Genomic DNA, 55,192 nt, shown 5'->3' with positions numbered 1-55,192 from the left:
CTGGAATACGGTGCCCGTCCGTTAAGAAGAGCTATCCAAAAACATGTCGAGGACCGTTTATCTGAAGAACTCCTCAGAGGAAATATTCATAAAGGACAGCATATTGTTCTCGATGTAGAAGATGGCGAATTTGTCGTAAAAACGACTGCTAAAACGAATTAATATAGAGACGGAAATGAGGCATACAGCATGTAAGTGTATGCCTCACTTTCGTATCAAGAAATAGAACAAGGGAGAGGTCTTACACTATATATGGCTAAAACAAAATCGAAATTCATCTGCCAATCCTGCGGCTACGAGTCTCCAAAATGGATGGGGAAATGTCCGGGATGCGGTGCTTGGAATACAATGGTGGAAGAAATGATTAAAAAAGCACCGGCCAATCGGAGAGCGGCTTTTTCTCATTCTGTTCAAACCGTACAGAAACCTTCACCTATTACATCAATCGAAACATCAGAAGAACCCCGGGTTAAAACCCAGCTTGGTGAATTTAACAGAGTGCTCGGCGGGGGCGTCGTTAAAGGTTCACTCGTTCTAATCGGCGGCGATCCCGGTATCGGAAAGTCAACGTTATTACTGCAGGTTTCCGCTCAATTATCAGATTCATCGAACAGTGTGCTGTATATTTCGGGAGAAGAATCGGTCAAACAAACGAAACTGAGAGCAGACCGTCTCGGCATAAATAATCCGTCGCTGCATGTTTTATCTGAAACCGATATGGAGTATATTTCGTCTGCTATACAAGAGATGAACCCAGCGTTTGTCGTTGTTGACTCTATTCAAACGGTTTACCAAAGCGATATCACATCAGCTCCCGGCAGTGTGTCACAGGTCAGGGAATGTACGGCTGAGCTGATGAAAATTGCAAAAACAAAAGGCATACCGATTTTTATCGTAGGGCACGTGACGAAAGAAGGGTCCATCGCAGGGCCTAGACTGCTGGAGCATATGGTTGACACTGTTTTATATTTTGAAGGAGAACGTCACCATACTTTCCGTATATTGCGGGCTGTAAAAAACCGTTTTGGATCTACAAACGAAATGGGCATTTTCGAAATGCGTGAAGAGGGGCTCACTGAGGTTTTGAATCCTTCTGAAATTTTCTTAGAAGAACGCTCGGCGGGATCCGCAGGCTCGAGCATAACTGCTTCTATGGAAGGCACAAGACCGATTCTCGTTGAAATCCAGGCACTCATCTCGCCAACAAGCTTTGGCAATCCGCGGCGTATGGCAACGGGAATAGACCATAACAGGGTTTCGCTGTTAATGGCTGTGTTAGAAAAAAGAGTTGGGCTGCTGCTGCAAAATCAGGATGCTTATTTGAAAGTGGCCGGCGGCGTTAAGCTTGACGAACCGGCAATTGATCTTGCTATTGCGATCAGTATCGCGTCAAGCTTTAGAGACACACCTCCAAATCCTGCAGATTGTTTTATAGGAGAAGTGGGATTAACCGGAGAAGTCCGGCGGGTTTCAAGAATTGAACAGCGTGTGAAAGAAGCGGCTAAGCTTGGTTTTAAACGCATGATCATACCCGCGGCAAATCTGGATGGATGGACAAAACCAAAAGGGATTGAGGTTATCGGAGTAGCAAATGTTGCAGAGGCGCTTCGTACTTCATTAGGAGGATAATAGATGGAAAAAGAGAAAAAAGGGGCGAAACACGAGTTAGACCTGTCATCTATATTGCAGTTTGTTGCTCCGGGTACTCCGCTCAGAGCTGGAATCGAAAATGTACTGAGAGCAAATACAGGCGGTCTGATTGTTGTTGGATATAATGATAAAGTAAAAGAAGTTGTGGATGGCGGTTTCCACATTAACACTGCTTTTTCTCCGGCACATTTATATGAGCTGGCTAAAATGGATGGGGCGATCATTTTAAGCGATTCTGGTCAAAAGATCCTATACGCCAATACACAGCTGATGCCTGAAGCCACAATTTCTTCATCAGAAACAGGAATGCGGCACCGCACCGCCGAAAGAGTAGCTAAGCAGACCGGCTGCCTTGTGATCGCCATTTCTGAAAGAAGGAATGTTATAACGTTATATCAGGAAAGCATGAAGTATACACTAAAAGATATAGGATTTATTTTAACAAAAGCGAATCAAGCCATTCAAACTCTTGAAAAATATAAAACGATTCTGGACAAAACCATTAATGCATTGAATGCTTTAGAGTTTGAGGAACTTGTTACATTCAGCGACGTTCTGTCTGTGATGCACCGTTATGAAATGGTATTGAGAATCAAAAATGAAATTAACATGTATATCAGGGAACTGGGAACAGAAGGTCATTTGATTAAGTTGCAAGTCATTGAACTGATTACGGATATGGAAGAAGAGGCCGCTTTATTTATTAAGGATTATGTGAAAGAAAAGATTAAAGATCCATTTGTTCTCTTGAAAGAGCTGCAGGATATGTCCAGTTATGATTTGCTGGATGATTCCATTGTTTATAAGCTTCTCGGTTATCCGGCTTCTACAAATCTTGATGATTATGTATTGCCTAGAGGATACAGGCTGTTAAATAAGATACCGCGTCTTCCGATGCCGATTGTTGAAAATGTTGTAGAAGCATTTGGAGTCCTCCCAAGGATTATTGAGGCGAGTGCAGAAGAATTAGATGAAGTAGAGGGAATCGGTGAAGTACGAGCCCAAAAAATCAAAAAAGGTTTAAAACGCCTGCAAGAGAAGCACTATTTAGACAGACAGCTGTGATTTCGGTTAAAACCTTATGAATACGGGTATATAAATGTTGGTTTTTGTTTATTCTGATATTCGTAGGATGCATAAAACCTTGTGAAATAAAATGTTTAAAAAGGAGGTGGGGGGTATGTTAAAACGAATAGTTCAGGCGTTCTTCATTATCTTTGGCGGCGTTGTTGGTATATTTTTAATACCTGAATTGTTTGTACTGTTAAGTATACAGGACATACCTTTAATAACAAACGCATATACGTCTGCGGCAATAGGTGCAATTATCTTTTTTCTCATCAGTATATGGGGTACAGATTACGTTGTGAACTGGGTGAAGTGGATAGAGGATTCATTGTTAAAAGCGCCGGTTCCAGATTTGTTATTTGGAAGTCTTGGCCTGGTTTTTGGACTTATAATCGCTTATCTTATCGTAAATGTTATTCCTTTAGACAATATACCTTACCGCATATTCAGCACAATCATCCCTGTATTTTTAGCGTTCTTCCTCGGTTATCTCGGCTTCCAGGTGGGCTTTAAGAAAAAGGATGAACTGATCAGCCTGTTTTCTATTTCTGCCAGAATGCAAAAGAAAAAAGGAACAGCCGATGAAGAACATGAGGTTCAGGACAAGAAGCTGAAAATTTTGGACACAAGTGTTATTATTGATGGGAGAATAGCAGATATTTGTCAGACTGGTTTTTTAGAGGGGATAATCGTGATACCGCAGTTTGTTCTTGAGGAATTGCAGCACATTGCTGACTCTTCAGATGTTTTAAAACGAAACAGAGGACGCCGCGGTCTTGATATCCTGAACCGCATTCAAAAAGAATTAGACATTGAAGTTGAAATTTATGAAGGCGACTTTGAAGATATTCAGGAGGTTGACAGCAAGCTCGTCAAACTCGCTAAGCTGACATCCGGGGTCGTCGTGACGAATGATTTTAATTTAAATAAAGTATGCGAGCTTCAAAAGGTAGCAGTATTAAACATTAATGACCTTGCCAATGCGGTCAAGCCTGTTGTGCTTCCTGGCGAGGAAATGAATGTTCAGGTCATTAAGGACGGGAAAGAGCATAATCAGGGAGTTGCCTACTTGGATGACGGTACGATGATTGTCGTTGAAGAAGGACGCAATTATATCGGCAAACATATTGATGTACTCGTTACAAGTGTGCTGCAGACAGCAGCGGGACGAATGATTTTTGCTAAGCCCAAGCTGTTGGAGAAGGCGCTGTAAAGGGAGAAAAAACAATGAGTTATGATGTGGTCATTCCTGCAGCCGGACAGGGAAAACGGATGAAGGCAGGGAGAAATAAACTGTTCATTGAGCTGAAAGGAGACCCGGTGATCATTCACACGTTAAGAGTGTTTGACAGCCACCGGCCGTGCGAAAAAATCATTTTGGTGATAAACGAGCGCGAGCGGGAGCACTTTCAGAAATTGCTGACCGATTATCCGTTTCAAACCGCTATTGAGCTTGTGGCAGGCGGAGATGAGCGCCAGCACAGTGTTTATAAGGGGCTGAAAGCCGTAAAACAAGAAAAGATTGTCCTTGTACATGACGGCGCCCGCCCTTTTATAAAACATGAACAAATTGACGAACTGATCGCAGAAGCGGCACAGACAGGAGCGGCCATCCTTGCTGTCCCGGTAAAAGATACGATTAAACGCGTTCAAGATTTACAAGTCAGTGAGACGATTGAACGTTCAAGCTTGTGGGCTGTCCAAACGCCACAAGCTTTTCGTCTTTCTTTATTGATGAAAGCTCACGCTGAGGCCGAGCACAAGGGATTTTTAGGGACGGATGACGCCAGCCTCGTTGAACAGATGGAAGGCGGTTCGGTCCGTGTTGTAGAAGGCAGCTATACAAATATTAAGCTGACGACGCCAGACGATTTGACGTCAGCTGAAGCTATCATGGAATCAGAAAGTGGGAATAAACATGTTTAGAATTGGACAAGGATTTGATGTGCATCAATTGGTGGAGGGCCGTCCTCTGATCATTGGCGGAATTAAAATCCCGTATGAAAAAGGGCTGCTCGGCCATTCTGATGCAGACGTATTGCTTCATACTGTCGCTGACGCATGCCTGGGAGCTGTGGGAGAAGGCGACATCGGCAAGCATTTTCCTGACACTGATCCTGAGTTCAAGGACGCAGACTCTTTTAAATTACTTCAGCATGTCTGGGGGATCGTGAAACAGAAGGGGTATGTCCTTGGAAACATTGACTGCACCATCATTGCGCAAAAGCCGAAGATGCTGCCGTACATAGAAGATATGAGAAAAAGAATCGCTGAAGGGCTCGAGGCAGACGTTTCTCAAGTGAATGTAAAAGCAACAACGACAGAAAAGCTTGGATTTACAGGCCGAGCGGAAGGAATAGCGGCTCAGGCGACAGTACTGATACAAAAAGGCTAACTTGTTTTGATGCCGGGTCTATTTGGTGGTAGAATAGATTCATACATTTTTGCCTGAGGCCATACATGACATGAAAGGAAGTATTTGAAAATGGGAAACGAAGTACGCGTCCGTTATGCACCGAGTCCAACCGGACATTTGCATATTGGAAATGCCAGAACGGCGCTTTTTAATTATTTATTTGCCCGCAATCAAGGCGGTAAGTTTATTATTCGTGTTGAGGACACTGATAAAAAGCGCAACATTGAGGGTGGAGAACAAAGCCAGCTGAATTATCTGAAATGGCTTGGTATTGACTGGGATGAGAGTGTGGATGTCGGCGGTGAGTACGGCCCATACCGTCAGTCAGAGCGTAACGATATCTATAAAGTGTACTATGAAGAGCTTCTTGAAAAAGGGCTTGCTTATAAATGTTACTGTACGGAAGAAGAGCTTGAAAAAGAGCGTGAAGAGCAGATTGCCCGCGGAGAAATGCCGCGTTATTCCGGAAAACACAGAAATCTGACTCAAGAAGAACAGGATAAATTTATTGCTGAAGGCAGAAAGCCAAGTATTCGTTTCCGAGTGCCGGAAGGAAAAGTGATTGCCTTCAACGATATCGTAAAAGGCGAAATTTCTTTCGAATCAGATGGCATTGGCGACTTTGTTATTGTGAAAAAGGACGGAACGCCGACTTACAACTTCGCGGTAGCTATTGATGACTACTTAATGAAAATGACACACGTTTTGCGCGGTGAGGATCATATTTCTAACACACCGAAACAAATTATGATTTATCAAGCATTCGGATGGGATATTCCTCAGTTTGGACACATGACGCTGATCGTAAATGAAAGCCGCAAAAAGCTCAGCAAACGCGATGAGTCCATTATTCAATTCATTGAACAGTATAAAGAGCTTGGCTACTTGCCGGAAGCGCTGTTCAACTTTATCGGCCTGCTTGGATGGTCACCGGTTGGAGAAGAAGAGTTATTCACAAAAGAACAGTTTATTGAAATTTTTGATGTAAACCGTTTATCTAAATCACCAGCTTTGTTTGATATGCATAAGCTAAAATGGGTTAACAACCAATATGTGAAGAAGCTGGATCTTGATCAGGTTGTTGAACTGACTCTGCCGCATTTGCAAAAAGCCGGCAAAGTTGGCACTGAGCTTACTGCTGAAGAACAAGAATGGGTTCGTAAACTGATTTCCCTGTATCATGAGCAATTAAGCTACGGTGCGGAAATTGTTGAGCTGACTGATTTGTTCTTTACGGATGAGATCGAGTATAATCAAGAAGCAAAAGCTGTTCTGGAAGAGGAACAGGTCCCTGAAGTGCTCAGCACATTCGCTGCGAAGCTTGAAGAGCTTGAGGAGTTCACTCCGGATAACATCAAAGCATCGATCAAAGCAGTGCAGAAAGAAACTGGCCATAAAGGGAAAAAATTGTTTATGCCGATCCGTGTTGCTGTAACAGGGCAAACCCACGGTCCGGAACTGCCGCAATCAATTGAATTGATCGGTAAAGAGACTGCAATTCAGCGTTTAAAAAACATCTAAATAGATGATTGTTGACAGGGAAGAGTATAAAGCTTTAGGCCATTACAGAAAGGATCTTCATTGGCTGAGAGAGATCCATGAGCCGGGTTTTAGAAGTGCGCCCTTAAGACCTTTGAAGAACGTTTTTTCAAAATCAGTATTCAAAGGCGGCCGCCGCCGTTACAGGCTGAAGTTGGGAGAGCAGAAGTCTGCTTTTCAAACAGAGTGGAACCGCGCGGTTAAAGCGTCTCTGTCATGTTTTCATGCAGAGGCGCTTTTTTTATTGGGTAAAAAGGAAATCAGATAGAGAAATGGGGGGAAGCATGTGTTTTTTAGAATGCTAAAAGAAGACATTGATACAGTGTTCGATCAAGATCCAGCAGCAAGAAGCTATTTTGAAGTGATTTTAACTTATTCCGGTTTACATGCTATATGGGCGCATCGGATTGCACATGCTTTATATAAACGAAAATTTTATTTCCTTGCACGCCTTATATCTCAGGTAAGCCGATTTTTCACAGGGATAGAAATCCACCCCGGCGCTACAATCGGGAGAAGATTTTTCATAGACCACGGTATGGGGGTTGTCATTGGGGAGACATGTGAAATCGGCAATAACGTAACCGTTTTTCAGGGGGTTACCCTTGGGGGAACGGGGAAAGAAAAGGGAAAAAGGCACCCAACGATTAAAGATGACGCATTGATAGCCACAGGTGCTAAAGTGCTCGGTTCAATTACTGTCGGTGAAGGCTCGAAAATTGGCGCTGGTTCAGTCGTGTTGCACGATGTTCCTGATTTTTCAACAGTTGTCGGCATCCCTGGACGGGTCGTTGTACGAAATGGCAAAAAAGTAAGACGCGATTTAAACCATCAGGATTTGCCCGATCCGGTTGCTGATCGCTTTAAGTCTTTGGAACAGCAGATTTTAGAGCTGAAGGCAGAACTTGAAGACAGAAAAGAAAGGATCAATCAAAAATGACAATCACTCTTTATAATACATTGACTAGACAGAAGGAAACATTCGTTCCTCTTGAAGAGGGGAAAGTGAAAATGTACGTGTGCGGACCGACGGTTTACAATTACATTCACATCGGGAACGCGCGTCCGGCTATCGTTTATGATACGGTTCGAAACTATCTGGAGTATAAAGGCTATGATGTACAGTACGTCTCTAACTTCACAGACGTAGACGATAAATTAATTAAAGCGGCAAATGAACTCGGTGAGGATGTACCTGCCATTTCAGAGCGTTTTATTAAAGCATACTTTGAAGATGTAGGTGCGCTCGGCTGCCGAAAAGCAGACCTTCATCCGCGAGTGATGGAAAACATGGATGCGATTATCGACTTCGTAGATCAGCTCGTGAAAAAGGGCTATGCTTATGAATCAGAAGGTGACGTTTATTTCAAAACAAGAGCATTTGAAGGGTACGGAAAGCTTTCTCAGCAATCAATTGATGAACTGAGATCAGGTGCACGCATCCGGGTCGGCGAGAAAAAAGAAGATGCTCTTGATTTCGCGCTGTGGAAAGCAGCAAAAGAAGGAGAAATCTCTTGGGATAGCCCTTGGGGAAAAGGTCGTCCGGGCTGGCACATTGAATGCTCAGCGATGGTGAAAAAGTATCTGGGTGACCAGATTGATATCCATGCGGGCGGACAGGATTTAACGTTCCCACACCATGAAAACGAAATTGCGCAATCTGAGGCGCTGACAGGCAAAACGTTTGCGAAGTACTGGCTTCATAATGGCTATATCAATATTGATAATGAAAAAATGTCAAAATCACTGGGCAACTTTGTGCTTGTGCATGACATCATTAAAAAGCATGATCCGCAGCTTTTGAGATTCTTTATGCTTTCTGTTCATTATCGTCATCCGATTAACTATTCAGAAGAGCTTCTGGAAAATACAAAAAGTGCGTTTAACCGTTTAAAAACGGCGTATAGCAACCTTCAGCACCGTCTGAACAGCAGTACGAATTTAACGGAAGATGACGATCAATTGCTGGAGAAGGTCGAAGAGCACCGCAAAGCATTCGAAGAAGCGATGGACGATGATTTTAATACGGCGAATGCTATTTCTGTCCTGTTCGACTTAGCGAAGCATGCCAATTACTATCTTCAGAAAGATCATACGGCTGATCATGTGATTAAGGCGTTTATTGAGATGTTTGACCGCATTGTGTCTGTCCTCGGGTTTTCATTGGGTGAGCAGGAACTACTCGATCAAGAGATTGAAGACTTAATCGAAAAAAGAAATGAAGCGCGCCGGAATCGCGATTTTGCATTGTCAGATCAGATCCGCGACCAGCTGAAAAGCATGAATATCATTCTTGAAGATACAGCTCAAGGCACTCGCTGGAAACGGGGAGAATAACGGATGCTTGATTTTGAGACGATAAAAGATTCAAAGCAGCTTAACGGTCTTGCGCTTGCTTATATAGGTGATGCCATTTTTGAAGTGTATGTCAGGCATCACCTGCTTAAGCAGGGTTTTACCAAACCAAATGATCTTCATAAGAAATCAAGCCGGATCGTTTCGGCAAAGTCACAGGCTGAGATCCTATTCTTTCTGCAGGATCAATTATTTTTTACGGAAGAAGAGGAAGCGGTGCTGAAAAGAGGCAGAAATGCCAAGTCGGGAACAACACCTAAAAATACAGATGTTCAGACGTACCGCTACAGTACAGCATTTGAAGCGCTGCTGGGCTACCTTTTTCTAGAGAAAAAAGAGGAAAGACTTAGTCAGCTCGTTGCCGAAGCTATACAATTCGGGACGTCAGGGAGGAAAACAAATGAGTCAGCAACATGATTACGTCATAGGGAAAAATGCAGTGATCGAGACGTTAAAATCAGATCGTAAGCTGTATAAGCTGTGGATGGCGGAAAACACCGTAAAGGGACAAGCACAGCAGGTGATTGAGCTTGCGAAAAAGCAGGGTATCGCGATTCAGTATGTCCCGAGAAAAAAACTCGATCAAATGGTGACAGGGCAGCATCAAGGCGTAGTGGCACAGGTTGCAGCGTATGAGTATGCGGAACTGGACGATTTATATAAAGCGGCCGAAGAAAGAAATGAACAGCCTTTCTTCCTCATTCTGGACGAGCTTGAAGACCCTCATAATCTCGGTTCCATTATGAGAACAGCTGATGCGGTCGGCGCCCATGGCATCGTGATTCCAAAACGGAGAGCTGTCGGGCTGACAACAACAGTGGCAAAAGCTTCAACAGGGGCAATTGAGCACATTCCTGTAGTAAGAGTCACCAATTTGGCGCGAACGTTAGAAGAAATGAAAGAGCGGGGTATCTGGGTTGTCGGAACTGATGCATCCGCGCATGAGGATTACCGCAATATGGACGGCAACATGCCTTTGGCTTTAGTCATCGGAAGCGAAGGAAAAGGGATGGGCCGCCTTGTTAAAGAAAAGTGTGATTTTCTCATTAAACTCCCGATGGCCGGGAAGGTAACTTCACTGAATGCATCTGTTGCGGCTGGTCTTTTGATGTATGAAGTCTACCGGAAACGAAACCCTCTGGGAGAATAAAGACCCATGGATATCCTGTTAGTAGACGGATACAACATGATTGGAGCCTGGCCGCAGCTGAAGGATTTAAAAGCGAACAGTTTTGAAGAGGCGCGAGACGTACTGATTCAGAAAATGGCGGAATATCAATCGTATACAGGAAACAGGGTTATTGTTGTTTTTGACGCGCATCTCGTAAAAGGGCTTGAGAAAAAACACACCAACCACAGAGTTGAAGTGATTTTTACAAAAGAAAATGAGACGGCTGATGAGCGGATAGAAAAGCTTGCTCAGGCTTTGAATAATGTCGCGACTCAAATTCACGTTGCGACATCTGACTACACTGAGCAGTGGGCGATTTTCGGACAGGGGGCATTGCGGAAATCGGCCCGGGAGCTTTTGAGAGAGGTAGAAGCGATTGAAAGGCGAATAGAAAGACGAGTAAGAAAAATCACTTCCGAAAAGCCGGCGGGTAAAATTGCTTTATCGGAAGAGGTTTTGAAAACGTTTGAAAAGTGGAGGCGGGGAGACTTAGATTAAGTTGACGCTTTTTTGCCCAATACTGTATAATATTTCTATCTACGTGCGCCGGGGGGATCGGAGTGAATCTACAGAACAACAAGGGAAAATTCAACAAAGAGCAGTTTTGCCAGTTGGAGGACGAGCAGGTCATTGAAAAGGTTCATGTTGGGGACAGTGATGCGTTAGATTACTTGATTACGAAGTACCGAAACTTTGTTCGGGCAAAAGCAAGATCCTATTTTTTAATAGGAGCGGACAGAGAGGATATTGTTCAGGAAGGTATGATAGGCCTCTATAAGTCTATTCGTGACTTCAAAGAGGACAAGCTTACCTCATTCAAAGCTTTCGCAGAATTATGTATTACCCGCCAAATTATTACCGCAATAAAGACAGCTACTCGCCAGAAACACATTCCTTTGAATTCCTACGTCTCATTAGATAAGCCGATTTTTGATGAAGAATCAGATCGAACGCTGCTTGATGTCATTTCAGGAGCGAAAACCTTAAATCCCGAAGAAATGATCATCAATCAGGAAGAATTTGATGATATTGAAATGAAAATGGGAGAACTATTAAGTGATTTAGAGAGAAAAGTACTCGTCTTATATCTCGACGGAAGAAGTTACCAAGAGATTTCCGATGAACTGAACCGACATGTGAAATCGATTGACAATGCCCTTCAGCGTGTGAAACGCAAGCTGGAGAAGTACTTGGAAATTCGCGAAATCAGTTTGTAATAGGGATTTATGTTATATTGACAGTATTTTTCTGACTGTGATATGTTACTAAAGATAAAGATAATGTCTATTTAGAAAAAGGTGTAATGACATGAGAAAAAAGATTACGCTAGCATGCAAGACATGCGGAAACCGTAATTATACGACAATGAAGAGCTCTGCATCAGCGGCTGAGCGATTAGAAGTAAAGAAATACTGCAGTACTTGCAATTCACATACAGCTCATCTTGAAACAAAATAGTTTTTGCGCTTTTAAATTGTGGAGGTCTTTTACATGCGTATTATGAGATTCTTTAAAGATGTTGGGAAAGAAATGAAAAAGGTAAGCTGGCCTAAAGGAAAAGAGTTAACGCGTTATACCATTACGGTGATTTCAACAGTTATCTTTTTTGTTATCTTTTTTGCCCTCCTTGACACAGGAATTTCTCAATTAATTCGTTTAATAGTTGAATAATGATCAGCAATACGTGCTATAATAGATCATAATATCACTTGCCAAAACCCGTTCAGCGGGTTTTTTATTGTGGCTTAAAATGAAAGTTATCATAGGCTTGCCGCCTATTTTTTGCTTGAAGCGTTATTGGTAATTCACAAAAACCAAATGCGGGGAGGGAAGGACTGGACAGTCCTGAAGAGAATGGAAAAGAATTGGTATGTTGTTCACACGTACTCTGGTTATGAGAATAAAGTAAAAGCCAACTTGGAAAAACGTGTTGAATCAATGGGGATGCAGGATAAAATTTTCCGTGTAGTTGTACCTGAAGAAGAAGAAACGGATATCAAGAACGGCAAGAAAAAAGTCGTGAAAAAGAAAGTATTCCCTGGTTATGTGCTTGTAGAAATTGTAATGACAGACGACTCTTGGTATGTTGTCCGCAACACGCCGGGCGTTACTGGATTCGTAGGATCTGCCGGCTCTGGTTCAAAACCGACGCCGCTTCTTCCAGGCGAAGCAGAAACCATTCTGAAGAGAATGGGCATGGACGAACGCAAAACTGACATTGACTTTGAACTGAAAGAGACAGTGAAAGTGATAGACGGACCTTTTGCCAACTTTACTGGATCAATTGAAGAGATTGATTATGATAAAAGCAAGGTCAAAGTTTTCGTTAATATGTTCGGCCGTGAAACACCGGTTGAGCTGGAATTTACCCAAATCGATAAATTGTAATGTGAAAAAACTTGAAATTGCTATATATAAATGATAATATAGCAAAGGTACGTCTTGGACTTATCCAAGGCAACTAGCTTGATATTTCGTCATTCATATAAAGAATGAAACCTTGAGTGGGAGGGTTTACCCTATTACCACATCACGGACTTAAGGAGGTGTGTCTCGTGGCTAAAAAAGTAGTAAAAGTTGTAAAATTGCAAATTCCTGCTGGAAAAGCTAACCCAGCACCACCAGTTGGACCTGCACTTGGTCAAGCCGGTGTTAACATCATGGGATTCTGTAAGGAGTTTAACGCTCGTACAGCTGACCAAGCTGGTTTAATCATTCCTGTTGAAATTTCGGTTTACGAAGACCGTTCATTTACATTTATTACAAAAACTCCACCTGCTGCAGTATTGCTTAAAAAAGCGGCTGGAATTGAGTCTGGTTCTGGTGAACCAAACCGTAATAAAGTGGCAACCGTTAAGCGCGATAAAGTACGCGAAATCGCTGAAACGAAAATGCCTGACTTAAACGCAGCAGACGTTGAAGCGGCAATGCGCATGGTTGAAGGTACTGCCCGCAGTATGGGTATTGTAATCGAGGATTAATTTGTTTCTTGTCGGGTTGCGAGTTTTAACAAGTTCGCAACCCTTATTCGTGGGAGGTTATTCCGCTATAACCACATAAGGAGGAAATTTTAAAATGGCTAAAAAAGGTAAAAAGTACGTTGAAGCTGCTAAGCTTGTAGATCGTTCAAAAGCTTACGACGTTTCTGAAGCAGTAGCTCTCGTTAAAAAAACAAACACAGCTAAATTCGACGCTACAGTTGAAGTGGCTTTCCGTCTTGGGGTTGACCCTCGTAAAAACGACCAGCAAATCCGTGGAGCAGTTGTACTTCCAAACGGAACTGGTAAAACTCAGCGTGTTCTCGTTTTCGCAAAAGGCGAAAAAGCGAAAGAAGCTGAAGCTGCTGGTGCAGATTACGTTGGCGATACTGACTACATCAACAAAATTCAACAAGGCTGGTTCGATTTCGATGTAATCGTAGCTACACCTGACATGATGGGTGAAGTTGGTAAAATCGGTCGTGTACTTGGACCAAAAGGTTTAATGCCAAACCCTAAAACTGGTACAGTTACTTTCGAAGTTGAAAAAGCAATCGGCGAAATCAAAGCTGGTAAAGTTGAATACCGCGTTGATAAAGCTGGAAACATTCATGTTCCTATCGGTAAAGTTTCTTTCGAGGATGAAAAACTTGTTGAGAACTTCACAACAATGTACGATACAATCCTGAAAGCTAAACCTGCTGCAGCAAAAGGCGTTTACGTGAAAAACGTTGCTGTAACATCTACTATGGGACCTGGTGTCAAAGTAGACTCTTCAACTTTTAACGTAAAATAATATTGACATGACATCAACATTCTGATATGATTCAAAATGTTGTAAAATAGAATATCATTTATACCGTAGACAGTAGGGGCCTAACCGCTTAATTATCCTACCGAGGTGTATATTATCACAGCTATTACGTTACGTATGCTTGTATATACAGCCTCCATGTCTCATGGAGGCTTTTTATATGGAATCCGTCGTCTCAGTCGTGATCACCTAACGGTATAAGTGTTACACAAGAATCTACAGGAGGTGTAACCATGAGCAGCGCAATTGAAACAAAAAAAGTTGTTGTTGAAGAAATTGCTTCTAAACTGAAAGAAAGTAAATCAACGATCATCGTTGACTATCGCGGACTTAACGTTTCTGAAGTAACAGAACTTCGTAAACAGCTTCGCGAAGCTAACGTTGAGTTCAAAGTTTACAAAAATACGATGACTCGCCGTGCGGTTGAACAAGCTGAGCTTAATGGTTTGAATGATTTCTTAACTGGACCGAACGCGATCGCATTCAGCACTGAAGATGTTGTCGCTCCGGCTAAAGTTCTTAATGAGTTCGCTAAAAATCACGAAGCTCTTGAAATCAAAGCTGGCGTTATCGAAGGTAAAGTTTCTACTGTTGAAGAAGTGAAAGCTCTTGCTGAACTTCCATCACGCGAAGGCTTGCTTTCTATGTTGCTTAGCGTACTTCAAGCTCCAGTTCGCAACTTTGCTCTTGCTGCAAAAGCTGTGGCAGAACAAAAGGAAGAACAAGGCGCTTAATCTAATCAGTTTTTCATAAATTAAAACAAAATGGAGGAATTACAAATGGCTTTAAATATCGAAGAAATCATTGCTTCCGTTAAAGAAGCAACTGTACTTGAATTGAACGACCTAGTAAAAGCAATCGAAGAAGAATTTGGCGTAACTGCTGCTGCTCCTGTAGCTGTAGCTGGCGGAGCTGCTGCAGGCGGAGCTGCTGAAGAGCAAAGCGAATTCGACCTTATCCTTGCTGGTGCAGGTTCTCAAAAAATCAAAGTTATCAAAGTTGTACGTGAAATCACTGGTCTTGGCTTGAAAGAAGCTAAAGAACTTGTTGACAACACTCCAAAACCACTTAAAGAAGGTATTGCTAAAGAAGAAGCTGAAGAGCTTAAAGCTAAACTTGAAGAAGTTGGCGCTTCTGTAGAAGTTAAGTAATCTTCACTTACCTGTAGGGGAAGCTCGCTTTTATGAGGCGGGCTTTTTCTTTGCCATTCTTTAAGCCATGAAAAAAGGAGGTTCCGAGTATGAGTGAGCATTATTATTCAGAAAAACCTTCAGTAAAAAGCAACAAGCAAACCTGGTCTTTTAGGCTTCGTAATAAAGATTTCACGTTTACCAGCGACAGCGGGGTTTTTTCTAAAAAGGAAGTTGATTTTGGCTCCCGTCTGCTGATTGATTCTTTTGAAGAGCCTGAAGTTGAGGGCAGCTTTCTTGATGTAGGCTGCGGGTACGGCCCGATAGGTCTATCGCTGGCCAGCGACTTTAAAGACCGGACCATCCACATGATTGACGTTAATGAGAGAGCTGTAGAGCTATCAAATGAAAATGCAGAACGAAACGGAGTAACAAACGTTAAGATTTATCAGAGTGATTTGTTTTCGAACGTTGATTCTGCTCAAACATTTGCTTCTATTCTTACAAATCCCCCAATCCGAGCCGGAAAAAAAGTTGTCCATGCTATCTTTGAGAAAAGCGCTGAACACTTAAAAGCTTCAGGTGAGTTGTGGATCGTCATACAGAAAAAGCAAGGCGCGCCTTCTGCCATTGAAAAGCTCGAGGAACTGTTCGATGAAGTTTCTGTCGTTCAAAAAAAGAAAGGCTATTATATCATAAAAGCAAAAAAAGTTTGACTCGGTATTTTAGCTATGTTAATATTATAAAATGCCAATGTATATATTTTGCTTGATATGATGAATTGTCAATATCTATGTATAAATTATACAAGTATGGAAATGCTAATAAAATCGGTATTTGTTTTTGGATGTGGTTTTCTTAATTAGAAACCCTTTTTTCTTTTGTCTTGTAAAAGTATTTCTTTCTTTGGAAGAGATGCTTATTACACATATAATACGCATGATTTGAGGGGTGAATCAGTTGACAGGTCAACTAGTTCAGTATGGACGACACCGCCAGCGCAGAAGCTATGCTCGCATTAGCGAAGTGTTAGAATTACCAAATCTCATTGAAATTCAAACCTCTTCTTATCAGTGGTTTCTTGATGAGGGTCTTAGAGAGATGTTTCAAGACATATCACCAATTGAGGATTTCACTGGTAACCTCTCTCTTGAGTTCATTGATTATAGTTTAGGTGAGCCTAAATATCCTGTAGAGGAATCAAAAGAACGTGATGTGACTTACTCAGCTCCGCTAAGAGTGAAGGTTCGTTTAATTAACAAAGAAACTGGAGAGGTAAAAGACCAAGATGTCTTCATGGGTGATTTCCCTATTATGACAGATACAGGTACTTTTATCATTAACGGTGCGGAACGCGTTATCGTTTCCCAGCTTGTTCGGTCTCCAAGTGTATATTTCAGTGGTAAAGTAGACAAAAACGGTAAAAAAGGTTTTACCGCAACTGTCATTCCAAACCGTGGCGCATGGTTAGAATACGAAACTGATGCGAAAGATGTTGTTTATGTCCGCATTGATCGCACACGTAAGTTGCCGGTTACGGTTCTTTTGCGTGCTCTCGGCTTCGGCTCCGATCAAGAGATTCTTGATCTCGTAGGAGAGAACGAATACCTGCGAAATACGCTTGATAAAGATAACACAGAAAACAGTGACAAAGCGCTGCTTGAAATTTACGAGCGTCTCCGTCCTGGAGAGCCGCCTACAGTAGAAAATGCGAAAAGCTTGCTTGATTCTCGTTTCTTTGATCCGAAACGATACGATCTTGCCAATGTAGGACGCTATAAAATTAATAAAAAACTTCATATTAAGAATCGCCTCTTTAATCAGAGACTTGCTGAAACGCTTGTTGACCCTGAAACAGGAGAAATCCTGGCTGAAAAAGGTCAGATTCTTGATAGAAGAACACTTGATAAAGTACTGCCATACTTAGAAAACGGAATCGGTTTCAGAAAGCTGTATCCGAATGGCGGCGTTGTTGAAGATGAAGTAACTCTTCAATCAATTAAAATCTTTGCTCCGACTGATCAAGAAGGAGAACAGGTTATTAATGTAATCGGCAATGCTTACATTGAAGAAGAGATCAAAAACATTACACCTGCTGATATTATTTCTTCTATCAGCTACTTCTTCAACCTGCTGCACGGAGTAGGCGACACAGATGATATCGATCATCTTGGAAACCGCCGTTTACGTTCTGTAGGTGAGCTTCTCCAGAACCAATTCCGTATCGGTTTAAGCCGTATGGAGCGTGTGGTTCGTGAGAGAATGTCAATTCAAGATACGAATACAATTACACCTCAGCAGCTGATCAATATTCGTCCTGTTATTGCGTCCATTAAAGAGTTCTTTGGAAGCTCTCAGCTTTCTCAATTCATGGATCAGACGAACCCGCTTGCTGAATTAACGCATAAGCGCCGTCTATCAGCATTAGGACCGGGCGGATTAACACGTGAGCGTGCCGGAATGGAAGTGCGTGACGTTCACTACTCCCACTATGGCCGTATGTGTCCGATCGAAACGCCTGAGGGCCCGAACATCGGTTTGATCAACTCGCTTTCATCTTATGCAAAAGTAAACCGTTTTGGTTTTATCGAAACGCCATATCGCCGTGTTGACCCTGAAACAGGGAAGGTAACTGGCAGAATCGATTACTTAACTGCTGATGAAGAGGATAACTATGTTGTCGCTCAAGCGAACGCTCGTCTTGATGACGAAGGCGGATTTATTGATGACAGCATCGTAGCCCGTTTCCGCGGGGAGAACACCGTCGTTTCCAGAAACCGTGTGGACTACATGGATGTATCGCCTAAGCAGGTTGTTTCTGCTGCGACAGCATGTATCCCGTTCCTAGAAAACGATGACTCCAACCGTGCCCTCATGGGAGCGAACATGCAGCGTCAGGCTGTGCCTTTGATGCAGCCGGAAGCACCATTCGTTGGTACTGGTATGGAATACGTATCAGGTAAAGACTCTGGTGCCGCTGTTATTTGTAAACACCCTGGTATCGTTGAACGCGTAGAAGCGAAAAACGTTTGGGTTCGCCGTTATGAAGAAGTAGACGGTCAAAAAGTAAAAGGAAACCTGGATAAATACAGCCTGCTGAAATTTGTCCGCTCTAACCAAGGTACGTGCTACAACCAGCGTCCGATCGTAAGTGTCGGCGATGAAGTGGTAAAAGGAGAAATCCTTGCTGACGGTCCTTCTATGGAGCTTGGTGAACTTGCACTTGGCCGTAACGTAATGGTCGGCTTCATGACATGGGATGGCTACAACTATGAGGATGCCATCATCATGAGTGAACGCCTTGTGAAGGATGATGTTTATACATCTATCCACATTGAAGAATACGAATCAGAAGCACGTGATACGAAACTTGGACCTGAAGAAATCACTCGCGATATTCCAAACGTCGGTGAAGATGCGCTTCGCAATCTTGATGACCGCGGAATCATCCGTATTGGGGCGGAAGTAAAAGACGGAGATCTTCTTGTTGGTAAAGTAACGCCTAAAGGTGTAACTGAACTGACTGCAGAAGAACGCCTGCTTCACGCCATCTTTGGTGAAAAAGCCCGCGAGGTTCGTGATACTTCTCTTCGTGTGCCTCACGGCGGCGGCGGAATTATCCACGACGTTAAAGTCTTCAACCGTGAAGACGGAGACGAACTTCCTCCAGGCGTAAACCAGTTGGTACGCGTATATATCGTTCAGAAACGTAAGATTTCTGAAGGGGACAAAATGGCCGGTCGTCACGGTAACAAAGGTGTTATCTCTAAGATTCTTCCTGAAGAGGATATGCCTTACCTTCCTGACGGCACACCAATTGACATCATGCTTAACCCGCTGGGCGTACCATCACGTATGAACATCGGGCAGGTATTGGAGCTTCATATGGGTATGGCCGCTCGTTACCTCGGCATCCACATTGCATCTCCTGTATTTGACGGAGCGCGTGAAGAGGATGTTTGGGAAACACTTGAAGAAGCCGGCATGTCTCGTGACGCCAAAACGGTGCTTTACGACGGACGTACTGGAGAGCCGTTTGATAACCGCGTATCTGTCGGTATCATGTACATGATTAAACTGGCTCACATGGTTGACGATAAACTTCATGCACGCTCTACAGGTCCTTACTCACTTGTTACGCAGCAGCCTCTTGGCGGTAAAGCGCAATTTGGCGGACAGCGTTTCGGTGAGATGGAGGTTTGGGCACTTGAAGCTTACGGTGCGGCTTACACTCTTCAAGAAATTCTGACTGTTAAGTCTGATGACGTGGTTGGACGTGTGAAAACATATGAAGCCATCGTTAAAGGCGACAACGTTCCAGAACCAGGTGTTCCGGAATCATTCAAAGTATTAATCAAAGAACTTCAAAGCTTAGGTATGGATGTCAAAATCCTTTCCGGTGATGAAGAAGAAATAGAAATGAGAGATTTAGAAGACGAAGAAGATGCGAAACAAGCTGACGGTCTGGCATTATCAGGTGATGAAGAGCCGGAAGAAACAGCATCTGCAGACGTTGAACGCGATGTAGTAACAAAAGAATAATCTCTAGTTATAAAGGCAAGTGACATCGGTTAATCCGAAGATAAAAAGGGAGGTAGGCCCCTTGCTAGATGTGAACAATTTTGAGTATATGAACATCGGTCTTGCTTCACCGGATAAAATCCGTTCATGGTCTTTTGGTGAAGTGAAAAAGCCTGAAACGATAAACTATCGTACGTTAAAACCTGAAAAGGACGGTCTATTCTGCGAACGCATTTTCGGACCGACTAAGGACTGGGAATGTCATTGCGGGAAGTACAAGCGAGTTCGTTATAAAGGCGTAGTTTGTGACCGCTGCGGAGTCGAAGTAACACGGGCTAAAGTCCGTCGTGAGAGAATGGGGCACATTGAACTGGCTGCCCCAGTTTCCCACATTTGGTATTTCAAAGGTATTCCAAGCCGTATGGGTCTTGTGCTGGATATGTCACCTCGTGCTTTAGAAGAAGTCATTTACTTTGCTTCTTACGTTGTAACTGATCCTGCAAACACACCGCTTGAAAAGAAACAGCTTCTGTCTGAGAAAGAATACCGTGCTTATCTCGATAAATACGGTAATAAATTCCAAGCATCAATGGGTGCAGAAGCGATTCATAAACTTCTTCAAGATATCGATCTTGTAAAAGAAGTTGATATGTTAAAAGAAGAGCTGAAAACATCACAAGGACAGCGCCGTACTCGTGCGATCAAACGCCTTGAAGTTTTAGAAGCCTTCCGTAACTCAGGAAACAAGCCTTCTTGGATGATCCTTGATGTGCTTCCTGTTATTCCTCCTGAGCTTAGACCGATGGTTCAGCTAGATGGCGGACGTTTTGCGACTTCTGATTTGAACGACCTTTATCGTCGTGTCATCAACCGTAACAATCGTTTGAAACGCCTTTTGGACCTTGGTGCGCCTAGCATTATCGTTCAAAACGAAAAACGTATGCTTCAAGAGGCTGTCGATGCCCTAATCGACAACGGCCGCCGCGGACGTCCTGTAACGGGTCCTGGTAACAGACCGTTAAAATCTCTTTCTCACATGCTGAAAGGGAAGCAAGGCCGTTTCCGTCAAAACCTTCTTGGTAAACGTGTCGATTACTCCGGACGTTCTGTAATCGTTGTTGGTCCTCATTTGAAAATGTACCAATGCGGTTTACCGAAGGAAATGGCGCTTGAACTTTTCAAACCTTTCGTTATGAAAGAACTTGTTGAAAAAGGTCTTGCTCACAACATTAAGAGTGCGAAACGTAAAATTGAGCGCGTACAGCCTGAAGTATGGGATGTACTGGAATCAGTTATTAAGGAGCATCCGGTACTTCTGAACCGTGCCCCTACACTTCACAGATTAGGTATCCAGGCGTTTGAACCAACGCTTGTTGAAGGACGCGCAATCCGCCTTCACCCGCTCGTATGTACAGCTTATAACGCTGACTTTGACGGTGACCAAATGGCGGTTCACGTACCATTATCTGCTGAAGCACAAGCTGAAGCACGCATCTTGATGCTTGCTGCTCAAAACATCTTGAACCCTAAAGATGGTAAACCGGTTGTAACTCCGTCTCAGGATATGGTACTGGGTAACTATTACCTGACACTTGAGCGTGCCGGTGCTGTCGGTGAAGGTATGGTCTTCAAGAATACAGACGAAGCGCTTCTTGCTTATCAAAACGGATATGTTCACCTTCATACGAGAGTAGCTGTTGCAGCTAACTCCCTTAAGAATGTGACATTTACCGAAGAACAGCGCTCAAAATTGTTAATTACAACTGTCGGTAAGCTTGTCTTCAATGAAATTCTTCCGGAATCATTCCCTTACATGAATGAGCCAACGAAGAGCAACATTGAAGAGAAAACACCTGACCGTTTCTTCTTAGAAAAAGGTGCCGATGTTAAAGCTGTCATTGAACAGCAGCCAATCAATGCACCGTTTAAAAAAGGTATTCTGGGTAAAATCATCGCGGAAATCTTTAAACGATTCCATATCACGGAAACGTCTAAAATGCTTGACCGCATGAAAAACCTAGGTTTCAAATATTCAACAAAAGCTGGTATTACAGTTGGGGTTTCTGACATCGTCGTACTCGATGATAAACAAGAAATTCTTGAGGAAGCGCAAAGCAAAGTTGATAACGTCATGAAGCAATTCCGACGTGGTCTAATCACAGAAGAAGAACGCTATGAGAGAGTTATCTCTATCTGGAGTGCTGCAAAAGACGTTATCCAAGGCAAACTGATGAAATCACTTGATGAGCTCAACCCGATCTACATGATGAGTGACTCTGGTGCCCGTGGTAACGCGTCTAACTTTACGCAGCTTGCCGGAATGCGCGGCCTGATGGCCAACCCGGCTGGACGTATCATTGAATTACCGATCAAATCAAGTTTCCGTGAAGGTCTGACAGTATTGGAGTACTTTATCTCCACTCACGGTGCGCGTAAAGGTCTTGCCGATACCGCCCTTAAAACTGCTGACTCAGGTTACCTTACACGCCGTCTCGTTGACGTTGCGCAGGATGTTATCATCCGTGAAACTGATTGCGGAACTGACCGAGGCATCCTTGCTAAGCCTCTTAAAGAAGGAACTGAAACCATTGAGCGCTTAGAAGAACGCTTAATCGGCCGTTTTGCACGAAAACAAGTGAAGCACCCTGAAACAGGTGAAGTGCTTGTAAATGAAAATGAACTGATCGATGAAGATAAAGCACTGGAGATTGTAGAAGCCGGCATTGAAGAAGTGTGGATCCGTTCTGCCTTCACATGTAATACGCCTCATGGTGTATGTAAACGATGCTATGGCCGAAATCTTGCAACTGGCTCCGATGTTGAAGTCGGTGAAGCTGTCGGTATCATTGCTGCCCAATCAATCGGTGAGCCTGGTACACAGTTAACAATGCGTACATTCCATACAGGCGGGGTTGCCGGAGACGATATCACACAGGGTCTTCCGCGTATCCAAGAGCTTTTCGAAGCTCGTAATCCGAAAGGTCAGGCAACAATTACAGAAATCGACGGTACAGTCGTTGAGATCAATGAAGTTCGTGATAAGCAACAGGAAATTGTGGTTCAAGGAGCAGTGGAAACACGTTCTTATACGGCACCTTATAACTCCCGCCTGAAAGTAGCGGAAGGAGATAAAATTACTCGAGGCCAAGTACTGACAGAAGGTTCAATCGATCCGAAAGAGCTTCTTAAAGTGACTGACCTGACAACTGTTCAAGAGTATCTTCTCCATGAGGTTCAAAAGGTTTACCGTATGCAGGGTGTTGAAATCGGTGATAAACACGTAGAAGTAATGGTTCGCCAGATGCTTCGCAAAGTCCGCGTGATTGACGCTGGTGACACTGATGTGCTTCCAGGTACATTGCTTGATATTCACCAATTTACTGAAGCGAACAAAAAGGTATTGCTAGAAGGCAATCGTCCTGCTACAGGCCGTCCTGTCTTACTCGGTATTACAAAAGCATCTCTTGAAACTGATTCATTCTTATCTGCTGCTTCCTTCCAGGAAACAACACGTGTCCTTACAGACGCAGCGATCAAAGGTAAGCGTGACGAGCTTCTCGGCTTGAAAGAGAATGTTATCATCGGTAAGCTTGTTCCGGCTGGTACAGGTATGATGAAATACCGTAAAGTAAAACCAGTTTCAAATGTTCAGCCGACTGAAGACATGGTTCCGGTTGAATAACTGATTTAAAGCTGCTGAAAGACTGCCAAAACAGTCTTTCAGCAGATATTTTTAATAAAAAATCACTCTATGAAAAGTACGAAACTAAAAAATGTCATACCTTGTTGACATTCGTCTCCTAGAATGATAATATAACCAAGGTGCTCGAAATAAACCTGTTACTTTGGAGGATATGTTTATGTCTTATGATAAAGTATCACAGGCCAAGTCAATTATTATTGGTACGAAGCAAACAGTGAAAGCTCTAAAACGAGGTTCAGTAAAGGAAGTAGTCGTTGCAAAAGACGCAGATCCGATCCTCACGTCAAGTGTTGTTTCACTTGCGGAAGATCAAGGTATCTCTGTCTTAATGGTTGAGTCCATGAAAAAGCTCGGCAAAGCCTGCGGAATTGAGGTAGGAGCAGCCGCTGTTGCCATTATTTTATAACGTACTTTTGTTTTTGCGTAAGATTTCATCTTATGTAAAGACATTGTTTTTTGCCTTTTGATGAACCACCTGGGTATGTGGGTTATAAAACGTAACGAAGGGAGGAAAAAATCATGCCTACAATTAATCAGCTAATTCGCAAAGGACGCGTGAGTAAAGTAGAAAACTCAAAGTCTCCTGCACTTAACAAAGGATACAACAGCTTTAAAAAAGAGCACACTAATGTATCTTCTCCACAAAAACGCGGGGTATGTACTCGTGTTGGTACAATGACACCGAAAAAACCGAACTCAGCACTTCGTAAATATGCTCGTGTTCGTTTAACTAACGGAATCGAGGTTACTGCTTACATTCCTGGTATCGGTCACAACCTGCAAGAGCACAGTGTTGTACTTATCCGCGGCGGACGTGTAAAAGACTTACCAGGGGTACGTTACCACATCGTTCGTGGTGCGCTTGACACTGCTGGAGTTGAAAACCGTGCACAAGGCCGTTCTAAATACGGTACGAAAAAACCTAAAGCAAAATAATAAACGAAAATACGCATAATTGATGAAGGGAGGATATTCAGATGCCACGTAAAGGTCCTGTAGCAAAAAGAGACGTTTTGCCTGATCCGATTTACAACTCTAAGCTTGTATCTCGTCTAATCAACAAAATGATGATCGATGGTAAAAAAGGTAAGTCTCAAACAATCCTATACAAGTCATTCGATATCATTAAAGAACGTACTGGCAATGATGCAATGGAGGTTTTCGAACAAGCATTGAAAAACATCATGCCTGTACTTGAAGTAAAAGCACGCCGTGTAGGTGGTGCGAACTACCAAGTTCCTGTAGAAGTTCGTCCTGAACGTCGTACGACTCTTGGACTTCGCTGGTTAGTTAACTACGCGCGTCTTCGCGGAGAAAAAACGATGGAAGAGCGTTTAGCTAACGAAATCCTTGACGCAGCTAACAACACTGGTGCTGCTGTTAAGAAACGTGAAGATACTCATAAGATGGCTGAAGCAAACAAAGCATTTGCTCACTATCGTTGGTAGGATTTATATACTAAAAAACACAATTTCCTAATAAGGAAGGAGAAATTACCCAATGGCAAGAGAGTTCTCCTTAGAAAATACTCGTAATATCGGAATCATGGCTCACATTGATGCCGGTAAAACGACTACTACAGAACGTATCTTGTTCTATACTGGTCGTATCCACAAAATTGGTGAAACTCACGAAGGAGCTTCACAAATGGACTGGATGGAGCAGGAACAAGAACGTGGTATCACAATCACTTCCGCTGCGACAACTGCACAGTGGAAAGGATACCGCGTAAACATCATCGATACTCCAGGACACGTAGACTTCACAGTTGAAGTTGAACGTTCTCTTCGTGTACTTGATGGTGCTGTTGCTGTACTTGACGCGCAATCAGGCGTTGAGCCTCAAACAGAAACTGTTTGGCGTCAGGCAACAACTTACGGAGTACCGCGTATCGTTTTTGTTAACAAAATGGACAAAATCGGTGCAGACTTCCTTTACTCTGTAGGAACTTTAAGAGACCGTCTTCAAGCAAACGCTCATGCAATTCAATTGCCGATCGGTGCTGAAGATAACTTCGAAGGTATCATCGATCTTGTAGAAAACGTTGCGTATTTCTATGAAGATGACCTCGGAACTCGCTCTGATGCGAAAGAAATCCCTGAAGAGTACAAAGAGCAAGCTGAAGAGCTTCGCAACAGCCTCATTGAAGCTGTTTGTGAGCTTGATGAAGAGCTTATGGACAAATACCTTGAGGGTGAAGAAATCACTATTGACGAGTTAAAAGCAGGTATCCGTAAAGGTACATTAAATGTTGAATTCTACCCTGTTCTTGTTGGTTCTGCCTTCAAAAACAAAGGTGTTCAACTAGTACTTGATGCTGTTCTTGACTACCTTCCTGCACCAACTGACGTTGCTGCAATCAAAGGTGTACGTCCTGATACAAATGAAGAGATTGAGCGCCATTCTTCTGATGATGAGCCATTCTCTGCATTAGCATTTAAAGTTATGACTGACCCTTACGTGGGTAAGTTGACGTTCTTCCGTGTGTACTCTGGAACACTTGATTCCGGTTCATACGTGAAAAACTCTACTAAAGGCAAACGTGAGCGTGTTGGACGTATCCTTCAAATGCACGCTAACAGCCGTGAAGAAATCTCTACTGTATACGCAGGCGATATCGCAGCTGCTGTAGGTCTAAAAGATACGACTACTGGAGATACTCTATGTGATGAGAAGGATCTTGTTATCCTCGAATCAATGGAATTCCCAGAACCAGTTATCGACGTTGCTATTGAGCCTAAATCAAAAGCCGACCAAGATAAAATGGGTATCGCTTTAGCGAAACTTGCTGAAGAAGATCCTACATTCCGTACTCAAACAAACCCAGAAACTGGCCAAACGATCATCTCTGGTATGGGTGAACTTCACCTTGATATCATTGTTGACCGTATGAAACGCGAATTTAAAGTAGAAGCCAACGTTGGTGCTCCTCAGGTTGCGTACCGTGAAACATTCCGTTCCGGTGCAAAAGTTGAAGGTAAATTCGTACGTCAGTCTGGTGGACGCGGTCAGTTCGGACACGTTTGGATCGAATTCGAACCAAACGAAGAAGGCGCTGGCTTTGAATTTGAAAATGCGATTGTCGGTGGGGTAGTTCCTCGTGAATACATCCCAGCTGTTCAAGCAGGTCTTGAAGATTCACTTGAAAATGGTGTACTAGCAGGCTTCCCGCTTATCGACATTAAAGCAAAACTTTTCGATGGTTCTTACCATGATGTTGACTCAAACGAAATGGCATTTAAAATTGCTGCTTCTATGGCATTGAAAAATGCAGTCAGCAAATGTAACCCAGTTCTTCTTGAACCAATCATGAAAGTAGAAGTGGTTATTCCAGAAGAATACATGGGAGATATCATGGGTGATGTTACTTCACGTCGCGGACGCGTAGAAGGTATGGAAGCACGCGGTAACGCTCAAGTTGTTCGTGCTATGGTTCCTCTTGCTGAAATGTTCGGTTACGCTACTGCACTTCGTTCTAATACGCAAGGTCGCGGTACGTTTACTATGCACATGGATCACTACGAAGAAGTGCCGAAGAGCATTGCAGAAGAAATTATCAAAAAAAATAAAGGCGAATAATTGATTTTGCCGCTTAACTCAAGTATAACTACTATTGTAAGATGAGGAAGTGAAAGCTTTCTTTCACTTCCTATCACTCTATACATTACTAATTAAAAGCTCTTAAGGAGGATTTTAGAATGGCTAAAGAAAAATTCGACCGTTCCAAATCACATGCCAATATCGGTACAATTGGACACGTTGACCATGGTAAAACAACTTTAACTGCTGCTATCACAACAGTACTTCATAAGAAATCTGGTAAAGGTACAGCTATGGCGTACGATCAAATTGATGGTGCTCCAGAAGAACGTGAGCGCGGTATCACAATCTCTACTGCACACGTTGAGTACGAAACTGAAACTCGTCACTATGCACACGTTGACTGCCCAGGACACGCTGACTATGTTAAAAACATGATCACTGGTGCTGCGCAAATGGACGGAGCTATCCTTGTAGTATCTGCTGCTGATGGCCCAATGCCACAAACTCGTGAGCACATCCTTCTTTCTAAAAACGTTGGTGTACCATACATCGTTGTATTCCTAAACAAATGCGACATGGTAGACGACGAAGAGCTTCTTGAACTAGTTGAAATGGAAGTTCGCGATCTTCTTAGCGAATACGACTTCCCTGGTGATGATGTACCAGTAATCAAAGGTTCTGCTCTTAAAGCTCTTGAAGGTGACGCTGAGTACGAAGCGAAAATCTTCGAACTTATGGATGCGGTTGATGAGTACATCCCAACTCCAGAACGCGACACTGAAAAACCATTCATGATGCCAGTTGAGGATGTATTCTCAATCACTGGTCGTGGTACAGTAGCAACTGGCCGTGTAGAACGCGGACAAGTTAAAGTCGGTGACGAAGTTGAAATCATCGGTCTTCAAGAAGAGAACAAGAAAACAACTGTTACAGGTGTTGAAATGTTCCGTAAGCTTCTTGATTATGCTGAAGCTGGTGACAACATTGGTGCCCTTCTTCGCGGTGTAGCTCGTGAAGACATCCAACGTGGTCAAGTACTTGCTAAACCAGGTACAATCACTCCACACAGCAAATTCAAAGCTGAAGTTTACGTTCTTTCTAAAGAAGAGGGTGGACGTCATACTCCATTCTTCTCTAACTACCGTCCTCAGTTCTACTTCCGTACAACTGACGTAACTGGTATCATCCATCTTCCAGAAGGCGTAGAAATGGTTATGCCTGGAGATAACACTGAAATGAACGTTGAACTTATCTCTACAATCGCTATCGAAGAAGGAACTCGTTTCTCTATTCGTGAAGGCGGACGTACTGTTGGTTCAGGCGTTGTTTCTACAATCACTGAGTAATCGTATGATGATAAACGAGACCCCCTGCGGGTCTCGTTTTTTGGTTTGCTTATCTTTTTCTTGTATAATAAGACTTATCATATCCGAGGGGCTAATTTTTATGATTCCTGAAAAGAGATCAATCGCAATCATGAAAGAACTAAGCATTGAAAATACAAAACAAATGCTGATGATTAATGGGGCTGATGTAAAAAATCCATTGCTGCTTTTTTTACATGGCGGACCGGGGACCCCCCAAAGCGGATATGTTAGGCATTATCAAAAAGAGCTTGAACAGCATTTTACAGTAGTACATTGGGATCAAAGAGGATCCGGGCTTTCTTATTCAAAACGAATTCCTCATCACTCCATGACAATCAGCCATTTTGTTAAAGATGCAATTCAAGTCACTCAATGGCTCCTAGACCATTTTTCAAAAACAAAACTATATCTTACTGGCCATTCTTGGGGCTCACTGCTAGCACTCCATGTACTGCAGCAGCATCCGGATTTGTTTTATGCGTATTATGGAATCAGCCAGGTTGTTAACCCTCACTATGAAGAATCAGCTGCTTATCATTATCTACGTGAAATGTCTGATATAAAGAGAGTGAGTATAGTATCTTTGCTTATACGCTTCATTGGCCCTCCGCCTTGGGAGAAGGATATCCAGCATATTATCTATCGGTTTTGTGTCGAGATGGGCAGGGGAGGATTTACTCACCATCGTCGTCAAAGCCTTGCTATATTATTTCAAATGCTTACTGGTAATGAGTATGGAATAAAAAACATGCACAAATTCCTCAATGGACAGCGATTCACAAATAAACATTTAACTGATGAGTTGTACAATTTTAATGCATTCAAATCAGTTCCTTCTATTAAAGTACCGTGCTTTTTCATTTCGGGGAGACATGATTTAATTGTTCCTGCTGAAATATCGAAACAGTATTATCAAGAGCTTGAGGCACCTGAAAAGCGCTGGCTTCAATTTGAGAATTCGGCTCACAGCCCGCATGTCGAGGAGCCGTCATTATTCGCAAGCACACTGAGTAGCCATGCACTGTACCACTTACGATAGATCCTTGATAAATAAGAAAAACACCTGTATAATAAAAAAAGTGTGCAAAACCATGCATATTCTAAATAAGTCTTGCAACATACGTCTATTTTCTGTATAATGGTGTATGTTGGTCTTTGACTGCGATGAAGTGAGAGGTTGCTGACACACCCGGCCGCTTTGCCATGGCAAGGTGTTCAGGTTTTTCTCACGGAGAACTGTCTAACTTGATGTAGGCGAAAAGGAGGGAAAATAATGGCAAAACAAAAAATTCGTATTCGTTTGAAAGCATATGATCATAGAATCCTTGATCAATCTGCAGAGAAGATTGTTGAAACGGCAAAACGTTCTGGTGCTAGCGTATCTGGTCCGATCCCGTTACCGACTGAAAAATCAGTTTACACAATCCTTCGTGCGGTGCACAAATACAAAGATTCTCGTGAGCAATTTGAAATGCGTACACATAAACGTTTAATCGATATTGTGAACCCAACACCACAAACTGTTGATGCTCTCATGCGATTAGACTTACCATCTGGTGTCGATATCGAAATCAAACTTTAATTCTAAAATATAGAATGATCTTAATAGGAGGTGTGACGAATGACCAAAGGAATCTTAGGAAGAAAAATTGGTATGACGCAAGTATTCGCTGAAAATGGTGATCTTATTCCGGTAACTGTTATCGAGGCTGCTCCAAACGTTGTTCTTCAAAAGAAATCAACTGAAAACGACGGTTATGAAGCAATCCAGCTTGGTTTTGACGACAAGCGTGAAAAGCTTTCTAACAAACCTGAAAAAGGGCACGTTGCAAAAGCGGAAACTGCTCCTAAGCGCTTCGTTAAAGAATTACGCGGAGTGGAAATGGATGCGTATGAAGTTGGTCAGGAAGTCAAGGTTGAAATTTTCTCTGCTGGAGAAATCGTAGATGTAACAGGAGTATCTAAAGGTAAAGGTTTCCAAGGTGCGATCAAGCGCCACGGACAATCTCGCGGACCTATGTCTCACGGTTCACGCTACCACCGTCGTCCTGGTTCAATGGGACCTGTAGATCCTAACCGTGTATTCAAAGGTAAATTATTACCTGGACGTATGGGCGGAGAGCAAATCACTGTTCAAAACCTTGAAATCGTAAAAGTTGATGCAGAACGCAATCTTCTTTTGATCAAAGGTAACGTACCTGGTGCGAAGAAATCTTTAATCACTGTTAAAAGTGCTGTTAAATCTAAATAACTCTCTTAGGAAAGGAGGAAATTGATCATGCCAAAAGTAGCATTATACAACCAAAACGGTTCTACTGCTGGTGACATCGAATTAAACGCTTCTGTATTTGGTATCGAACCAAATGAGAGTGTTGTATTCGACGCTATTCTTATGCAAAGAGCTTCCTTACGTCAAGGATCTCATAAAGTAAAAAATCGTTCTGAAGTACGCGGCGGAGGTCGTAAACCATGGCGTCAAAAAGGTACTGGACGTGCCCGTCAAGGTTCTATCCGTTCACCGCAATGGCGCGGAGGTGGTGTCGTATTCGGCCCAACACCACGCAGCTATTCTTATAAATTACCTAAAAAAGTTCGCCGCTTGGCAATCAAATCAGTATTGTCTTCTAAAGTGAACGACAACAACATCATCGTTCTTGAAGATCTTACTCTTGATACGGCTAAAACAAAAGAAATGGCAGCTATCCTTAAAGGGTTATCTGTTGAGAAAAAAGCTTTAATCGTAACTGCGGATGCTAACGAAGCAGTGGCTTTATCTGCTCGCAACATTCCTGGAGTTACTGTAGTTGAAGCTAACGGAATCAACGTTTTAGACGTTGTCAACCACGAGAAGCTTCTGATTACAAAAGCAGCGGTTGAAAAAGTAGAGGAGGTGCTTGCATAATGAAAGATCCTCGTGATGTTCTAAAGCGCCCCGTCATTACTGAACGTTCTGCTGATTTAATGGCTGAAAAGAAATATACTTTTGAAGTTGATGTAAGAGCTAACAAAACAGAAGTGAAAGACGCGGTTGAAAGCATCTTTGGTGTGAAAGTTGACAAAGTCAACATCATGAACTACAAAGGTAAATCAAAACGTGTCGGACGCTACACTGGTATGACTAGCCGTCGCAGAAAAGCGATCGTAAAACTTACTGCAGACAGCAAAGAAATCGAAATTTTTGAAGCTTAATTATCTGTAAAAAGAAGGAGGGAAATTCAAAATGGCGATTAAAAAGTATAAACCGACCTCTAATGGACGTCGTGGCATGACAACTTCAGATTTTGCTGAAATCACGACTGACAAGCCGGAAAAATCCTTGCTTGCTCCCCTTCACAAAAAAGGCGGACGTAACAACCAAGGTAAATTGACTGTACGTCACCAAGGTGGCGGACATAAACGCCAATACCGTGTTATCGACTTCAAACGCGATAAAGATGGTATACCTGGACGCGTTGCTACAGTTGAATACGATCCAAACCGTTCAGCTAACATCGCTCTAATCAACTATGCAGACGGAGAAAAACGTTACATTCTTGCTCCTAAAGGAATTCAAGTGGGTACTGAAATCATGTCAGGTCCTGAAGCTGACATTAAAGTAGGTAATGCACTACCACTTATCAACATCCCTGTTGGTACAGTTGTGCATAACATTGAATTAAAACCTGGTAAAGGCGGACAGCTCGTACGTTCAGCTGGTACATCTGCTCAGGTTCTTGGTAAAGAAGGTAAATACGTTCTTGTACGTCTTAACTCTGGAGAAGTTCGCATGATTCTTTCTGCTTGCCGTGCTTCTATCGGTCAAGTAGGTAACGAACAGCACGAACTTATCAACATTGGTAAAGCTGGACGTTCTCGCTGGAAAGGCATCCGTCCTACAGTTCGTGGTTCTGTAATGAACCCTAACGATCACCCACACGGTGGTGGTGAAGGACGTGCGCCAATCGGACGTAAATCACCAATGTCTCCATGGGGCAAACCGACTCTTGGATTCAAGACACGTAAGAAAAAGAACAAATCCGATAAATTTATCGTACGTCGTCGTAAAAATAAATAACGGGGTTGTCTACGGTTCACTTCGGACCGTAGTGCAATCACGAAGGGAGGTTCCAAAATGGCTCGCAGCTTGAAAAAAGGACCATTTGTCGATGGACACTTGATGACAAAAATCGAGAAATTAAATGAAACAGACAAGAAACAAGTCGTAAAAACTTGGTCTCGTCGTTCTACTATTTTCCCACAGTTTATTGGTCACACAATCGCAGTCTATGACGGACGTAAACACGTGCCTGTATTCATCTCTGAAGATATGGTAGGGCACAAGTTGGGTGAATTCGCTCCAACTCGTACGTACAAAGGTCATGCTAGTGATGACAAAAAAACAAGACGCTAAGAGAGGAGGCTTTTAAATGCAAGCTAAAGCTGTTGCAAGAACAGTCCGTATTGCTCCTCGTAAAGCACGTCTAGTAATGGACCTGATTCGAGGCAAGCAAGTAGGTGAGGCAGTATCAATCTTGAACCTTACACCAAGAGCTGCTTCTCCAATTATCGAGAAAGTATTAAAATCCGCTATTGCAAATGCTGAGCATAACTATGAAATGGACGCTAACAACCTGGTTATTTCTCAAGCATTCGTTGACGAAGGCCCTACGTTAAAAAGATTCCGCCCACGTGCTATGGGACGTGCGAGCCAAATCAACAAACGTACGAGCCACATTACAATCGTTGTATCAGAAAAGAAGGAGGGATAAGTAGTGGGTCAAAAGGTAAATCCAGTCGGTCTTCGTATCGGAGTCATTCGTGATTGGGAATCTAAGTGGTACGCTGGTAAAGATTACGCTGACTTCCTGCACGAAGATTTAAAAATTCGTGAATACATTAGCAAACGCCTTTCTGACGCTTCTGTTTCTAAAGTAGAAATCGAGCGTGCAGCAAACCGCGTTAACATTACGATCCACACAGCTAAGCCTGGTATGGTTATCGGTAAAGGCGGTTCTGAAGTTGAAGCACTTCGAAAAGCCCTTAACAGCCTTACTGGCAAGCGTGTACACATTAACATTCTTGAAATCAAAAGAGCAGATCTTGATGCACAGCTAGTTGCTGACAACATCGCTCGTCAATTAGAAAACCGTGTTTCTTTCCGCCGTGCACAGAAACAACAAATCCAACGTACTATGCGCGCTGGAGCACAAGGTGTGAAAACAATGGTTTCTGGTCGTCTTGGCGGTGCAGATATCGCTCGTTCTGAATACTACAGTGAAGGAACTGTTCCATTGCACACATTACGTGCGGACATTGACTATGCAACATCAGAAGCTGATACTACTTACGGTAAGCTTGGTGTAAAAGTCTGGATCTATCGTGGAGAGGTTCTTCCTACTAAGAAGAAAACTGAGGAAGGAGGAAAATAATATGTTATTACCAAAACGCGTTAAATATCGCAGAGAGCATCGCGGAAAAATGCGTGGCCGTGCGAAAGGCGGTACTGAAGTACATTTCGGTGAGTTCGGTATCCAAGCTCTTGAAGCTTCTTGGATCACTAACCGTCAAATCGAAGCTGCACGTATTGCGATGACTCGTTACATGAAACGTGGCGGTAAAGTTTGGATCAAAATTTTCCCTTCTAAACCTTACACTGCTAAACCACTTGAGGTACGTATGGGATCCGGTAAAGGGGCTCCAGAAGGTTGGGTAGCTGTTGTAAAACCGGGCAAAGTTTTATTTGAAATTTCTGGTGTGTCTGAAGAGGTTGCTCGTGAAGCGCTTCGTCTTGCATCTCACAAATTGCCAATTAAAACGAAGTTCGTAAAACGTGAAGAAATTGGTGGTGAATCAAATGAAAGCTAATGAAATTCGTGACCTTACCACTGCTGAAATTGAACAAAAAGTAAAGTCTCTTAAAGAAGAACTTTTCAATCTTCGCTTTCAATTAGCGACAGGACAACTTGAAAATACTGCTCGCATTCGTGAAGTGCGCAAAGCTATCGCGCGCATGAAAACTGTGATTCGTGAAAGAGAAATTGCTGCTAATAAATAATCACTGAGGGGAGGTCGTGAGCATGAGCGAACGTAACCAACGCAAAGTTTACCAAGGCCGTGTTGTTTCTGACAAAATGGATAAAACCATCACTGTTGTTGTTGAGACATACAAAAAACATACACTTTACGGTAAACGCGTAAAATACTCAAAAAAATTCAAAGCACATGATGAAAATAATCAAGCTAAAATCGGTGACATCGTAAAGATCATGGAAACTCGTCCATTGTCTGCAACTAAGCGTTTCCGTCTAGTTGAAGTTGTCGAAGAAGCTGTTATTATCTAATAAAGTTCGGAATTCTTTTTCCGAAGGGAGGTAACAAATAATGATTCAACAAGAGACTCGTTTAAAAGTAGCTGACAACTCTGGCGCACGTGAAGTACTTACTATTAAAGTTCTTGGTGGTTCTGGACGTAAAACAGCTAACATTGGTGATGTAATTGTTTGCACGGTTAAACAAGCAACACCAGGAGGCGTTGTCAAAAAAGGTGAAGTCGTAAAAGCTGTTATCGTTCGCACGAAAAGCGGAGCGCGCAGAAGTGACGGTTCATACATCAGCTTCGATGAGAATGCATGTGTTATCATCCGTGACGACAAGAGCCCACGCGGAACTCGTATCTTCGGACCAGTTGCTCGTGAATTGCGTGAAAACAACTTTATGAAAATTGTTTCTCTAGCTCCAGAAGTTATCTAATGAAATAAATGCCTTACTCAAGGAGGTGCGATCAGGATGCATGTAAAAAAAGGCGATAAAGTTATGGTTATCTCTGGTAAAGATAAAGGCAAACAAGGAACAATCCTTGCTGCTTTCCCTAAAAAGGACCGCGTTTTAGTTGAAGGTGTTAACATGGTAAAGAAACACTCTAAACCAACTCAAGCTAACCCTCAAGGCGGTATTTCTAATCAAGAGGCGCCAATTCATGTATCAAACGTTATGCCGCTCGATCCTAAAACAGGTGAAGTGACTCGCGTAGGATACAAAGTGGAAGATGGCAAAAAAGTTCGTGTTGCAAAAAAATCTGGGCAAGTTCTAGATAAATAGTATTAAAAGGAAGGGAGGTCTATCTCATGAACCGCCTTAAAGAAAAGTACAATAAAGAAATTGCACCTGCTTTAATGACTAAGTTCAACTATGATTCAGTCATGCAAGTGCCTAAAATCGAAAAAATCGTAATCAACATGGGTGTTGGTGACGCTGTTCAAAACGCGAAAGCAATCGACAGTGCTGTTGAAGAATTAACGTTTATCGCAGGTCAAAAACCTGTCGTTACTCGTGCGAAGAAATCAATTGCTGGATTCCGTCTTCGTGAGGGAATGCCTATCGGTGCGAAAGTAACTCTTCGCGGAGAGCGCATGTATGATTTCCTTGATAAACTTATTTCTGTATCTTTACCGCGTGTACGTGACTTCCGCGGGGTTTCTAAAAAATCTTTCGACGGTCGCGGTAACTACACACTTGGTATCAAAGAACAGTTAATCTTCCCTGAAATTGACTACGATAAAGTAACAAAGGTTCGCGGAATGGACATCGTTATCGTAACAACTGCTAATACTGACGAAGAAGCTCGTGAGCTATTAACTCAAGTAGGTATGCCGTTCCAGAAATAATCAATGAAAGGGAGGCGAAATCGTGGCTAAAAAGTCTATGATTGCGAAACAACAACGTACACCAAAGTTTAAAGTACAAGAGTACACACGCTGTGAACGCTGCGGACGTCCGCATTCAGTCATTCGTAAATTTAAACTTTGCCGTATTTGTTTCCGTGAGCTTGCATATAAAGGACAAATTCCTGGCGTGAAAAAAGCCAGCTGGTAATCCCCAAGAAAGGGAAGGAGGTAATTATATAATGGTTATGACAGATCCAATTGCAGATATGCTAACTCGTATTCGCAATGCAAACATGGTACGTCATGAGAAGCTTGAAATTCCTGCTTCTAAATTGAAAAGAGAAATTGCTGAAATTTTAAAGCGTGAAGGTTTCATTCGTGACGTTGAGTTCGTAGAAGACAGCAAACAAGGTATCATCCGCGTTTTCTTGAAATACGGACAAAACAACGAGCGCGTTATCACTGGTCTTAAAAGAATCAGCAAGCCTGGTTTGCGTGTTTATGCTAAATCAAATGAAGTACCTCGCGTACTTAACGGTCTTGGAATCGCGATTATTTCTACATCACAAGGTGTTTTAACGGACAAAGAAGCCCGTGCAAAACAAGCTGGTGGAGAAGTTCTAGCATACGTTTGGTAAGAAGTTTAACATGAATGGAGGTGTTTGGTATGTCTCGTGTAGGTAAGAAGTTACTTGAGATTCCTTCTGATGTTACAGTAACGTTAAACGATAACAACACTGTAGCTGTGAAAGGACCAAAAGGAGAATTAACTCGTACGTTTCACCCTGATATGGAAATTAAAGTAGAGGACAATGTGCTTACAGTCACTCGTCCTTCTGATCAAAAAGAGCACCGTGCACTGCATGGTACAACTCGCAGTCTGCTTGGCAACATGGTTGAAGGTGTATCTAAAGGATTTGAAAGAGGTTTGGAATTAGTCGGTGTCGGTTACCGTGCGTCTAAATCCGGAAATAAACTTGTTTTAAACGTTGGATACTCTCACCCTGTTGAGATCGTTCCTGAAGAAGGCATCGAAATCGAAGTTCCTTCTCAAACTAAAGTAGTTGTAAAAGGTACAGACAAAGAACGTGTAGGAGCTATTGCTGCTAACATCCGCGCTGTACGTTCTCCAGAGCCTTACAAAGGTAAAGGAATCCGCTACGAAGGTGAAGTTGTTCGCCGCAAAGAAGGTAAATCTGCTAAGTAAGATCGCTTAAAGTGAAGAAAGGAGTGACCTAGATGATTACGAAAACTAGCAAAAATGCTGCTCGTCTTAAAAGACACGCTCGTGTTCGCGCTAAACTTTCCGGTACTGCTGAAAGACCGCGTCTGAACGTTTTCCGTTCTAACAAGCACATTTACGCTCAAATCATCGATGATGTAAATGGTGTTACACTTGCTAGTGCATCTACTCTCGATAAAGACTTGAACGTTGAAAGCACTGGAGATACTTCTGCTGCTACTAAAGTTGGAGAATTAGTTGCAAAACGCGCTGCTGAAAAAGGCGTTTCTGACGTAGTATTTGACCGTGGCGGATACTTATACCATGGACGTGTAAAAGCTTTGGCTGATGCCGCTCGTGAAGCTGGACTTAAATTTTAATAAAAGAAGGAGGGACACATGATTATGCGTCGTATTGACCCAAGCAAATTAGAGTTAGAAGAACGCTTAGTTACGGTTAACCGCGTAGCGAAAGTTGTTAAAGGTGGTCGTCGTTTCCGCTTCGCAGCTCTAGTCGTTGTCGGTGACAAAAACGGACACGTAGGATTCGGTACTGGTAAAGCACAAGAAGTACCAGAAGCGATCCGCAAAGCTGTTGAAGATGCGAAAAAGAATTTAATTGAAGTACCAATGGTTGGAACTACAATTCCACATGAAATCATCGGACGTTTCGGTGCAGGTAACATCTTGTTAAAACCTGCTTCTGAAGGTACTGGAGTTATCGCTGGAGGCCCTGTACGTGCGGTACTTGAGCTTGCTGGTGTATCTGACATCCTTTCTAAGTCTTTAGGTTCTAACACACCGATCAACATGATTCGTGCAACACTTCAAGGCTTAAGTGAACTTAAGCGTGCTGAAGACGTTGCGAAGCTTCGTGGAAAATCTGTAGAAGAACTGTTAGGATAAGGAGGGAACATTAATGGCTAAATTAGAAATTACCCTCAAACGAAGTGTAATCGGTCGCCCGGAAGATCAACGCGTTACTGTTAGAACGCTTGGTTTAAAGAAAACAAACCAAACTGTTGTTCATGAAGACAACGCTGCGATCCGTGGCATGATTAATAAAGTATCTCATTTAGTTTCTGTTAAAGAACAATAAAAATAATTGATCGGATAAGGAGGTGTCCTAATGAAACTTCATGAATTAAAACCTTCAGAAGGTTCACGCAAAACGCGTAATCGCGTAGGTCGTGGTATTGGTTCTGGCAACGGTAAAACAGCTGGTAAAGGTCACAAAGGTCAAAACGCTCGTTCTGGCGGCGGTGTACGCCCAGGGTTCGAGGGGGGACAAATGCCTTTATTCCAACGTCTTCCTAAACGCGGTTTTACTAACATCAACCGCAAGGAATACGCTGTAGTCAACCTAGACAAATTGAACGGTTTTGCAGAAGGAACGGAAGTCACTCCTGAACTTCTTCTTGAGACTGGTGTTATTAGCAAACTTAATGCAGGAGTAAAGATTCTTGGCAACGGTAAATTAGAGAAAAAATTAACTGTAAAAGCCAATAAATTCTCTGCTTCTGCGAAAGAAGCTGTTGAAGCTGCTGGCGGTACAGCTGAGGTGATCTAACTTGTTTAAAACAATCTCCAACTTTATGCGTGTGAGTGATATCAGGAATAAAATCATATTCACTTTACTCATGCTTATCGTCTTTCGCATAGGTGCGTTTATTCCTGTGCCTTATGTTAACGCTGAAGCGTTACAGGCACAGTCTCAAATGGGTGTTTTTGATCTCCTTAATACATTTGGCGGCGGTGCGCTTTACCAATTCTCCATTTTCGCAATGGGAATTACTCCTTATATCACGGCTTCGATCATCATTCAGCTGCTTCAGATGGATGTTGTGCCGAAGTTTACCGAGTGGTCTAAGCAAGGTGAAGTTGGCCGCCGTAAATTAGCTCAGTTCACAAGGTACTTTACGATTGTGCTTGGTTTCATCCAGGCGTTAGGTATGTCATACGGATTCAACAATCTGGCAAACGGTATGCTGATCGAAAAATCCGGTATATCGACATATCTCATCATTGCTTTAGTGCTCACTGGCGGAACTGCCTTTTTAATGTGGCTTGGAGAACAAATTACGTCTCATGGAGTAGGCAACGGAATATCGATCATTATCTTCGCGGGGATTGTGGCTAGTATTCCAAAAACGATTGGACAAATATATGAGACTCAATTTGTCGGCAGCAACGATCAGTTGTTTATTCATATTGTGAAAGTCGCACTTCTTGTGATTGCGATTTTAGCAGTTATTGTTGGAGTTATTTTCATTCAGCAAGCCGTACGGAAAATTGCGATTCAATATGCTAAAGGCACAGGTCGTTCACCTGCTGGCGGTGGTCAGTCTACACACCTTCCATTGAAAGTGAACCCTGCAGGGGTTATTCCGGTAATCTTTGCGGTTGCGTTTTTGATAACGCCGCGAACGATCGCGTCATTCTTTGGAACAAACGATGTGACAAAGTGGATTCAAAACTACTTTGATAATACGCATCCGGTGGGTATGGCGATATATGTTGCGTTGATTATTGCCTTTACGTACTTTTATGCTTTTGTACAGGTTAATCCTGAACAAATGGCAGATAACCTTAAAAAACAGGGTGGCTATATCCCGGGGGTTCGTCCAGGGAAAATGACTCAAGATAGAATTACGAGCATTTTGTATCGACTTACGTTTGTGGGTTCTATATTCTTAGCCGTGATTTCCATTCTTCCTATCTTTTTCATTCAATTCGCTGGATTGCCTCAAAGTGCACAAATTGGCGGAACATCTTTGTTAATTGTTGTCGGGGTAGCCTTGGAGACAATGAAACAACTAGAAAGCCAGTTGGTGAAACGAAACTACCGTGGATTTATGAAAAACTAGAGGAAATGGATTTATCCATTCCCTCTTAATAAAGAGAGGACGGGGGAAATCCGAATGAACTTAGTCTTAATGGGGCTTCCTGGTGCCGGTAAAGGCACACAGGGCGAACGAATTGTTGAGGATTATGGGATTCCTCATATCTCAACAGGAGATATGTTCCGTGCTGCTATGAAAGAAGAAACACCACTCGGACTCGAAGCAAAATCTTATATTGATAAGGGAGAGCTCGTACCTGACGAAGTCACAATCGGAATTGTAAAAGAAAGACTTGGCAAAGACGATTGTGAAAGAGGTTTTCTTCTGGACGGATTTCCGCGAACAGTCGCTCAAGCCGAAGCTCTTGAAGAAATTCTTGAGGAATACGGCAAGCCGATTGATTATGTCATTAACATTGAAGTCGACAAAGATGCTCTGATGGAACGTCTGACTGGACGCAGAATTTGCAGTGTTTGCGGCACAACCTATCATTTAGTCTTTAATCCGCCGAAAACGCCGGGTATTTGTGATAAAGACGGAGGCGAACTCTATCAACGGGCAGATGATAATGAGGAAACCGTCTCTAAACGGCTTGAGGTAAACATGAAGCAAACTCAGCCTTTACTCGATTTCTATTCTGAGAAAGGGTATCTTGCAAACGTGAATGGCCAACAGGACATTCAAGACGTTTATGCAGATGTGAAGGATCTTCTTGGAGGATTAAAAAAATGATTATCTGTAAAACCCCACGTGAACTTGGTATCATGCGGGAAGCAGGGCGAATCGTGGCTTTAACTCATGAAGAGTTAAAAAAGCACATTAAACCAGGAATCTCGACAAAAGAATTGGATCAAATTGCCGAACGTTTTATTAAGAAGCAGGGTGCAATCCCATCTTTTAAGGGGTATAATGGGTTTCGCGGGAGCATTTGCGTATCAGTTAATGAAGAACTCGTTCACGGCATTCCTGGCAGCAGGGTGCTGAAGGACGGTGACATCATCAGTATTGATATCGGTGCTAAATTAAATGGTTATCATGGTGACTCTGCATGGACATATCCGGTAGGAAACATCAGCGATGATGACAAAAAACTTCTGGAAGTGACAGAGGAGTCTTTATATAAAGGCTTGCAGGAAGCAAAACCAGGTGAACGTTTGTCGAATATTTCCCACGCAATACAAACGTATGTCGAAAATGAGCAGTTTTCAGTTGTTAGGGAGTATGTCGGACATGGTGTTGGTCAAGACTTGCATGAGGACCCGCAAATTCCTCATTACGGTCCGCCCAACAAAGGACCACGGCTCAAACCTGGCATGGTTCTCGCTATTGAACCTATGGTGAACGCTGGCAGCCGCTACGTGAAAACATTGGCTGATAACTGGACGGTTGTAACGGTAGATGGGAAAAAGTGTGCTCATTTTGAACATACGATTGCGATTACGGAAACGGGTTTTGATATACTGACGAGAGTCTAGGTGATGAAAATAATTCTGAAGACAGATGTTTTTCCGGCTTGATAGGGCAGAAAGTTTGGATGAACATTGGCAGGACCGAATTCACCTTGCCGTTGTCATTGGAATTGTTGACCATCATCAATGTACTAACAGCAGACGGAGAAATGCGTACATTACATTCTCCTAAGAAAAAGAATATCAATCATTTAACCCTTTATGATTGCGTATCTCCGGAAGTTCAGAACAGTATAAACGAAACAGGGCGTGTGACAAACTTCTTTTGAAATTTGTCAGAAAGCAAGTTACTGATTTGAAGAAGGGAGAACACTTGAATGGCGAAAGACGATGTAATTGAAGTGGAAGGTACGATAGTCGAAACACTGCCAAACGCGATGTTCAAAGTTGAACTTGAAAATGGCCACACTGTTTTGGCTCACGTATCTGGTAAAATCCGCATGCACTTCATTCGCATTTTACCTGGAGACAAAGTTACGGTAGAATTATCTCCATATGACTTAACTCGTGGCAGGATTACGTACCGTTACAAATAAAGCACTCCGGAAACTGAAGGAGGTTGGAAACACATGAAAGTGAGACCATCAGTTAAACCAATCTGCGAAAAATGTAAAGTTATTCGCAGAAAAGGAAAAGTAATGGTGATCTGTGAAAATCCAAAGCATAAACAAAAACAAGGATAATTTATAAGGAGGTGCCCAGAGAATGGCTCGTATTGCTGGTGTAGATATCCCACGTGACAAACGTGTTGTTATTTCTTTAACATATGTCTTCGGAATTGGCCGCACAACGGCTCAGCAAGTCTTGAAAGAGGCTGGTGTTTCAGAAGATACTCGTGTGCGTGATCTTACTGAAGAAGAACTTGGTAAAATCCGTGATGTTATTGATAAACTGAAAGTAGAAGGTGACCTTCGCCGTGAAGTTTCTCTTAACATTAAGCGTCTGATCGAAATCGGAAGCTACCGCGGAATCCGTCATCGCAGAGGATTACCTGTTCGCGGACAAAACTCTAAAAATAACGCGCGTACTCGTAAAGGTCCGCGTCGTACTGTAGCTAATAAGAAAAAATAAGTAAGGGAGGTACCTAAACAATGGCTGCTGCTCGTAAATCTAACACGCGTAAACGTCGCGTAAAAAAGAATGTTGAGTCTGGAATTGCTCATATTCGTTCAACTTTCAATAACACGATCGTTACGATCACTGACACTCATGGTAATGCTCTTTCTTGGTCAAGTGCCGGAGCTCTAGGATTCAGAGGTTCTCGTAAATCTACTCCTTTTGCTGCGCAAATGGCTGCAGAAACAGCTGCTAAAGGTTCAATCGAACATGGTCTTAAAACTCTAGAGGTTACTGTTAAAGGACCTGGTTCAGGCCGTGAAGCTGCAATCCGTGCACTTCAAGCTGCTGGACTAGAAGTCACTGCTATCAGAGACGTAACTCCTGTTCCTCATAACGGATGCCGTCCACCAAAACGTCGCCGCGTGTAATTTGTTTGTATAGATTTTGTGTCCCTGTCAATAATGGGTTATGATACAGTTATTTATGAAACGAATGCACCGACTCGTTGCCTGAGCACATACGGGACTAAACAATGGGGAATTTCGGATGGAATCTCATATGATTCTATTCGAGGTTTCGACGTTTTGAAGGAGGGTTTTAAGTAATGATCGAGATTGAAAAACCAAAAATCGAAACGGTTGAAATCAGCGACGATGCCAAATTTGGTAAGTTTGTCGTAGAGCCACTTGAGCGTGGATATGGTACAACTCTGGGTAACTCCTTACGTCGTATCCTCTTATCCTCACTCCCTGGTGCCGCTGTAACATCAATCCAGATAGATGGTGTACTGCACGAATTCTCGACAATTGAAGGCGTTGTGGAAGATGTTACAACGATTATCTTACACATTAAAAAGCTTGCATTGAAAATCTACTCTGATGAAGAGAAGACGCTAGAAATTGATGTACAGGGCGAAGGAACTGTAACGGCAGCTGATATTACACACGATAGTGATGTAGAGATCTTAAATCCTGATCTTCATATCGCAACTCTTGGTGAGAATGCGAGTTTCCGAGTTCGCCTTACTGCTCAAAGAGGACGTGGGTATACGCCTGCTGACGCAAACAAGAGAGACGATCAGCCAATCGGCGTGATTCCGATCGATTCTATCTATACGCCAGTTTCTCGTGTATCTTATCAGGTAGAGAACACTCGTGTAGGCCAAGTTGCAAACTATGATAAACTTACACTTGATGTTTGGACTGATGGAAGCACTGGACCGAAAGAAGCCATTGCGCTTGGTTCAAAGATTTTAACTGAACACCTTAATATATTCGTTGGTTTAACTGACGAAGCTCAGCATGCTGAAATCATGGTTGAAAAAGAAGAAGATCAAAAAGAGAAAGTTCTTGAAATGACAATTGAAGAATTGGATCTTTCTGTTCGCTCTTACAACTGCTTAAAGCGTGCGGGTATTAACACGGTTCAAGAGCTTGCGAACAAGACGGAAGAAGATATGATGAAAGTTCGTAATCTAGGACGCAAATCACTTGAAGAAGTGAAAGCGAAACTAGAAGAACTTGGACTCGGACTTCGCAAAGACGATTGACTAGTTTCCCTTGTGAACTAGGATTTTCGTGTGTTTATTATTCAGATACAGCATTTCAATAAAGGAGGGGACATCACATGTCATACAGAAAACTAGGACGTACGAGTGCACAGCGTAAAGCTATGCTTCGTGATCTTACAACTGATTTGATCATCAACGAAAGAATCGAAACAACTGAAACACGTGCGAAAGAACTTCGCTCTGTAGTTGAAAAAATGATCACGCTTGGCAAACGCGGTGATCTTCACGCTCGCCGTCAAGCTGCTGCATACATCCGCAACGAGGTTGCAAACGAAGAAAATAACCAAGATGCACTTCAAAAATTATTCTCTGACATTGCAACTCGTTACGAGGAGCGCCAAGGTGGATACACACGTATTATGAAGCTTGGTCCTCGCCGTGGTGACGGAGCACCAATGGCAATTATCGAATTGGTTTAATCACATATTTTTTGTGTATCTAAAGAAGGGCGGGACAGTTTCTAACTGGATCTATGCCCTTTTTTTAGATACTGCAACTTTTTATATAGAGAGAAAAGCAGAGCATTAGCTGAGAGGAGGCCGGTTTTCCATGAATCAAAATCAGTTGATATCGGTAGAGGATATCGTTTTTCGATATCGGAAAGACGCAGAAAGACGAGCACTAGACGGCGTCTCCCTGCAGGTGTATGAGGGTGAATGGCTTGCAATTGTAGGCCATAACGGTTCAGGGAAATCAACACTGGCTCGGGCATTGAATGGTTTAATCCTTCCTGAATCAGGCGACATAAAGGTTGCCGGGATTCAATTGACAGAGGATTCGGTTTGGGAAGTGCGTAAGAAAATAGGTATGGTCTTTCAAAATCCGGATAACCAATTTGTCGGAACGACAGTTCGCGATGATGTGGCTTTTGGTTTAGAAAACAATGGTGTACCGCGGGAAGAAATGATTGAGAGAGTAGACTGGGCAGTAAAACAGGTGAATATGCAAGATTTTCTCGATCAAGAGCCGCACCATCTCTCCGGAGGCCAAAAGCAGAGAGTTGCGATTGCGGGGGTTATTGCCGCACGTCCTGATATTATTATCTTAGATGAAGCAACATCTATGCTTGACCCGATCGGGCGAGAAGAAGTGCTTGAAACGGTAAGACATTTAAAGGAGCAGGGCATGGCGACTGTCATTTCCATCACACATGATCTGGATGAGGCAGCAAAAGCAGACAGAATCATTGTCATGAATGGCGGTAAAAAATATGCCGAAGGGCTGCCTGAAGAGATTTTTAAATTGAATAAGGAACTTGTTCAAATCGGGCTTGATTTACCCTTCTCATTCCAGCTTAGCCAGATTTTAAGAGAATATGGACTGGCTTTGGAAGAAAATCATTTGACCCAGGAAGGGCTGGTGAAAGAGCTATGGACATTACAATCAAAGATGTAGAGCATCGTTATCAGATGAAGACGCCGTTTGAGCGCCTTGCACTGTATGATATCAATGCATCGATTAAAGAAGGCAGCTACGTAGCCGTTATCGGGCATACAGGCTCTGGTAAGTCCACTCTTCTTCAGCACTTGAACGGTCTCTTGAAGCCGACGAAGGGACAGATATCACTAGGCAGCACTGTTATTCAGGCAGGGAAAAAGAATAAAGAGCTGAAAACCCTTCGTAAAAAAGTCGGAATCGTTTTCCAATTTCCTGAGCATCAATTATTCGAAGAAACAGTTCTAAAAGATATTTCGTTCGGACCGATGAATTTTGGTGTGAAAAAAGAGGATGCTGAACAAAGGGCAAGAGAGATGCTGAAGCTTGTAGGTTTATCAGAAGAGCTTCTGGACAGGTCGCCTTTTGAATTAAGTGGAGGGCAAATGCGCAGAGTTGCGATTGCCGGCGTACTTGCAATGGATCCTGAAGTGCTTGTTCTTGATGAACCGACTGCAGGATTGGACCCAAGAGGGCGAAAAGAGATTATGGACATGTTTTATGAGCTTCATCAACAGGGGAACCTGACAACGATCCTTGTGACACACAGCATGGAGGATGCAGCTGCATACGCTGATGAAATGATTGTCATGCATAAAGGCACGATCCAAGCATCAGGCAGTCCGCGTGATTTGTTCTTAAAAGGTGAAGAGATGGCTGGCTGGGGGCTGGATCTTCCGGAAACGATAAAATTCCAAAGACAGCTGGAAGCTGCACTAGGTGTCAGATTTAAAGAGCCTATGCTCACAATTGAAGATGCCGCTGCTGAAATCCGTGCTCTTTTTCAGGGGGAGAAGCCCTTATGATGGACAGCATGATTATCGGCAAGTATGTACCGGGCTCTTCACTTGTACATCGGCTTGACCCCAGAACAAAACTTATCACGATCTTTTTATTTGTCTGTATCGTATTCCTAGCCAATAATGTGCAGACATATGCGCTGCTTGGATTATTTACAGTGGGCGTCGTTTCATTAACAAGAGTTCCTTTCTCTTTTTTAATGAAAGGGTTAAAGCCTATCATCTGGATTGTCCTATTTACGTTCCTGCTTCACATTTTAATGACACATGAAGGTCCGGTTATCTTTCAATTAGGCGTTTTCAAAATCTACGAGGGCGGTTTGGTTCAAGGGATATTCATTTCTCTTAGATTCGTCTATCTGATTTTAATCACGACCCTATTAACGCTGACGACAACACCGATTGAGATTACTGATGGAATGGAGCAGCTGCTGAATCCATTGAAAAAAATAAAGCTTCCTGTTCACGAGCTCGCTCTTATGATGTCAATTTCTTTGCGGTTTATTCCGACCTTGATGGAGGAGACAGATAAGATCATGAAGGCTCAGATGGCGCGAGGCGTTGATTTTACAAGCGGACCTGTCAAAGACAGAGTGAAGGCTATTGTCCCGCTTCTTGTCCCTCTCTTCGTCAGTGCATTCAAACGCGCCGAAGAGCTTGCTGTGGCAATGGAAGCAAGGGGCTATCAAGGCGGAGAGGGACGTACGAAATACAGAAAGCTGGTATGGACAGGAAAAGACACTTCTGTCATCGTCAGCTTGATGATTTTGGCTGCTTTGTTATTTTTCTTAAGGACTTAGAGGTGCTGTATGAGACTGAAATGCACGATTTCTTATGACGGACATTTGTTTAATGGATATCAGGTGCAGCCGGGCAAAAGAACGGTTCAGGATGAACTTGAGCAGGCTTTGGCTGTCCTGCATAAGTCGAAAGACAGAATTCCGGTCGTTTCGTCAGGAAGAACAGACAGCGGGGTTCACGCAGCCGGACAGGTGATTCATTTTGATACTTCGCTGTCTATCCCGACGGAGAGATGGCCGTATGCCTTAAATGCACTGCTTCCGGACGATATCGCAGTCAAACAGGCAGAAATTGCGGATGATGGGTTCCATGCACGATTTAGCGCAGTCAAAAAAGAATATCGCTACTTTGTATACACGGAGAAACACCCGGACGTATTTAAACGGCATTACGCTTACCATTTTTCATATCACCTTAATGTGCAGAACATGAGAGAAGCGGCAAAGCATCTTATAGGGACACATGATTTTACAAGCTTTTGCGCGACTAAAACAGAAGTACAGGACAAGGTAAGAACGATTTACGATCTTGATTGGACTGAGACGGATGACGGTTTGCAAATGCGGATCACAGGCAGCGGTTTCTTATATAATATGGTCAGAATTATTGCGGGTACTTTGCTTGATGCAGGTATTGGAAAAATTTCTCCCGAAGATGTGAAATCCATGCTGGAAGCGAAGGATCGCGAAGCGGCAGGGCGCACAGCACCGGGGCATGGGCTATATTTATGGAACGTTTACTATGACAACTAAACCAGGTGTATAATATTTTCTTGACAGAGTCTGCATAAAGTTATAAGATATCATATGGTATGTATTTCAACCCCACGATAAGCCCCGGAACTTATTGTGTTGTGAAATAGAACGTAATCGAAGTTTATTGAAAATGACAGATCATTTAGGAGGGAAATTCAATGCGTACAACACCTATGGCTAACGCAAGTACTATTGAACGCAAGTGGTTAGTTGTTGATGCTGCTGGCAAGACTTTAGGTCGTCTTTCTTCAGAAGTTGCAGCTATCCTTCGCGGAAAACACAAACCAACTTACACACCACACGTTGATACTGGAGATCATGTGATCATCATCAACGCTGAAAAAATCGAGTTAACTGGTAAAAAGTTAACTGACAAAATCTACTACCGTCACACTCAACATCCAGGCGGATTAAAATCAAGAACTGCTCTTGAAATGCGTACAAACTACCCTGAGAAAATGCTTGAGCTAGCTATCAAAGGCATGCTTCCAAAAGGTTCTCTAGGTCGTCAAATGTTCAAAAAATTGAACGTATACCGTGGTTCTGAGCATCCACATGAAGCACAAAAACCTGAAGTTTACGAACTTCGCGGTTAATTAAAAAGGAGGTTACCAATTTGGCACAGGTTCAATATTACGGTACTGGCCGTCGTAAAAGCTCTGTAGCGCGTGTGCGCTTAGTTCCAGGAGAAGGTCGTATCGTCGTTAATAATCGTGAAATCAGCGAGCACATCCCATCTCCAGCTCTAATCGAAGATATCAAACAACCATTAACTTTGACTGAAACAGCTGGCACTTATGATGTTTTAGTAAACGTACATGGAGGCGGCTTATCTGGTCAAGCTGGAGCAATCCGTCACGGTATCGCTCGTGCTTTGCTTGAAGCAGATCCAGAATACCGTACAACTCTTAAACGTGCAGGTCTTCTGACTCGTGACGCTCGTATGAAAGAACGTAAAAAATACGGTCTTAAAGGCGCTCGTCGTGCACCTCAGTTCTCAAAACGTTAATTTTACGTTTTCAAAGCTCTCGACCCTGTGTTGGGAGCTTTTTTATTTTCATAAAATGCCCATATGCAATTCTTGGCACACCCCCGCATTCAGTAAAAATAAATAAATGAACGCTTAATGAAGTCTAAGCAAATTGCTTGATTATAAACAGCCCTGTTGTAATAATCATGGTATCTTTCATTACCAGCTAATTTACTTGAATGATGATTGGAAAGGTGGTCAAAGTTTTTAATGGCCATGTCGCCAATCCAGTTCATTTTAACAACCGGTCTCCCACCTGTTCAATCTCACAGCTGATTCTTCACCTGTCCGGATGAATATTAGTTCTTCACTAATGACATCATTTGATGAGATAAGTGTAAATCTTTTGACGTAAATCACATATCTCCTTTGTGATTTTTTTGCGTTTTTATGAATTTTTTTCTAAATATGCAAAGGGAAAGCGATATCAATCTAGAAATATTTGTTATACTCTATACAATAAAATAAGGAGAACGATTCATGAATGCGTTAAAACATAATAGCAAAGCCTGGGATCAAAAAGTAGAAGTAGGCAATGAATGGACTGTTGCTGCTGAGCAGCATGTCATCGAACAAGCGAAAAAAGGCAATTGGGATATAAGGGTAACACCAATGAAAGATGTTCCGAAGGATTGGTTTCCCCCTGTCAAAGGACTAAAGGTGCTTTGTTTAGCATCAGGAGGCGGCCAGCAAGGTCCGATTTTGGCAGCTGCAGGAGCGGATGTCACTGTATTAGATAACTCGGAAAAACAGCTGGACCAGGATAGAATGGTTGCTGAACGCGACGGCCTCACAATACATACTGTCAAAGGAAGCATGGACGATCTCAGTCAATTTCAGGATGAATCATTTGACGTCATTGTACATCCTGTTGCCAATGTTTTTGTTGAGAATGTCCTCCCGGTCTGGAAGGAAGCGCACCGAGTACTAAAAAGAAACGGCGCCCTAATTTCAGGTTTTGTAAATCCAGTCGTATTCCTGTTTGATGTAGAGTTAGAACAGCAAGGTATTCTAAAAGTAAAACACTCCATTCCATATGCCGACTCAGAAGATCTTCCAAAACATAAAGTGAAAAAACTGATTGAAAATAATGAGGCTCTGGAATTCGGCCATTCCCTAGAAGACCAAATCAAGGGCCAAATTGATGCCGGTTTTATCGTCACTGGTTTTTATGAAGATAAAGGCGGGTTTGTATTGGACCAATATATTCATACATATTCTGCAACAAGAAGCGTGAAATTATGAAAAGCAGCGACCTATTAGAGGAGCTGCTTTTTTAGTAATCGCTTGCAGAACTCTTGTTCTGAACCCTGTAGAAAGCTGCTAAATCCTCTTCTTTTTATCAATCTCTGCACCTTCATTTGGGCGAATTTCCAACCGAATTCGGGCATGGTTTCACCATCCAAACCTCAAAATAACCGGTAAAAGGAGAGTGAATTTGTATGGCAGAGGTACTGTCTTTTATGGATGTGAAACGCCAAAAGGATTTTGAATTAGAAAAGAACTTGCTCAAAGAACTCTCTCTGAGGCAAATCATTCAGTCTGTTAAAGACTGTCTGGAACCATTATTTCCGTTTTTACATGATGAAAGAGATATTATTAGCGAAGGCTGTATTGATTTTGCTATAGAAGCTTATTTGTTAGGCGGACGTTTTGGGATATTCGGCTATTACGGAGAATCCATGCAGAGCATCAGTGCGCGCTCAGCAAGAGAAGAAGAAGAGCTTCGTCTGGAGTTTTTTGATTATCTTTATAATTGGATACACGAGCAATACGCAACATTTGATAAAAATACGGTCTATGAAGTAGCATGCAAGTTCATTAAAGACTGGTGGACAGAGGGATTTGTCCAAAGAGAAAAACAGTGTAAGCTTCGCATGCGATAATCATATTTCCCGACCCTGTCCCATAGTTATGTAATAACGGACAAGCGGGAGGGGAAGGGATGAGGAAAAAGCTTAAATGGCTCAGTTTTTTGCTAGGCTTCATCGTATTACTATTTCTATTCAAGTATCAGTTCAGCAATAACGATTCTTGGAAGCCGTGGAGCCTGCCCTTGAGCGGGAAAATTATATATCTAGATCCAGGTCATGGCGGGCCTGACGGCGGAGCAGTCGGCGGAAAGATGTTAGAGAAGGATGTAACCTTGGAAGTGGCCTTTAGGGTCAGGGATTACCTTCAGGAACAAGGAGCGCTTGTCATCATGACCAGGGAAAGTGATACCGATCTCGCTCCAGAAGGAACGAAGGGCTACAGCAGACGAAAAGCGGAAGACTTAAGACAGCGAGTCAAATTAATAAACCATTCAGAGGCTGAACTCTATATCAGCATTCACCTCAATGCGATTCCATCACAAAAGTGGAGCGGAGCCCAAAGCTTTTATTACGGAAAATATGCGGAAAATGAGAAAGTCGCAAAATACATTCAGGATGAATTGAGAAGAAACCTGGAAAACACAACCCGGAAGGCAAAGCGGATTCATGGTATCTACTTAATGCAAAACGTCACCAAACCGGGGGCGCTTGTAGAAGTCGGATTTTTATCCAATCCAAGCGAAGCAATGCTGCTCGGGAAACCGAAATACCAGGACAAGGTGGCATCTTCCATATATAAAGGCATTTTGCGATATTTCACAGAAAAAGGAGACCCTCCTGAGTAAAGGAGGGTTTTCGTATGGTTCTAAGCATAAGACACCCGCCATTTATGTATGATATAATAATGATTGTAAACGAATACACAAAAGGGTGAGGTTCGATGATAAGAGAAGATGAAGTAAGAAAACTAATCGGTGAAATGCGCGAACCTTTTCTTCAAAGACCTTTGGGAGAATTGGATGCCGTTAAGGAAATTAAAATAAAGCCTGAAAAACGGCATGTCAGTGTAAAAGTCGCTCTTGCCAAAACCGGAACTGCAGAGCAAATGCAGATTCAGCAAGAGATCGTAAACGTCTTAAAAGGGGCAGGCGCTGAGACGGTCGGCCTTCGATTTGAAGAGCTGCCGGAAGAAACGGTTGCTAAATTCCGGGCGCCGTCAGCTGAGAAAAAAACACTGTTAAATATGGATAACCCGCCAGTCTTTCTTGCTGTAGCAAGCGGAAAAGGCGGCGTAGGCAAGTCTACTGTGTCAGTAAACCTTGCTATTTCTCTGGCTCGTCTTGGGAAAAAGGTCGGTTTAATTGATGCTGATATTTATGGCTTCAGTGTGCCGGATATGATGGGTATCACTGTGCGTCCAACCATTGAGGGAGAGAAACTTCTTCCTGTTGAACGCTTCGGGGTAAAGGTGATGTCAATGGGCTTTTTCGTAGAAGAAAATGCACCCGTCGTATGGAGAGGCCCGATGCTTGGCAAAATGCTGAATAACTTTTTCCACGAGGTAGAGTGGGGAGAAGTAGACTATATCGTTCTTGATCTTCCGCCTGGGACAGGGGACGTTGCTCTCGATGTACATACAATGCTTCCGAGCTGCAAAGAAATCATCGTATCGACGCCGCATCCAACAGCTGCTTTTGTCGCGGCCAGAGCGGGCTCTATGGCGATTAAAACTGATCATGAGGTTGTTGGTGTCATAGAGAACATGGCTTACTATGAAAGCGCAAAGACTGGGGAAAGAGAATATGTCTTTGGTAAAGGCGGCGGAGATAAACTAGCTGAGGAACTAAACGTGCCTTTGCTCGGCAGAATCCCGTTGAAACAGCCTGATTGGGATAAGGATCAATTTGCTCCGTCTGTTTATGAAGAAAATCATCCCATCGGAGAAATATATCAGGATATTGCAAAAAAAATAATCGCAAAAATGTCAGTATAAAAAGGGCGAACCGGGATTCTATATCCCGGCCTTCCCTTTATTCACTTTCTTTGGCAGTATCTTTTGCTGCTTTTTTCAGCTCATCTTCGAACTGTTTTTTGTAAAGCGGGCTAGAAAGTGTTTCGTTAATAACCTCTTCTAAATAACTTCGGAATTCTTGGCTTTTTGCAAGTTCGCTGTACTTTTTATTCATGCCCGGATCCTGCATAACGCCCATCAGCATCTTCTGGTAATCCGGATCCTTCATCAGTTTTTTAATCACTTTTTCATGCTCAGTCTGAAGAGTTTTGGCAAAGCCTTCAGCAAAATCAGTGTCTTCAAAGATGTTTTTCCAAAATTCTTCACCTTTTTTAGAGGTGAGTGTTTTTTCTATTGTTCCTTTAATCGCATCTTGGTCAATCACCAGCGCTTCATTCATCGCATCATCGTTTAATAATTCCTTAATGGCTTTCTTTCCATCATCAGTTTTTAATATATCAACAACCATTTTTTTGGTCTGATCATAGTCCATATCCGCTGCTTGGTCTTTTGGAGCGCAAGCTGTTACAGATAATAACAAAAAACAGCTCATCAATAGCGTTTTGGCTTTTGACATGCTTAAGCTCCTTTCACATACTTGTCTTACTTTTAATATGATTCATCTGTTTGGATTTATACATAACAAAATATCGCGGTCTGCGATTTTTGAGGGGATGAATAAAGAAATGAAAAGCCGTGGTCTAGTTCGTTTTTTCTTTTCTATTTTAGCTGTCGGAGCGCTTATCACGAGTATTGTGGGTTTTGCTTTAAAATGGGGAGAATATAAGGGACTGTTTCTTGCTTTCGAAGCGGGACAGATTTTCTCTGTTTTATTTTGGTTTATCGGAGTAGGCATGATTTTCAGTGTGATCAGCCAAATGGGCTTTTTCGTGTTTTTAACAGTTCACCGGTTTGCACTTGAGATATTAAGATCCTCATCATTGTGGAATTTGCTTCAGTTATTTTTCATCCTGTTTGTTGCTTTTGATCTCATGTACATACGTTTTTTATTTTTTGGAGAGAGCGGAGAATCGATGGCTGGTTATGCGTGGTTACCGGTATTATTGTTGATCTTTGGGGTGATTACAGCTTATATAAAGCAAAAGCAGTCCTCTAGAAAAACGTTTGTGTCATCGTTGTTTTTGATGGTTGTGATTACTGCATTAGAATGGTTCCCTGCATTAAGAGTAAATGATGAGGACTGGCTTTATTTAATGCTTTTTCCGTTAATGGCGTGCAATGCTTTCCAATTGCTGATGCTGCCGAAGTTTGCAGCGAAGTAAATTACTTTACCTCTGCGGATTTGGCATCAGAATTTGCAATGAGATCACCTACGGTTACATTTTTTAATCCTTTTTCTTTCAGCTGATGGATGATATCAGGCAGCGCTTCTTCTGTTTGTTTTGCCGAGTCGGAGGCGTGTAAAAGAATAATGTCGCCTCCTGAAACTTGCTTGGTCACATTGTCGATGATTTTTTCAACCCCGGGATTTGTCCAATCTTGAGAGTTTACACTGTAATGAACGACTGTGTAATTGTATTGCTTTGCGACCGTGAGAACATTCTTATTGAATTGTCCTGTAGGAGGTCTTAATAGCTGTATGTCTTTGATCCCTAACTTTTCAAAAGCAGTTTGCGCACGGTTAATATCCTTTTTTATTTCGCTGCTCTCTAAATTGGCATAGTTTTTATAGGCGTAGCCCATGCTCCCTATTTGATGGCCATCCTTTACGATACGCGCTACTGTGTCGGGGTGGCGTTCTGCCCAAGAAGCGGAAAGGAAAAACGTCGCATTTTTAATCCCGTTTGCTTTCAAGGTATTAAGAATGGGTTCTGCTTTCTCATCACCCCAGCTGATATCAAAAGTAAGGGCAATGTCTTTCGAAGCTGTTTCTCCTTTATAAATGGCTTTAGGTCCGGTGTCTGTTGAAAACACGGGAAGCGGGACAGCTCTTTGGATATAAAAAAAGCTGGCTGCTGCAAATGCGGCGATAAGTATAATGATAAATTGTTTCACTCGTTTAATGTGCCACACATAGAAGTGATTCACTGATGATGCCTCCTTATCTTGTCCATCATTCTTGTATTACATCTTATGAGCATGGCCAATTGAATATAACCGATAAAATGTCTCTTCACATGCAGCTTAAATTAGGTATTGACCTTTTGATAATATCCGTGATATATTATTATTCGTCGCTGATAAACAGCTGACAACAATTAAAAGCTTCATTAAATGCTTTGAAAAAAGTTGTTGACTTAAAAGAAGCTAAATGTTATAGTAATAAAGCTGCTTCGTTAAGCGGCAGTAATGATCTTTGAAAACTAAACAAGACAAAACGTACCTGTTAGTTCATTTTTAATAAATCGCACAGCAATGTGCGTAGTCAGTCAAACTACTTTATCGGAGAGTTTGATCCTGGCTCAGGACGAACGCTGGCGGCGTGCCTAATACATGCAAGTCGAGCGGACAGATGGGAGCTTGCTC

Annotated in this window: 72 protein-coding genes, 1 rRNA gene and 2 other annotated features (1 of these 75 cut by a window edge); of the genes, 71 read left to right on the top strand and 2 right to left on the bottom strand. The window is 42.6% G+C overall.

Going from position 1 to position 55,192, the window contains the following annotated elements:
- The 69 genes from clpC to salA all read left to right on the top strand — a co-directional run.
- Window positions 1-162, top strand: the 3' portion of a protein-coding gene (clpC, locus tag CVV77_RS21225; protein WP_019257273.1) for an ATP-dependent protease ATP-binding subunit ClpC. Its footprint begins 2,271 nt before the window's first position; 162 of the gene's 2,433 nt are visible here — the last part of the coding sequence; the start codon falls outside the window, past its left edge; its stop codon occupies window positions 160-162.
- A 90-nt stretch (window positions 163-252) separates the two neighbouring features.
- Complete coding sequence (gene radA, locus CVV77_RS21220) at window positions 253-1,629, top strand: DNA repair protein RadA (RefSeq protein ID WP_003242044.1); 1,377 nt, start codon at window positions 253-255, stop codon at window positions 1,627-1,629.
- Window positions 1,630-1,632: 3 nt separating this feature from the next.
- Entirely contained in the window at window positions 1,633-2,715 is a 1,083-nt protein-coding gene (gene disA, locus CVV77_RS21215) for a DNA integrity scanning diadenylate cyclase DisA (protein ID WP_003242042.1), read from the top strand.
- A 115-nt stretch (window positions 2,716-2,830) separates the two neighbouring features.
- Window positions 2,831-3,931: a PIN/TRAM domain-containing protein gene (locus CVV77_RS21210; RefSeq protein ID WP_003242040.1), complete on the top strand. Its 1,101-nt coding sequence runs from the start codon at window positions 2,831-2,833 to the stop codon at window positions 3,929-3,931.
- 14 nt (window positions 3,932-3,945) lie between these two features.
- Window positions 3,946-4,644, top strand: a complete 699-nt coding sequence (ispD, locus tag CVV77_RS21205) for a 2-C-methyl-D-erythritol 4-phosphate cytidylyltransferase (RefSeq protein ID WP_100276428.1) — start codon at window positions 3,946-3,948, stop codon at window positions 4,642-4,644.
- Entirely contained in the window at window positions 4,637-5,113 is a 477-nt protein-coding gene (ispF, locus tag CVV77_RS21200) for a 2-C-methyl-D-erythritol 2,4-cyclodiphosphate synthase (RefSeq protein ID WP_100276427.1), read from the top strand. Before ispD ends, ispF begins: the two co-directional genes overlap by 8 nt.
- A gap of 90 nt (window positions 5,114-5,203) precedes the next feature.
- Window positions 5,204-6,655, top strand: coding sequence for a glutamate--tRNA ligase (gltX, locus tag CVV77_RS21195; protein ID WP_003242037.1), 1,452 nt, complete (start codon window positions 5,204-5,206; stop codon window positions 6,653-6,655).
- A 2-nt stretch (window positions 6,656-6,657) separates the two neighbouring features.
- Window positions 6,658-6,889 (top strand) — a binding site (T-box leader).
- A 70-nt stretch (window positions 6,890-6,959) separates the two neighbouring features.
- Window positions 6,960-7,613, top strand: coding sequence for a serine O-acetyltransferase (gene cysE / locus CVV77_RS21185; protein WP_019257276.1), 654 nt, complete (start codon window positions 6,960-6,962; stop codon window positions 7,611-7,613).
- Window positions 7,610-9,010 (top strand): cysteine--tRNA ligase, encoded by a 1,401-nt coding sequence (gene cysS / locus CVV77_RS21180; protein WP_100276426.1) that lies wholly within the window; start codon window positions 7,610-7,612, stop codon window positions 9,008-9,010. Before cysE ends, cysS begins: the two co-directional genes overlap by 4 nt.
- Window positions 9,011-9,013: 3 nt before the next feature.
- Window positions 9,014-9,445, top strand: coding sequence for a mini-ribonuclease 3 (locus CVV77_RS21175; protein WP_100276425.1), 432 nt, complete (start codon window positions 9,014-9,016; stop codon window positions 9,443-9,445).
- A complete protein-coding gene (rlmB, locus tag CVV77_RS21170; protein WP_100276424.1) occupies window positions 9,429-10,178 on the top strand; it encodes a 23S rRNA (guanosine(2251)-2'-O)-methyltransferase RlmB in 750 nt (249 codons plus the stop codon). Before CVV77_RS21175 ends, rlmB begins: the two co-directional genes overlap by 17 nt.
- Before the next feature lie 6 nt (window positions 10,179-10,184).
- Window positions 10,185-10,697: a ribosome-dependent mRNA decay endonuclease Rae1/YacP gene (rae1, locus tag CVV77_RS21165; RefSeq protein WP_003242027.1), complete on the top strand. Its 513-nt coding sequence runs from the start codon at window positions 10,185-10,187 to the stop codon at window positions 10,695-10,697.
- Window positions 10,698-10,759: 62 nt separating this feature from the next.
- Entirely contained in the window at window positions 10,760-11,416 is a 657-nt protein-coding gene (gene sigH, locus CVV77_RS21160) for an RNA polymerase sporulation sigma factor SigH (protein WP_003225758.1), read from the top strand.
- A 91-nt stretch (window positions 11,417-11,507) separates the two neighbouring features.
- A complete protein-coding gene (rpmG, locus tag CVV77_RS21155) occupies window positions 11,508-11,657 on the top strand; it encodes a 50S ribosomal protein L33 (protein WP_003156421.1) in 150 nt (49 codons plus the stop codon).
- 33 nt (window positions 11,658-11,690) lie between these two features.
- Window positions 11,691-11,870, top strand: a complete 180-nt coding sequence (gene secE / locus CVV77_RS21150) for a preprotein translocase subunit SecE (RefSeq protein ID WP_003242024.1) — start codon at window positions 11,691-11,693, stop codon at window positions 11,868-11,870.
- Between the two features lie 183 nt (window positions 11,871-12,053).
- Entirely contained in the window at window positions 12,054-12,587 is a 534-nt protein-coding gene (gene nusG, locus CVV77_RS21145; RefSeq protein WP_003225764.1) for a transcription termination/antitermination protein NusG, read from the top strand.
- A 167-nt stretch (window positions 12,588-12,754) separates the two neighbouring features.
- Complete coding sequence (gene rplK, locus CVV77_RS21140) at window positions 12,755-13,180, top strand: 50S ribosomal protein L11 (protein WP_003156430.1); 426 nt, start codon at window positions 12,755-12,757, stop codon at window positions 13,178-13,180.
- Window positions 13,181-13,274: 94 nt separating this feature from the next.
- Window positions 13,275-13,973 (top strand): 50S ribosomal protein L1, encoded by a 699-nt coding sequence (gene rplA, locus CVV77_RS21135; protein ID WP_003242022.1) that lies wholly within the window; start codon window positions 13,275-13,277, stop codon window positions 13,971-13,973.
- A 45-nt stretch (window positions 13,974-14,018) separates the two neighbouring features.
- Window positions 14,019-14,159: a sequence feature (ribosomal protein L10 leader region), on the top strand.
- A gap of 65 nt (window positions 14,160-14,224) precedes the next feature.
- Complete coding sequence (rplJ, locus tag CVV77_RS21130; RefSeq protein ID WP_003242020.1) at window positions 14,225-14,725, top strand: 50S ribosomal protein L10; 501 nt, start codon at window positions 14,225-14,227, stop codon at window positions 14,723-14,725.
- A 45-nt stretch (window positions 14,726-14,770) separates the two neighbouring features.
- Complete coding sequence (gene rplL / locus CVV77_RS21125) at window positions 14,771-15,142, top strand: 50S ribosomal protein L7/L12 (RefSeq protein WP_003156436.1); 372 nt, start codon at window positions 14,771-14,773, stop codon at window positions 15,140-15,142.
- A gap of 89 nt (window positions 15,143-15,231) precedes the next feature.
- A complete protein-coding gene (locus CVV77_RS21120) occupies window positions 15,232-15,837 on the top strand; it encodes a class I SAM-dependent methyltransferase (RefSeq protein ID WP_003242018.1) in 606 nt (201 codons plus the stop codon).
- A 244-nt stretch (window positions 15,838-16,081) separates the two neighbouring features.
- Window positions 16,082-19,663, top strand: a complete 3,582-nt coding sequence (gene rpoB, locus CVV77_RS21115) for a DNA-directed RNA polymerase subunit beta (RefSeq protein ID WP_019257278.1) — start codon at window positions 16,082-16,084, stop codon at window positions 19,661-19,663.
- A 61-nt stretch (window positions 19,664-19,724) separates the two neighbouring features.
- On the top strand, window positions 19,725-23,324 hold the full coding sequence (rpoC, locus tag CVV77_RS21110) for a DNA-directed RNA polymerase subunit beta' (RefSeq protein WP_003225772.1): 3,600 nt from the start codon (window positions 19,725-19,727) through the stop codon (window positions 23,322-23,324).
- A 178-nt stretch (window positions 23,325-23,502) separates the two neighbouring features.
- Window positions 23,503-23,751, top strand: a complete 249-nt coding sequence (locus tag CVV77_RS21105; protein ID WP_003242012.1) for a 50S ribosomal protein L7ae-like protein — start codon at window positions 23,503-23,505, stop codon at window positions 23,749-23,751.
- A 113-nt stretch (window positions 23,752-23,864) separates the two neighbouring features.
- Complete coding sequence (gene rpsL / locus CVV77_RS21100) at window positions 23,865-24,281, top strand: 30S ribosomal protein S12 (protein WP_003225781.1); 417 nt, start codon at window positions 23,865-23,867, stop codon at window positions 24,279-24,281.
- 41 nt (window positions 24,282-24,322) lie between these two features.
- On the top strand, window positions 24,323-24,793 hold the full coding sequence (gene rpsG, locus CVV77_RS21095) for a 30S ribosomal protein S7 (RefSeq protein ID WP_003225784.1): 471 nt from the start codon (window positions 24,323-24,325) through the stop codon (window positions 24,791-24,793).
- A 52-nt stretch (window positions 24,794-24,845) separates the two neighbouring features.
- On the top strand, window positions 24,846-26,924 hold the full coding sequence (gene fusA / locus CVV77_RS21090) for an elongation factor G (protein ID WP_019257279.1): 2,079 nt from the start codon (window positions 24,846-24,848) through the stop codon (window positions 26,922-26,924).
- A gap of 119 nt (window positions 26,925-27,043) precedes the next feature.
- Window positions 27,044-28,234 (top strand): elongation factor Tu, encoded by a 1,191-nt coding sequence (gene tuf / locus CVV77_RS21085; protein WP_019257280.1) that lies wholly within the window; start codon window positions 27,044-27,046, stop codon window positions 28,232-28,234.
- Window positions 28,235-28,334: 100 nt separating this feature from the next.
- Complete coding sequence (locus CVV77_RS21080; RefSeq protein ID WP_100276423.1) at window positions 28,335-29,294, top strand: alpha/beta fold hydrolase; 960 nt, start codon at window positions 28,335-28,337, stop codon at window positions 29,292-29,294.
- A gap of 234 nt (window positions 29,295-29,528) precedes the next feature.
- On the top strand, window positions 29,529-29,837 hold the full coding sequence (gene rpsJ / locus CVV77_RS21075) for a 30S ribosomal protein S10 (RefSeq protein ID WP_003156464.1): 309 nt from the start codon (window positions 29,529-29,531) through the stop codon (window positions 29,835-29,837).
- A gap of 39 nt (window positions 29,838-29,876) precedes the next feature.
- Window positions 29,877-30,506, top strand: a complete 630-nt coding sequence (gene rplC, locus CVV77_RS21070; RefSeq protein WP_003225791.1) for a 50S ribosomal protein L3 — start codon at window positions 29,877-29,879, stop codon at window positions 30,504-30,506.
- Between the two features lie 27 nt (window positions 30,507-30,533).
- Window positions 30,534-31,157, top strand: a complete 624-nt coding sequence (rplD, locus tag CVV77_RS21065; protein WP_003242004.1) for a 50S ribosomal protein L4 — start codon at window positions 30,534-30,536, stop codon at window positions 31,155-31,157.
- Window positions 31,157-31,444 carry a 50S ribosomal protein L23 gene (gene rplW, locus CVV77_RS21060; protein WP_003225793.1) on the top strand — a complete coding sequence of 96 codons (288 nt, stop codon included), beginning with the start codon at window positions 31,157-31,159 and terminating at the stop codon, window positions 31,442-31,444. Before rplD ends, rplW begins: the two co-directional genes overlap by 1 nt.
- A 31-nt stretch (window positions 31,445-31,475) precedes the next feature.
- Entirely contained in the window at window positions 31,476-32,309 is an 834-nt protein-coding gene (gene rplB, locus CVV77_RS21055; protein ID WP_003225795.1) for a 50S ribosomal protein L2, read from the top strand.
- Window positions 32,310-32,366: 57 nt separating this feature from the next.
- Complete coding sequence (rpsS, locus tag CVV77_RS21050; RefSeq protein WP_003156472.1) at window positions 32,367-32,645, top strand: 30S ribosomal protein S19; 279 nt, start codon at window positions 32,367-32,369, stop codon at window positions 32,643-32,645.
- A gap of 16 nt (window positions 32,646-32,661) precedes the next feature.
- On the top strand, window positions 32,662-33,003 hold the full coding sequence (rplV, locus tag CVV77_RS21045; protein ID WP_003156475.1) for a 50S ribosomal protein L22: 342 nt from the start codon (window positions 32,662-32,664) through the stop codon (window positions 33,001-33,003).
- A 3-nt stretch (window positions 33,004-33,006) separates the two neighbouring features.
- The gene (gene rpsC, locus CVV77_RS21040; protein WP_003242001.1) at window positions 33,007-33,663 is read left to right on the top strand and encodes a 30S ribosomal protein S3; all 657 of its coding nucleotides are present in this window, start codon (window positions 33,007-33,009) and stop codon (window positions 33,661-33,663) included.
- Between the two features lies 1 nt (window position 33,664).
- Complete coding sequence (gene rplP / locus CVV77_RS21035) at window positions 33,665-34,099, top strand: 50S ribosomal protein L16 (protein WP_003225801.1); 435 nt, start codon at window positions 33,665-33,667, stop codon at window positions 34,097-34,099.
- A complete protein-coding gene (gene rpmC / locus CVV77_RS21030; RefSeq protein WP_003156482.1) occupies window positions 34,089-34,289 on the top strand; it encodes a 50S ribosomal protein L29 in 201 nt (66 codons plus the stop codon). The genes rplP and rpmC overlap by 11 nt, the downstream gene beginning before the upstream one ends.
- 22 nt (window positions 34,290-34,311) lie before the next feature.
- Window positions 34,312-34,575, top strand: a complete 264-nt coding sequence (gene rpsQ, locus CVV77_RS21025; protein WP_003225804.1) for a 30S ribosomal protein S17 — start codon at window positions 34,312-34,314, stop codon at window positions 34,573-34,575.
- A 40-nt stretch (window positions 34,576-34,615) separates the two neighbouring features.
- Window positions 34,616-34,984: a 50S ribosomal protein L14 gene (gene rplN / locus CVV77_RS21020; protein ID WP_003225805.1), complete on the top strand. Its 369-nt coding sequence runs from the start codon at window positions 34,616-34,618 to the stop codon at window positions 34,982-34,984.
- A gap of 36 nt (window positions 34,985-35,020) precedes the next feature.
- Window positions 35,021-35,332, top strand: a complete 312-nt coding sequence (gene rplX, locus CVV77_RS21015; protein ID WP_003156486.1) for a 50S ribosomal protein L24 — start codon at window positions 35,021-35,023, stop codon at window positions 35,330-35,332.
- Between the two features lie 26 nt (window positions 35,333-35,358).
- Window positions 35,359-35,898, top strand: a complete 540-nt coding sequence (rplE, locus tag CVV77_RS21010) for a 50S ribosomal protein L5 (protein WP_003225809.1) — start codon at window positions 35,359-35,361, stop codon at window positions 35,896-35,898.
- A gap of 22 nt (window positions 35,899-35,920) precedes the next feature.
- A complete protein-coding gene (gene rpsN, locus CVV77_RS21005; protein ID WP_003156488.1) occupies window positions 35,921-36,106 on the top strand; it encodes a 30S ribosomal protein S14 in 186 nt (61 codons plus the stop codon).
- Window positions 36,107-36,137: 31 nt separating this feature from the next.
- Window positions 36,138-36,536 carry a 30S ribosomal protein S8 gene (rpsH, locus tag CVV77_RS21000; protein ID WP_003241998.1) on the top strand — a complete coding sequence of 133 codons (399 nt, stop codon included), beginning with the start codon at window positions 36,138-36,140 and terminating at the stop codon, window positions 36,534-36,536.
- A gap of 29 nt (window positions 36,537-36,565) precedes the next feature.
- Window positions 36,566-37,105, top strand: a complete 540-nt coding sequence (gene rplF, locus CVV77_RS20995) for a 50S ribosomal protein L6 (RefSeq protein ID WP_003241996.1) — start codon at window positions 36,566-36,568, stop codon at window positions 37,103-37,105.
- A gap of 32 nt (window positions 37,106-37,137) precedes the next feature.
- Window positions 37,138-37,500, top strand: a complete 363-nt coding sequence (gene rplR, locus CVV77_RS20990; RefSeq protein ID WP_003241994.1) for a 50S ribosomal protein L18 — start codon at window positions 37,138-37,140, stop codon at window positions 37,498-37,500.
- A 24-nt stretch (window positions 37,501-37,524) separates the two neighbouring features.
- A complete protein-coding gene (rpsE, locus tag CVV77_RS20985; protein WP_100276429.1) occupies window positions 37,525-38,025 on the top strand; it encodes a 30S ribosomal protein S5 in 501 nt (166 codons plus the stop codon).
- A gap of 13 nt (window positions 38,026-38,038) precedes the next feature.
- Window positions 38,039-38,218 (top strand): 50S ribosomal protein L30, encoded by a 180-nt coding sequence (gene rpmD, locus CVV77_RS20980; protein WP_003156497.1) that lies wholly within the window; start codon window positions 38,039-38,041, stop codon window positions 38,216-38,218.
- Window positions 38,219-38,248: 30 nt separating this feature from the next.
- Window positions 38,249-38,689 carry a 50S ribosomal protein L15 gene (gene rplO, locus CVV77_RS20975; RefSeq protein WP_003225819.1) on the top strand — a complete coding sequence of 147 codons (441 nt, stop codon included), beginning with the start codon at window positions 38,249-38,251 and terminating at the stop codon, window positions 38,687-38,689.
- Between the two features lies 1 nt (window position 38,690).
- Complete coding sequence (gene secY / locus CVV77_RS20970) at window positions 38,691-39,986, top strand: preprotein translocase subunit SecY (protein WP_019257282.1); 1,296 nt, start codon at window positions 38,691-38,693, stop codon at window positions 39,984-39,986.
- 54 nt (window positions 39,987-40,040) lie between these two features.
- Complete coding sequence (locus tag CVV77_RS20965) at window positions 40,041-40,694, top strand: adenylate kinase (protein WP_003241987.1); 654 nt, start codon at window positions 40,041-40,043, stop codon at window positions 40,692-40,694.
- Window positions 40,691-41,437 carry a type I methionyl aminopeptidase gene (gene map / locus CVV77_RS20960; RefSeq protein WP_003225828.1) on the top strand — a complete coding sequence of 249 codons (747 nt, stop codon included), beginning with the start codon at window positions 40,691-40,693 and terminating at the stop codon, window positions 41,435-41,437. The genes CVV77_RS20965 and map overlap by 4 nt, the downstream gene beginning before the upstream one ends.
- A gap of 311 nt (window positions 41,438-41,748) precedes the next feature.
- Window positions 41,749-41,967 carry a translation initiation factor IF-1 gene (gene infA, locus CVV77_RS20950; protein WP_003156508.1) on the top strand — a complete coding sequence of 73 codons (219 nt, stop codon included), beginning with the start codon at window positions 41,749-41,751 and terminating at the stop codon, window positions 41,965-41,967.
- A gap of 33 nt (window positions 41,968-42,000) precedes the next feature.
- Window positions 42,001-42,114 carry a 50S ribosomal protein L36 gene (rpmJ, locus tag CVV77_RS20945; protein WP_003156543.1) on the top strand — a complete coding sequence of 38 codons (114 nt, stop codon included), beginning with the start codon at window positions 42,001-42,003 and terminating at the stop codon, window positions 42,112-42,114.
- A gap of 22 nt (window positions 42,115-42,136) precedes the next feature.
- Window positions 42,137-42,502 (top strand): 30S ribosomal protein S13, encoded by a 366-nt coding sequence (rpsM, locus tag CVV77_RS20940; protein ID WP_003156545.1) that lies wholly within the window; start codon window positions 42,137-42,139, stop codon window positions 42,500-42,502.
- Window positions 42,503-42,522: 20 nt separating this feature from the next.
- Window positions 42,523-42,918 (top strand): 30S ribosomal protein S11, encoded by a 396-nt coding sequence (gene rpsK / locus CVV77_RS20935; RefSeq protein ID WP_003225831.1) that lies wholly within the window; start codon window positions 42,523-42,525, stop codon window positions 42,916-42,918.
- A 176-nt stretch (window positions 42,919-43,094) separates the two neighbouring features.
- The gene (locus tag CVV77_RS20930; protein WP_003225835.1) at window positions 43,095-44,039 is read left to right on the top strand and encodes a DNA-directed RNA polymerase subunit alpha; all 945 of its coding nucleotides are present in this window, start codon (window positions 43,095-43,097) and stop codon (window positions 44,037-44,039) included.
- 77 nt (window positions 44,040-44,116) lie between these two features.
- A complete protein-coding gene (gene rplQ, locus CVV77_RS20925; RefSeq protein ID WP_003225836.1) occupies window positions 44,117-44,479 on the top strand; it encodes a 50S ribosomal protein L17 in 363 nt (120 codons plus the stop codon).
- Window positions 44,480-44,609: 130 nt separating this feature from the next.
- On the top strand, window positions 44,610-45,455 hold the full coding sequence (locus CVV77_RS20920; RefSeq protein WP_100276422.1) for an energy-coupling factor ABC transporter ATP-binding protein: 846 nt from the start codon (window positions 44,610-44,612) through the stop codon (window positions 45,453-45,455).
- Window positions 45,431-46,300, top strand: a complete 870-nt coding sequence (locus tag CVV77_RS20915; protein ID WP_100276421.1) for an energy-coupling factor ABC transporter ATP-binding protein — start codon at window positions 45,431-45,433, stop codon at window positions 46,298-46,300. The genes CVV77_RS20920 and CVV77_RS20915 overlap by 25 nt, the downstream gene beginning before the upstream one ends.
- Window positions 46,297-47,094, top strand: a complete 798-nt coding sequence (locus tag CVV77_RS20910; RefSeq protein WP_019257284.1) for an energy-coupling factor transporter transmembrane component T family protein — start codon at window positions 46,297-46,299, stop codon at window positions 47,092-47,094. The genes CVV77_RS20915 and CVV77_RS20910 overlap by 4 nt, the downstream gene beginning before the upstream one ends.
- A 9-nt stretch (window positions 47,095-47,103) precedes the next feature.
- Entirely contained in the window at window positions 47,104-47,847 is a 744-nt protein-coding gene (truA, locus tag CVV77_RS20905; protein WP_100276420.1) for a tRNA pseudouridine(38-40) synthase TruA, read from the top strand.
- Between the two features lie 161 nt (window positions 47,848-48,008).
- Window positions 48,009-48,446 carry a 50S ribosomal protein L13 gene (gene rplM / locus CVV77_RS20900; protein ID WP_003241966.1) on the top strand — a complete coding sequence of 146 codons (438 nt, stop codon included), beginning with the start codon at window positions 48,009-48,011 and terminating at the stop codon, window positions 48,444-48,446.
- A gap of 20 nt (window positions 48,447-48,466) precedes the next feature.
- Complete coding sequence (gene rpsI, locus CVV77_RS20895; RefSeq protein WP_019257285.1) at window positions 48,467-48,859, top strand: 30S ribosomal protein S9; 393 nt, start codon at window positions 48,467-48,469, stop codon at window positions 48,857-48,859.
- Between the two features lie 501 nt (window positions 48,860-49,360).
- Window positions 49,361-50,125, top strand: coding sequence for a class I SAM-dependent methyltransferase (locus CVV77_RS20885; protein WP_100276419.1), 765 nt, complete (start codon window positions 49,361-49,363; stop codon window positions 50,123-50,125).
- A 197-nt stretch (window positions 50,126-50,322) separates the two neighbouring features.
- Window positions 50,323-50,766, top strand: coding sequence for a YbaK family protein (locus tag CVV77_RS20880; RefSeq protein WP_100276418.1), 444 nt, complete (start codon window positions 50,323-50,325; stop codon window positions 50,764-50,766).
- A 59-nt stretch (window positions 50,767-50,825) separates the two neighbouring features.
- A complete protein-coding gene (gene cwlD, locus CVV77_RS20875) occupies window positions 50,826-51,539 on the top strand; it encodes an N-acetylmuramoyl-L-alanine amidase CwlD (RefSeq protein ID WP_003241959.1) in 714 nt (237 codons plus the stop codon).
- 95 nt (window positions 51,540-51,634) lie between these two features.
- Entirely contained in the window at window positions 51,635-52,687 is a 1,053-nt protein-coding gene (salA, locus tag CVV77_RS20870) for an iron-sulfur carrier protein/transcriptional regulator SalA (protein ID WP_100276417.1), read from the top strand.
- 37 nt (window positions 52,688-52,724) lie between these two features.
- Here the strand turns inward: salA and gerD are convergent, their stop codons facing one another.
- Window positions 52,725-53,282, bottom strand: coding sequence for a spore germination lipoprotein GerD (gerD, locus tag CVV77_RS20865; RefSeq protein ID WP_003241955.1), 558 nt, complete (start codon window positions 53,280-53,282; stop codon window positions 52,725-52,727).
- A 109-nt stretch (window positions 53,283-53,391) separates the two neighbouring features.
- On the opposite strand from gerD, the gene kbaA reads away from it, so the two are divergent.
- Window positions 53,392-53,988, top strand: a complete 597-nt coding sequence (kbaA, locus tag CVV77_RS20860; protein WP_100276416.1) for a KinB-signaling pathway activation protein — start codon at window positions 53,392-53,394, stop codon at window positions 53,986-53,988.
- A 1-nt stretch (window position 53,989) separates the two neighbouring features.
- Here kbaA and pdaB read toward each other — a convergent pair whose 3' ends face one another.
- Window positions 53,990-54,754 carry a polysaccharide deacetylase family sporulation protein PdaB gene (pdaB, locus tag CVV77_RS20855; RefSeq protein WP_019257289.1) on the bottom strand — a complete coding sequence of 255 codons (765 nt, stop codon included), beginning with the start codon at window positions 54,752-54,754 and terminating at the stop codon, window positions 53,990-53,992.
- Window positions 54,755-55,105: 351 nt separating this feature from the next.
- Here pdaB and CVV77_RS20850 point away from each other — a divergent pair.
- A 16S ribosomal RNA gene (locus CVV77_RS20850) occupies window positions 55,106-55,192 on the top strand; the annotation flags it as partial.

Source organism: Bacillus sp. SN1 (assembly GCF_002796895.1).
Classification (GTDB): Bacteria; Bacillota; Bacilli; order Bacillales; family Bacillaceae; genus Bacillus; species Bacillus inaquosorum.
The sequence above is the reverse complement of the archived record's forward strand: the minus strand, read 5'-3'. Positions and strand labels throughout refer to the sequence as shown.

Coding starts and splice junctions, on each gene's coding strand:
- radA (WP_003242044.1), top strand. CDS start 253: ATGGCTAAAACAAAATCGAAATTCATCTGCCAATCCTGCGGCTACGAG.
- disA (WP_003242042.1), top strand. CDS start 1,633: ATGGAAAAAGAGAAAAAAGGGGCGAAACACGAGTTAGACCTGTCATCT.
- CVV77_RS21210 (WP_003242040.1), top strand. CDS start 2,831: ATGTTAAAACGAATAGTTCAGGCGTTCTTCATTATCTTTGGCGGCGTT.
- ispD (WP_100276428.1), top strand. CDS start 3,946: ATGAGTTATGATGTGGTCATTCCTGCAGCCGGACAGGGAAAACGGATG.
- ispF (WP_100276427.1), top strand. CDS start 4,637: ATGTTTAGAATTGGACAAGGATTTGATGTGCATCAATTGGTGGAGGGC.
- gltX (WP_003242037.1), top strand. CDS start 5,204: ATGGGAAACGAAGTACGCGTCCGTTATGCACCGAGTCCAACCGGACAT.
- cysS (WP_100276426.1), top strand. CDS start 7,610: ATGACAATCACTCTTTATAATACATTGACTAGACAGAAGGAAACATTC.
- CVV77_RS21175 (WP_100276425.1), top strand. CDS start 9,014: ATGCTTGATTTTGAGACGATAAAAGATTCAAAGCAGCTTAACGGTCTT.
- rlmB (WP_100276424.1), top strand. CDS start 9,429: ATGAGTCAGCAACATGATTACGTCATAGGGAAAAATGCAGTGATCGAG.
- rae1 (WP_003242027.1), top strand. CDS start 10,185: ATGGATATCCTGTTAGTAGACGGATACAACATGATTGGAGCCTGGCCG.
- rpmG (WP_003156421.1), top strand. CDS start 11,508: ATGAGAAAAAAGATTACGCTAGCATGCAAGACATGCGGAAACCGTAAT.
- secE (WP_003242024.1), top strand. CDS start 11,691: ATGCGTATTATGAGATTCTTTAAAGATGTTGGGAAAGAAATGAAAAAG.
- nusG (WP_003225764.1), top strand. CDS start 12,054: ATGGAAAAGAATTGGTATGTTGTTCACACGTACTCTGGTTATGAGAAT.
- rplA (WP_003242022.1), top strand. CDS start 13,275: ATGGCTAAAAAAGGTAAAAAGTACGTTGAAGCTGCTAAGCTTGTAGAT.
- rplJ (WP_003242020.1), top strand. CDS start 14,225: ATGAGCAGCGCAATTGAAACAAAAAAAGTTGTTGTTGAAGAAATTGCT.
- rplL (WP_003156436.1), top strand. CDS start 14,771: ATGGCTTTAAATATCGAAGAAATCATTGCTTCCGTTAAAGAAGCAACT.
- CVV77_RS21120 (WP_003242018.1), top strand. CDS start 15,232: ATGAGTGAGCATTATTATTCAGAAAAACCTTCAGTAAAAAGCAACAAG.
- CVV77_RS21105 (WP_003242012.1), top strand. CDS start 23,503: ATGTCTTATGATAAAGTATCACAGGCCAAGTCAATTATTATTGGTACG.
- rpsL (WP_003225781.1), top strand. CDS start 23,865: ATGCCTACAATTAATCAGCTAATTCGCAAAGGACGCGTGAGTAAAGTA.
- rpsG (WP_003225784.1), top strand. CDS start 24,323: ATGCCACGTAAAGGTCCTGTAGCAAAAAGAGACGTTTTGCCTGATCCG.
- fusA (WP_019257279.1), top strand. CDS start 24,846: ATGGCAAGAGAGTTCTCCTTAGAAAATACTCGTAATATCGGAATCATG.
- tuf (WP_019257280.1), top strand. CDS start 27,044: ATGGCTAAAGAAAAATTCGACCGTTCCAAATCACATGCCAATATCGGT.
- CVV77_RS21080 (WP_100276423.1), top strand. CDS start 28,335: ATGATTCCTGAAAAGAGATCAATCGCAATCATGAAAGAACTAAGCATT.
- rpsJ (WP_003156464.1), top strand. CDS start 29,529: ATGGCAAAACAAAAAATTCGTATTCGTTTGAAAGCATATGATCATAGA.
- rplC (WP_003225791.1), top strand. CDS start 29,877: ATGACCAAAGGAATCTTAGGAAGAAAAATTGGTATGACGCAAGTATTC.
- rplD (WP_003242004.1), top strand. CDS start 30,534: ATGCCAAAAGTAGCATTATACAACCAAAACGGTTCTACTGCTGGTGAC.
- rplW (WP_003225793.1), top strand. CDS start 31,157: ATGAAAGATCCTCGTGATGTTCTAAAGCGCCCCGTCATTACTGAACGT.
- rplB (WP_003225795.1), top strand. CDS start 31,476: ATGGCGATTAAAAAGTATAAACCGACCTCTAATGGACGTCGTGGCATG.
- rpsS (WP_003156472.1), top strand. CDS start 32,367: ATGGCTCGCAGCTTGAAAAAAGGACCATTTGTCGATGGACACTTGATG.
- rplV (WP_003156475.1), top strand. CDS start 32,662: ATGCAAGCTAAAGCTGTTGCAAGAACAGTCCGTATTGCTCCTCGTAAA.
- rplP (WP_003225801.1), top strand. CDS start 33,665: ATGTTATTACCAAAACGCGTTAAATATCGCAGAGAGCATCGCGGAAAA.
- rpmC (WP_003156482.1), top strand. CDS start 34,089: ATGAAAGCTAATGAAATTCGTGACCTTACCACTGCTGAAATTGAACAA.
- rpsQ (WP_003225804.1), top strand. CDS start 34,312: ATGAGCGAACGTAACCAACGCAAAGTTTACCAAGGCCGTGTTGTTTCT.
- rplN (WP_003225805.1), top strand. CDS start 34,616: ATGATTCAACAAGAGACTCGTTTAAAAGTAGCTGACAACTCTGGCGCA.
- rplX (WP_003156486.1), top strand. CDS start 35,021: ATGCATGTAAAAAAAGGCGATAAAGTTATGGTTATCTCTGGTAAAGAT.
- rplE (WP_003225809.1), top strand. CDS start 35,359: ATGAACCGCCTTAAAGAAAAGTACAATAAAGAAATTGCACCTGCTTTA.
- rpsH (WP_003241998.1), top strand. CDS start 36,138: ATGGTTATGACAGATCCAATTGCAGATATGCTAACTCGTATTCGCAAT.
- rplF (WP_003241996.1), top strand. CDS start 36,566: ATGTCTCGTGTAGGTAAGAAGTTACTTGAGATTCCTTCTGATGTTACA.
- rplR (WP_003241994.1), top strand. CDS start 37,138: ATGATTACGAAAACTAGCAAAAATGCTGCTCGTCTTAAAAGACACGCT.
- rpsE (WP_100276429.1), top strand. CDS start 37,525: ATGCGTCGTATTGACCCAAGCAAATTAGAGTTAGAAGAACGCTTAGTT.
- rpmD (WP_003156497.1), top strand. CDS start 38,039: ATGGCTAAATTAGAAATTACCCTCAAACGAAGTGTAATCGGTCGCCCG.
- rplO (WP_003225819.1), top strand. CDS start 38,249: ATGAAACTTCATGAATTAAAACCTTCAGAAGGTTCACGCAAAACGCGT.
- CVV77_RS20965 (WP_003241987.1), top strand. CDS start 40,041: ATGAACTTAGTCTTAATGGGGCTTCCTGGTGCCGGTAAAGGCACACAG.
- map (WP_003225828.1), top strand. CDS start 40,691: ATGATTATCTGTAAAACCCCACGTGAACTTGGTATCATGCGGGAAGCA.
- infA (WP_003156508.1), top strand. CDS start 41,749: ATGGCGAAAGACGATGTAATTGAAGTGGAAGGTACGATAGTCGAAACA.
- rpmJ (WP_003156543.1), top strand. CDS start 42,001: ATGAAAGTGAGACCATCAGTTAAACCAATCTGCGAAAAATGTAAAGTT.
- rpsM (WP_003156545.1), top strand. CDS start 42,137: ATGGCTCGTATTGCTGGTGTAGATATCCCACGTGACAAACGTGTTGTT.
- rpsK (WP_003225831.1), top strand. CDS start 42,523: ATGGCTGCTGCTCGTAAATCTAACACGCGTAAACGTCGCGTAAAAAAG.
- CVV77_RS20930 (WP_003225835.1), top strand. CDS start 43,095: ATGATCGAGATTGAAAAACCAAAAATCGAAACGGTTGAAATCAGCGAC.
- rplQ (WP_003225836.1), top strand. CDS start 44,117: ATGTCATACAGAAAACTAGGACGTACGAGTGCACAGCGTAAAGCTATG.
- CVV77_RS20920 (WP_100276422.1), top strand. CDS start 44,610: ATGAATCAAAATCAGTTGATATCGGTAGAGGATATCGTTTTTCGATAT.
- CVV77_RS20915 (WP_100276421.1), top strand. CDS start 45,431: ATGGACATTACAATCAAAGATGTAGAGCATCGTTATCAGATGAAGACG.
- CVV77_RS20910 (WP_019257284.1), top strand. CDS start 46,297: ATGATGGACAGCATGATTATCGGCAAGTATGTACCGGGCTCTTCACTT.
- truA (WP_100276420.1), top strand. CDS start 47,104: ATGAGACTGAAATGCACGATTTCTTATGACGGACATTTGTTTAATGGA.
- rplM (WP_003241966.1), top strand. CDS start 48,009: ATGCGTACAACACCTATGGCTAACGCAAGTACTATTGAACGCAAGTGG.
- CVV77_RS20885 (WP_100276419.1), top strand. CDS start 49,361: ATGAATGCGTTAAAACATAATAGCAAAGCCTGGGATCAAAAAGTAGAA.
- CVV77_RS20880 (WP_100276418.1), top strand. CDS start 50,323: ATGGCAGAGGTACTGTCTTTTATGGATGTGAAACGCCAAAAGGATTTT.
- cwlD (WP_003241959.1), top strand. CDS start 50,826: ATGAGGAAAAAGCTTAAATGGCTCAGTTTTTTGCTAGGCTTCATCGTA.
- salA (WP_100276417.1), top strand. CDS start 51,635: ATGATAAGAGAAGATGAAGTAAGAAAACTAATCGGTGAAATGCGCGAA.
- gerD (WP_003241955.1), bottom strand. CDS start 53,282: ATGTCAAAAGCCAAAACGCTATTGATGAGCTGTTTTTTGTTATTATCT.
- kbaA (WP_100276416.1), top strand. CDS start 53,392: ATGAAAAGCCGTGGTCTAGTTCGTTTTTTCTTTTCTATTTTAGCTGTC.